Origin of the sequence: Psychromonas arctica (genome assembly GCF_038155225.1) — a bacterium.
Lineage (GTDB): Bacteria > Pseudomonadota > Gammaproteobacteria > Enterobacterales > Psychromonadaceae > Psychromonas > Psychromonas arctica_B.
On the sequence record NZ_JBAKBA010000025.1, the window covers coordinates 1 to 57,671 of the forward strand.

The following is a 57,671-nucleotide window of genomic DNA, read 5'->3' on the forward strand; positions in this document are numbered from 1 at the left end:
GATATTGAGATATCCATTTATTAACACTAGTACGACTCACTTTAAGAAACTTAGCTATATCGGTACGAGAGCTGCCTTCTTGAAAGTGTGCTGATGCAGAATAACGTAGTCTCATACGAACACTTTTATGTGTTTTAGCCAATTCTGAAAAGTCATGTTTTTTCATAGGTCACCAAAAGAATATAATCAGTTAATAATAATGAATATATTAGATCATATAATTAGGCGGAATGGTATTAGTGATTCTCCGATAGATCTCACCTTGTGCTTTAAACTAAGCCATTTTTCTAGGTAAAATTTAGAACACTTATTTAATTAAACTGGTATTAATGCAAAAATTAAAAGCAAAGCTAACGGATTAATATTTATCTTTATTAAAGGGAATGTTACTTAAGCAATTAATTGTAGTGCTATCGGTGTTCTTGAGGGAGATAGAGGACAAGTTTGTATTATGATTAACTTTTTCTAATACATTACGTTCTTGGCTCAGAATGGAGCTTATATCTTCTGTTGATATAGAATATTTATTCGTAATTCAGTGAAATTACTATAAGATCTTTTAAATTATTGAGTTGAATAAGAGAGTTTAAATATGGTTGATGAAACAAAGATTATCACTAACTTGGAAGCCTTAGAAAGTTTTTTAATCTTAGTGGAAAGTGGTAGTTTAGGATTATCAAATGTGTCTGGTTTAGCACTTGCTACCAATAATCAAGATGGGCGTAGGTTTGTGGCTGTATTGGATGATAAGCATCAATTACTATTGACACGTTGAGGTAACAGAAGAGGTCTTTCAAACAGGTCAGGATTTGGTGCGTAATGGGCCTCGTAAGCACTAGCCTACTCTTTATTATTGCTTTTGTTTTATAAAATAAAAAACCGCAACGAAGCGGTTTTTTATTACTATATTTAGATATGCTTAACGTGTACCGAATACAACGATTGTTTTACCATGAGCAGAGATAAGACCTTGCTCTTCTAGCATTTTCAAAATACGGCCCACAGTCTCGCGTGAACAACCTACGATTTGACCAATCTCTTGACGAGTAATTTTGATTTGCATACCGTCTGGATGAGTCATCGCATCTGGTTGTTTAGCTAAATCTAATAACGTGTTTGCAATACGTCCTGTTACGTCTAAGAATGCTAAGTTACCTACTTTTTGGCTAGTAACTTGTAGTCTATTTGCCATTTGGCGAGAAAGACGCATTAAAATTTCTGGATTTACAGTAATTAGCTGAGTAAATTTCTTGTAAGAAATTTCTGCAACTTCACATGCAGATTTAGCTTTTACTGATGCGCTACGAATTGGGTTTTCTTCTTTATCGAATAAGCCTAATTCACCGATGAAATCACCTTGGTTCAGGTAAGATAGAATCATTTCTTTTCCATCTTCATCTTTAATCACAACAGCAACAGAACCTTTAACAATGAAGTATAAAGTATCAGCTTTTTCACCTGCGTGAATTAGCATGCTTTTTGCTGGGTATTTATGTGTATGACAGTGTGATAAAAACCATTCTAACGTTGGATCGGTTTGAGGTTTGGTAATGATCATAAACTTCCCTTTGTCTGTAGTGAATAGCTAATCGCTATTTCTTTTAATTTTTTGCACTAAAAATTAGTTATGCATGAATTGTATCGTTTTTTTTTCAAACTCTGTAATATTTATGAGTATTAGTTGTGCAATAAATTAGATCTTTGTCATAAATAAGGGTTATTTATATCCTTGCTTTTAAATTATGTACTAGAGCACACTGATTTTAACAAAAAACTAAATAAACTCATTTTACTTGTGTCTGTTGAAACTCTTGTTTACTCACTAAAGTAACACTCTCATTTAATTCTGAATACATAATATAAATTTCTTCATTTTTTATCTGCTGTGTAATTTGCAGGGTTTTTTCTTGTAATGAGAATTCAACTTCTCCGTAATCGGTACCTTCGCGTAAAATATATTGTTCAATTAAATTATTTAATGTCGTTTCATCAAGTTGTTGATAAGGTATTCTCATAAAGGGCTCATTTAGTCTTTTATTTAACAATACATTAATTTCCAGGTGAAGTATGAGTTTGTTGGAAGATTTACTAAAAAACAATAAGCAATGGGCTGCTGATATATTAGAAGAAGATCCTTTGTTTTTTTCACATTTGGCAGAGCAACAATCACCTGAATATTTATGGATAGGTTGTTCAGATAGTCGGGTACCTGCGAATCAGTTATTAGGTTTGATGCCTGGTGATGTTTTTGTACACCGTAATATTGCTAATTCAGTCATTCATACAGATTTGAACTGTATGCCGTTGATGTATTAAAGGTTAAGCATATTATTGTTACCGGACATTACGATTGTGGTTGAATTCGTGCTGCGATGGAAAAAAAATCATTCGAGTTAATTGATTGTTGATTAAGAAATATTAAAGATGTTTATGTTAATCATCGCGAGCAGTTTACTGTCGCAATGAGTGAAAAAGAAAAACTAGATCATTGACTGAACTTAATGTCATACAGCAAGTTAAAAATGTATGTCATACCACATGTGTTCAAAATACTTGGGCAAGAAAACAAGATTTAACGGTACATGGTTTAATATATTCGGTGAAAAATGGCCGTCTAAAAGGTTTAAAAGTTAATTTTGACAATATTGATAGTATTAATGATTTATATCATATCAACTAATTTATAAACGATTAAATTAGAAAGATATAAAGTGATTGTTTTTAAAAGGGATTAAAATGAACAAAAAATTACTTGGATTATTATTTGTAGGACTTCCTTTATTTACTCATGCCGCTGATATTGATGCGGGCAAAACTAAGTCTGCAGTGTGTGCTGCATGTCATGGTGCTGAAGGTGTATCGGCTATACCGATTTACCCTAATCTGAAGGGACAAAAAGAGGCTTACCTTGTTTCTGCATTGAAAGCGTATAAAGCGAATCAACGTCAAGGTGGTATGTCTGCTGTTATGACAGGACAAGCTACTTTATTAAGTGATGACGATATCGCTAATCTTGCTGCCTATTATTCATCATTAAAGTAATTTACTTAATGTTATTTTTTATAAATGCTGTTTAATTTATTTTATTAAGCGGTGCGTTAATTCAAATCATAAAGAATAGTTTGCACAATCAAAAATGGCCTCAAAGAGGCCATTTTATTAATAATCAAATACAGAATTGATTATAGGTCGTCAGAGTGACCAGATAGGTATTTTGCTACGCCTTCAGGAGAAGCTTCCATACCTGCTTTGTCTTTTGCCCATTGTGCAGGACAAACTTCACCGTGCTCTTCATGGAATTGTAATGCGTCAACCATACGTAACATTTCATCGATGTTACGACCTAAAGGTAGATCATTAACTACTTGATGGCGAACAACACCATTTTTGTCGATTAAGAAAGAGCCACGTAATGCAACACCTGCTTCTTCTAATTCAACATCGTATGCTTTACAGATTTCGTGCTTAACATCCGCAACTAGTGGGTATTGAACTGCACCGATACCGCCATCATTGATAGCAGTGTTACGCCATGCATTATGAGAAAATTGTGAATCGATTGATACACCAATAACTTCAACACCACGAGCCTGAAAATCACCAAAGCGCTTGTCAAAAGCAATTAGTTCAGAAGGGCATACGAAAGTGAAATCTAATGGATAAAAGAAGATTACTGTTTCTTTACCGTTTGAGAATTCTTTTAAGTTGAAACTGTCTACAATTTCGCCGTTACCTAATACTGCTGCTGCTGTAAAGTCCGGAGCTTTCTTGCCTACTAATACCATGGGATTTTCCTATATATTAATTAAAAATGTTGTAATGGCAGTGTTGATTAGCCATAACCGTCTATGATGCGTTAAATTAATGGTTTATGGAATTGTTTTATCAATTAACTTGATAGAGATTAGCTATTAATATGTTTTAAATTCGATGTGTTTAAAAACATAATAAAGGCTATCCGTACAATTAGTGTACGGATTTATCTTAGATGGGTAGTGTTAAATATTTATTAAAGAAAATCAATTATGGATTTCTTGAATATTTACTAAAGTCTGGCTTACGCTTTTCATTAAAGGCATTTCGTCCTTCTTGACCTTCTTCACTCATATAGAAAAGCATTGTTGCATTGCCTGCTAATTCTTGTAAGCCTGCTTGACCATCACAGTCTGCATTGAGTGCCGCTTTGAGACAGCGTAAAGCCATTGGGCTATTTTGTAATATCTCACGACACCATTTTACGGTTTCTCGCTCAAGCTCATTTAACGGGACAACGGTATTTACTAACCCCATATCGACCGCTTCTTGTACACCATACATACGACAAAGAAACCAGATTTCTCGTGCTTTCTTTTGGCCTACAATACGAGCCATATAACTGGCTCCCCAGCCGCCGTCAAAAGAACCAACTTTAGGACCAGTTTGACCGAATTGGGCGTTGTCAGCAGCAATGGTTAAATCACACATCATATGTAAAACATGTCCTCCACCTACTGCATAACCTGCAACCATTGCAATCACTGGTTTAGGGCAAGTACGGATCTGACGCTGAAAATCGAGTACATTTAGATGATGACCACCTTGCTCGTCTTTATAACCTGAGTCACCACGTACACTTTGATCGCCGCCAGAGCAAAAGGCTAAATCACCTTCACCGGTTAGAATGATCACGCCGATTTCTGGGTCGTAACGAGCATCATTCATTGCTTGCATCATTTCATTGATTGTATGTGGGCGAAAAGCATTACGAACTTGTGGACGGTTGATGGTTATTTTAGCGATACCATCTGCTTTATGATAATAAATATCTTCAAATACTAAAGGGCTAGCTTGCCATTGTATCTTTGCATATAAGTCTGATTCGTTCATCGCGGCTCCCATCATTAAATTAGGTAAAATTATTAATCATCTAAAAGAATATGTTTAATGTTGTTCGCGTAGTTTATTGGGTCTTGTTGATGCGTGTTATGACCTAGACCATTAAAACATTGGGTTTTTATATTTTTTGTTTGTGGAATGAGTGCTGCTATACCTGTAAATTTGGTATCTTTTTGTCCATAAAAATAAGAAATCGGTAGTGTTGTTTTATTTAAAAAGGGCAGTGAACATTGTTGATTGGCAAGGCTAGTTGAAAGCAACATATTAGCTAAAAAGACACCATAATTATGATTTCTTTTTTCAATTGTGGCATCTTTTTGCTGATCGCTTAAATCATCAAAAATAGGCTGTTCATACCATTGATATAAACTTTCTTCGATTGATTGCGTTGAAAATCGTTCTGCCCAATGAAGATCAAATTGATAACGCTTTTTTTTATCTTGGTCGTTATCTAGTCCTACATGACAAGACTCTAACATTAAGTGCTTCAATCGAGGGTCGTTCTGAGTACGTGCATAATCTAATGCAATGCGGCCACCTAGTGAGTAACCAATTAATGTAAAAGACTTAATATTTAATGTATCTAAAGCAAATTTAATCAGTCGATGACAACTACCAAAGCCATTTTCTAATGCGACTGCACTACTAACCGAGCGACCGTGACCGGGTAAATCGATAGTGACGCAATGAAAATCATTTTTAAGTTCTTCAATCGTACTTTGCCAGTCCTCCCTGTTACCTAAAAATCCGTGTAAAAAAACTAAAGTAGGGTTTTGATTTGAACCTTGTTGTTCACTATATAATGGCATGTTGTAACTGCTCCTTGATAGCTTGTAACTGAGTTGCGGTTAATTGATTGCTGGCACACACTTCAATTAACGTTGTTTTATTGTCTTCTGTAATAAGTGCATCTTGGTAATGGGTTTTAAATTCAGAGAAGGTGGTCGGTTGTTGATAACGAATTGAAAATTGATCACAGGTATTTTTGAAGGTTAAAGCATGTGGTAATTGATAAAACACCTGTTTCTCAGACTCAGGGACGGGTAATAAATTAAAAATACCGCCACCGTCATTGTTCAATAGCACAATCACAAAAGGTTGTTGTAATTGTTGTAGTAAAGTTAACGAGTTCAAATCATATAAAAAAGAGGTATCGCCAATTAACAAGCTCGTAGGGGATCCATTATTTTTAGCAATACCGACTGCCGTTGCAATTAATCCATCAATGCCACTTGCACCTCGATTACTATAAATATGAGCCTCTGTTTGTGCGAACATATCGGCTAAGCGAATAGCCATACTATTAGCCAATACTATATTGTCAGTACTTTGATTAAGCATATAAGCTGTACAGTTAATTTCACTGATTTTATCGTCTGTTACATATTCATTAGTGATGGTCGTTAACGTGGTTTTATAACGGTTTACTTTATTAAACCAAGTGTTATCTATACTTTTACTATTAGACACTTGTTGAATAAAACAACTTGGATAGGTAACAAAACGTTGCCCTACACAATGGCTAGGATCAAGGCGTTGTTTATGCTCTGATATTTCCCAAATAGTGGCGGTAGATGAACTGATTAATTGGCTTAAACGTTTACTTATTAAGTGATCAGAAAATTGTAAGATAAGATCGGTTTGTTGCACTAGTTGCTTAAAGTTTTCATTCTCTAATAATAAGTCATACCCATTTATATTATGAGGTGAGCCCTGTAGTTGCGATTGAACATCTGAAAACAATACTAAATTCGACTGGATACAAAACCGTTCAATCGCCAATGCTTGCTTTTTATCTTTAATACGGCCTACAACAACTAATATCTTTTGTGCATTTAAGTCGATTTTTTGGCTTTCTGGAAATACGTTGCTTAAAAGGGAGATATGTTGCGCAGGGCTATTAGCATGATGATACACAGTAAAAGGAGATTGGTGAGTATCCCATCCTTTTAAGCTACTTAAATAAGTGTTGAAATCTATTGTTTTATTTTGAGGATAAAAGGGTTCGGTAAACGCCATATTAAAATGAATTGGACCTAACGTCATACCTTGTTGAAATAAACCTTGGTCAATGGTTGTTAATAAAAAGTTGCTTTTAATAGACGTTGTTGGACTTGGTATTTGGCAAAAAAACACAGGGTAATCGGCAAAAATTTTGTGTTGTTCAATTGCTTGATTCGCAGTGCAGTCGATGAGTTCTGGTGGTCTATCTGCAGAAATAATAATAAGTGGGATATGGCTTTGCTTAGCTTCTATGACTGCTGGATATAAATTGGCAACGGCGGTTCCTGATGTGACGATAATTACTACAGGTTTAGCTGATGCTTGGCTTAACCCTAAAGCAAGAAACCCTAAACCTCGCTCGTCAAAGTGTACATGTGTTTTAGCATTAGGATGTTTAGCTGCCGCTAAGGTTAACGGCGTTGAACGTGAACCTGGCGCAATACAAAAATCACTAATACCATGGCGTACTAATTCTTCAATAAATAAACTGGCCCATAACAAATTAATATTATGATACTTATGAGTGAAGGTATGGTGTTTCTCTACCTGCGCCATCGAGAGTCCTCTACTGTGTACCTAATACCAATCACACTAATTAACTGATCTATTTTACTGGTTAAAATAACTTATTTCTTCGTTGTAAATTTCGTAAAGGGAACAACCATTTAGCTCAATTTACGCCTTAAACTAAATCATTTTTCCTGCGCAAAATTTAGATCACTTATTTAATATAATCGGTATAATATTGTTAAAATAGTTTGTATTTTATTATCGAGTTCTTGCCATTCTTGCTCTGCAATAGAACCTGTGACAATACCTGCACCTGCGAATAATTTAATGCAGTTTTCACTCACTAAAGCACTTCGTATTGCGACACTGAAATCACTTTCATGTTCACTTATACAACCAACCGCACCCGCATACCAACCTCTATTGTAAGGTTCGTTATCATTAATAAATTGTAATGCAGGCAATTTAGGGATTCCACCGACAGCTGGTGTCGGATGTAACTTATGTAATAGATGACTATCTTGCGTGTCTTTTGTTAATTGTGCTTTGATCGGAACACATAAATGCTGCACATTTTGTAATTGCATTACATGGGCGGGTGAGCAAGTAACTTGCGCTTTGAGTTGTTTTAAATTAGCAACAATAAATTCTTGAACGATGTGGTTTTCTCGATCTATTTTTTTGTGATTTAACAAACTTTGTAATAACAGTTCGTCCTCGCGTTGATCGCGCCCTCTATTAATCGTACCGGCCAAGGCCTCTGTTGTAATTTGTTGTTGCTGACGTAAAAATAAACGTTCAGGTGAGCAGCTCATAAAACTGCGTTGACTAGAAAATTGTAACAAGTAGTGAAAGCTATTTGGGTTAGCCTGTTGCCATAGAGCCATCATATCCCACGTGTCGATAGGCGCATCGAAGCATACTTCGGTTTGTCGTGATAACACCACTTTAGGTAACAAGGCTTTATATTCTATTGCTAGTTCGACTAAATCAGCCCATTGATCTTTGTTTGGTGTATCTTGACGTGTTAATAATTGTGGAGTGAATGGGGCTAAAGGGTGTGGAATATTTAATGATTTAAGCGTGTTAATTGAGGCTTGAACTGAATTACGACCATTAAAGTGAAATATTACTTTATATTCTTGTTGTGATGTTTGCTGTAGTACTTGAAATACAATTAAGGGGCGAATAAATAGAGTGGCGGGAAAATCTTGCCATTGTTCTCCTTGTTGTTGAAACGCTAATCCGCCTAAATAAAATTCATCGTTAGTTGCTTTAGGTATATGATCTAGTTTCTCAATGGCCCCGAAGCTGGCGAGTGTTTTATTTTGCTCTTTATTTTGCCAGTAAATACGAGGCAATAAGTTAGGATCTTGTTCAATGGCTATGTTTTGTCCTTTTAATAAAGGAAGCAAAGGAATAGCATTAATTACAACATTTAAATTTTTGTCAGGATATTGACCATGAGCAATACTAAATGATTGTAATTGCTGTATTAATTCATCTTGGATTAGTTGAAATTGGTACGTGTCTTGGTTCATAAGTCAGCGGTATATTTATCCATTTATGTTTGTTAATGTAGCGCGATATTAACCTCATTCATAGCATTGTTAATAAAAGAGTACTGATAATAAAAAAGCACCGATAACAAATAGTACTAATAATAAAGAGTGCTGTTAATAAATCGTATTATTAACCAAAATTATAACCCTCATTTTATAGGATTTTTTAGTGAAGCGACTTCAAGTCTGGATCCAAGCATGTCGATTACGTACTTTACCTTTAGCTGCTGCGTCTATTATTGTGGCTGGTGGGTTAGCACAACAACATCAAGTATTTAACCCTGGGATATTTTTGATGTCCTTGTTAACCGCTTTGTTATTACAAATATTATCTAATTTAGCAAATGATTATGGTGATGCACTAACCGGAGCGGATGAGCAACGAGTGGGGCCAGCAAGAGCGATGCAAACCGGGCTTATTACTGCAAGTGCGATGAAAAAAGCAATTATTATTGTGACAGCAGCATGTTTAATATCAGGCCTATCATTGCTTAAACTCTCTTTTGCTAACGACCTGTATCATTGGTTAATTTTTCTTGGGTTAGGTGTTGCTGCTATTACTGCTGCGATCACCTACACCATGGGTAAGTTGCCTTATGGATATAGAGCAATGGGGGATATTGCTGTCTTTATGTTCTTTGGTTTATTAGGCGTTTTAGGGAGCTTTTATTTACAAGCTATTTCATTGCCGGCTTCTATTCTTTTGCCTGCGTTTAGTGTGGGCTTGTTAAGTGCGGCGGTTTTAAATGTTAATAATATGCGTGATTTTTACAGTGATAAAGTCGCTAATAAAATTACTCTCGTCGTTTTATTAGGGCGTAAAAAAGCCTTTATTTATCATTTATTACTTATCTTCACCGCTATGTTATGCAGTGCGATATATATTTATAACTTGCCTGATAGTCAATTTTGGCAATACTTGTTTTTATTAATTGCAAGTCCATTAATTAAAAGCTGTATTGAGCTTACCGAAGCGATTAATAAAGACGAGCACGGTGGGGATGTTTTTAATGAGCAACTTAAAAACACCGCGATCAGTACCTTTGTCTTTTCAGTCTTATTTGCAATTGCTTTGATCACTTAATATTGTTTGATTATCCGACAAACAACTGGCTTTATAACCAGTTATTCTGTTTTTTTTTGCTATTTTCATAAAACATGACAAAATAAAGTCGAAAAAAACAACATATTTCCGCTTTTTTCTAAATACTGTGTTCTGTTTAACTACAAAGATTGTATAATGCCGCGGGAATATAGCCTCCAATTTTTTACATACAGAGTATAAAAAATGACAGATTTAAGTAAATACAGAAACATTGGTATTTTTGCGCACGTTGATGCGGGTAAAACTACTACTACAGAGCGTATCTTGAAACTTACTGGACAGATCCACAAAACTGGTGAAGTACATGATGGCGAATCTACAACTGACTTCATGGAACAGGAAGCTGAGCGCGGTATTACTATCCAGTCTGCTGCTGTAACTTGTTTCTGGGATAATCATCGTTTTAACGTTATCGATACTCCTGGACACGTTGACTTCACAGTTGAAGTTTACCGTTCACTTAAAGTATTGGATGGCGGCATCGGTGTATTCTGTGGTTCTGGTGGTGTTGAACCACAATCAGAAACTAACTGGCGTTACGCGAATGACTCAAAAGTTGCACGTATTATCTTCGTAAACAAATTAGACCGTATGGGTGCTGATTTTTACCGCGTAGTTAAACAAACGCAAGACGTATTAGGTGCTAACCCGCTAGTTATGGTTCTACCAATCGGTATAGAAGATGACTTCTCTGGTGTTGTAGATCTATTAACTCGTAAAGCATATGTTTGGGATGACACAGGTCTTCCTGAAAACTACGAAGTAACTGATGTTCCTGCGGACATGGTTGATAAAGTAGAAGAATACCGTGAGATGTTGCTTGAAGAAGCGCTAGGTCAAGATGATGATCTACTTGAAGCTTACCTTGAAGGTGAAGAGCCATCTTTGGAAGACATTAAACGTTGTATCCGTAAAGGCACACGTACAATGGACTTCTTCCCAACTTACTGTGGTTCTGCGTTTAAAAACAAAGGTGTTCAAAACATTCTTGACGCTGTTGTTGATTACCTACCTTCACCTACTGAAGTTGATCCACAGCCTCTTACAGATGAAGAAGGCGAACCAAACGGTAAATACGCACTTGTTTCTGCTGAAGAAAGCTTTAAAGCATTAGCATTTAAAATCACAGATGACCGTTTTGGTTCATTAACTTTCGTACGTATCTACTCTGGTACGCTTAAGAAAGGTGATACCATCATGAACGCTGCGACAGGTAAAACTGAACGTGTTGGTCGTATGTGTGAAATGCAAGCTGATGATCGTAACGAACTTACTTCAGCACAAGCGGGCGATATCATCGCTATCGTTGGTATGAAAGGTAACGTTCAAACTGGTCACACATTATGTGATCCAAAAGATCCAATCATTCTAGAAGCAATGGTTTTCCCTGAACCAGTAATCTCTATCTCTGTTACACCTAAAGATAAAGGTTCTACTGAGAAAATGGGTATTGCTATCGGTAAAATGGTTGCAGAAGATCCAACATTCCGTGTTGAAACTGACCAAGATTCAGGCGAAACAATCCTATCTGGTATGGGTGAGCTTCACTTAGATATCAAAGTAGATATTCTTAAGCGTACATACGGTGTTGATTTAGTAGTAGGTGAGCCTCAAGTTGCATACCGTGAAACAATCACGCAAGCAATTGAAGATTCTTACACACATAAGAAACAATCTGGTGGTTCTGGTCAATTCGGTAAAATCGATTACCGTATCAAGCCTGGCGAACCTGGTTCAGGCTTTACGTTCAATTCAATTGTTGTTGGTGGTAACGTACCTAAAGAATTCTTCCCAGCTATCGAGAAAGGTTTTAATAGTATGATGGATACTGGTGTACTTGCTGGTTTCCCTGTACTTGACGTTGAAGTTGAGCTTTACGACGGTGGTTTCCACGCCGTGGATTCATCAGCAGTTGCATTTGAATTAGCAGCACGTGGTGCATTCCGCCAATCTATCCCTAAAGCAGGTGCTCAACTTCTTGAACCTGTTATGGCTGTAGACGTGTTCACTCCAGACGACCATGTTGGTGATGTTATCGGTGACCTTAGTCGTCGTCGTGGTATGATCGCTGGTCAAGAGCCTGGTGCTTCTGGTGTTCGTATTAAAGCTGATGTACCTCTTTCAGAAATGTTTGGTTACATCGGTTCACTACGTACAATGACTTCAGGCCGTGGTCAGTTCTCTATGGAGTTCAAAAACTACATGCCTTGTCCTGGTTCAGTATCTGATGCTGTGATCGAGAAAGTTAAAGCTGAAAAAGCTGCAGCTAAGAAGTAATTCTTAACTAGTTACACTTTTTCTTAAGCCCCGATAATGAAAATTATCGGGGCTTTTTTGTAACTAGATATTCATAAATTTTTGGATATTTACTTCAGTTCATTATGCTCAATGCTGCAGGGCGAATTAGGCGACTCCCGTTCGTGGCCAGTTATCTATGGCGTTTAAAACACCATGCCTTGTACTGGTTCAGTATCTGATGCTCTAATACCCAAAATAAGTCGAGAAAGTTAAAGCTGAAAAAGCTGCAGCTAAAAAATAATTTCTTTCCTAAATTAGGATAAAAAGAAAGCATTTTAAAGTTGATAAACCCTAACAACGTAAGTTGTTAGGGTTTTTTTATGTCTGCTAATTTGTCTAAATATGTTTGGATATTTATTTAAGTTCACTACGTATCCTGTTTCAGGGCTAATTAGACTGCAGTCTTGCGTTATGGTCGGAGAAGATCTGCGACTCGCATTCGTGGTCAGTTCTCTATCGAGTTCAAAAACTACAGCTAAGAAGTAATTGTTAACTAGCCAAATTTTTAAGTCTCGATAGTGAAAGCTATCGAGGCTTTTTATTCCTTTAGTTATTATTTGTGTTGTGGAATTGATCTAGATTCTATTTAAGTAGTTTGTTTTTCATATAGTTTGATAATCAAACTAGTTAGTGAGATTATTGTTTGAGTCTTTTTTGAGTAGGAAATAATAATGGCCCAATATCATTCACTTAAACCTTGGCAGCATCAGCATGATTTTTCTAATCAAAATGAACAAGGTGAACGTAATACCTTATATGTTTTACTATTAACTATTAGCACCATGTTTGCGGAGATAGTTGCAGGTACTATTTATGGTTCAATGGCCTTGCTTGGCGATGGTTGGCATATGGGGACACATGCTGCAGCATTTGTGATCACTTTATTCGTCTATCGTTATGCCCGTAAACATAAAAATAATCCTAAGTATGCTTTTGGTACAGGGAAGGTTAGTGTATTAGGAGGTTTCACTAGTGCAATTGCATTAGGTTTAGTTGCCCTGATTATGGCAATTGAGTCTGCTGTGCGTTTATTCAGCCCAGAGCAAATTCATTTTAAAGAAGCAATTTTGGTTGCTTTCGTTGGTTTACTTGTGAATATTGTAAGTGTATTTTTATTAAAAGATCATCATAGCCATGATCACAAACATCATCACCATGAGAACGATCACGACCATTCTCATACAGAGCAACATGATCACAATTTACGTGCGGCTTACTTCCATGTAATGGCAGATGCTTTAACTTCTATATTAGCGATCACTGCATTATTATTGGGAAGCTATTTGGGATTAAATTGGTTAGATCCAATAATGGGAATAGTCGGAGCTTTGATTATTAGCAAATGGGCATGGGGATTATTAAGTCAGACAGCTCCAATTTTGCTAGATAAAAGTATAGAAAGTAGCTACCAACAAAAAGTAGTAAGTTGCATTGAACAACTGACTGATCATCAAGTTGCTGATATTCATATATGGTCAATTAGTGCGGACCATTATGCTGCAGAAATTACTATCGTTTCACATAATCCATTCTCTACAGATTATTCTCATAATATATTAAAACCATTCGAGCGTTTGGCGCATCTAACTATTGAAGTTAACAAATGTACTCAGATAGAATGTCTTAAAAGCGAATAATGAGAGTTGTAATGAAATCTGATAGTGAAAATCTAAATCATGCCTTTATAGAGTTCTATGAGAAGTTATCATCATGGGAATTAAAAATAGTAAAAGATAAGGGCATTTCGCTAACGTTAATACATGCTGTTGAAGTTTTAGGTGCTTTTGGCGCGATGCCAATGAAAGAGCTAGCAATCAAAGTTGGTATCACAACAGGTACTTTAACTGTTTTGGTCGATAATTTAACAAAAGCAAAGCTAGTTGAGCGAGTTCCACATGGTACTGACCGACGTTCGATTTTAGTTAAATTAACGGAACAAGGCACAAAGTTGTTCCAAGAGCATGATGCATTACATCTAAAGCTCACTAAGCAACTGACTGCAGGATTTAATGAGGAAGAAGTTCAATTGCTTAATAAGTTAATGGGGCGCGTTAATAATGCATTTTAAATCCTATTTTATTTCTTACCAAAACCTTTCGTCATAAAGCGTGCATTACTTTTTACCATCAAAACACCATCGACATATAATTCAGCTTCTACTTTATGAAGAGGGTGCCGAGAGGAGATAACTTTGCCCATCATTAATATATCACTATCAACTTTTATTTCATTTAAGAAGCGAGTATTCATATCGCCTGTAACGCCCTCGATATCTTGGTTAAAAAGTGCCTGGCACATACTGCTGTCCAATAAAGCAGATAAAAACCCTCCATGTAAAATCCCTTCGTAGCCTTGCTGATGAATTGAACTTTTAAAGTGTGCGAATACTCGTTGAGTTTGATCGCTATAAAAATTTAGCTTTAAGCCTAATACAGGATGGCTTCCACATAACATGCAATGTTGATGGCTCGGATGTTTACTGACTAATGTTAAAGAAGGCGTTGATTGATCTGGGGAAAGTAATTGTAGTTGTTTTATTAATTGCTCTTTTTCTGCTTGATGGGTAGACGACATGATTGACCTCTAAGATATATTTCAAATAAAGTAATTGGCATATGCCATTTACTTGGTTAAGATAACATATCTGAGCGTTACTGAGAACTTAAAATGAGACCAAAAATAAAGCGCCACATCTGTACTGAGAAGTTTGCTAAATGCAGCTTATTTAAACCCAATGGTATCCCTGCAAAGGAACTGATCAAGGTTAGTATTGAAAGCGATGAATTAGAAGCGATTCGCTTGGTTGATATTGAAGGGTTTTCTCAACAAGACGCAGCTAAAAAAATGCAAGTTTCTCGTCAAACCTTTGCCAATATATTAAAAAAGTCTCGCTTTAAAATAAGTACGGCTTTAATTAATGGTCATGCTTTAGTGATGCCTGAAGAACTTGTCGTTTCTGAACCTAAAGGACAAACATTATGATTTATGCGATTGCGATGACAGATAATAAACTTTCACACCAGTTTTCAAAATCTGAAACTTTTACTTTCTATAATGAAGAAAATCAAGTGCTGGGTACCTATAAAAATCCTGCCTTAAGTGGTTCTGGCTGTTCAGCTAAGCATGCCATTGTTGATCTATTACAAAAAATGCAATGTGACTTAGTGATTGTAAGAAAAATAGGAGAGAAAACCTTAGCGAAATTACTTAGGGCTGGACTTAAAGTTGAGTTAGGCAATACACGTAATAACATTGAACAATTATTAGAAAGTGCAAAAGCCTTCAACCATCCTTTAACTAAACCTGAACAAGGCATTCAAAAAAATTGCGAACAAAAAGGACATGCTCATCAATGTTGTAGTAAACATTGATAGAATTATTGATCTCTTTTTTTGTGTTTTTATTAGTGATTATTTTAATGGCTTTGAGCGTTATTTTTTGCCGTAAACGTATCCAAGGAAGTTGTGGCGGTCTTTCAAATATTGGAATTGAGAAAAACTGTGATTGTGAAGAAGTATGCGACGATCATAGAACGCTATATCAAATTCAAGAACCTAGTGAATCGTTTTAAAATAAGTAAATGATTCTTCTGTTTAACTCGTCTACTTTTTCTTCTATACTGCCCGCATCTTGTCGGAGTGCTAATGGGAATTTCCCAAAGGCTGAGACCACATAAGTAACTGTGTTTAAAAAGCAGTTACGTGGGATCCGTGGAACCTGAATAGGCTAATACCTACGTAGGGAACAAGTAGAAAATATCTATCTATTTTCCATTCTTGGATATTTTTTAACTTCCACACCTATTCGACAAGCAATCTTTTATAAGCCGTTTATATTAAACTAGGTAAAGAATGCTATGTCTAAAGAAATTAATTCAACGTTAAAAACCACCGATCGTAAAGGTCTATCTCGTCGTGAGTCGCGCCAAGCTGCACAAGACTATATTCAAAATTTGAATAATGAGTCTTATCCGAATTCTGAAAAAATATTTATTGATGGTGATATTCATCCGATCAAAGTAGCGATGCGTCAGATTCACCAAACCGACACGTTTGTGGGTGGCAGTGAAGAAAATCCAGTCTATGAAAAAAATGAGCCCATTCCTGTTTACGACACATCAGGTCCTTATACTGATCCGAATACAACAATCGATGTTCATGCGGGATTACCCAAATTACGTAAAAGTTGGATAGAAGCGCGTGATGATATTGAAGCGCTTGACGGAGTTACCTCAGAGTTTGCACAAACACGTTTAGCTGATGATTCATTAGATGACTTACGTTTCGCCAACTTACCTAAACCATTACGTGCTAAAAAAGGCCAATGTGTTACGCAAATGCACTATGCACGTCAGGGTATTATTACGCCTGAAATGGAATACATTGCCATTCGTGAAAACCAAGGCCGCGAGCGTATTAAATGTGAGGCATTACACTCACAACATGCAGGGCAAAGCTACGGTGCGAATTTACAGGAATCTATTACGCCAGAGTTTGTACGTTCAGAAGTGGCTAGAGGTCGTGCAATTATCCCATCAAATGTTAACCATCCAGAATTAGAGCCGATGATCATTGGTCGTAATTTCTTAGTCAAAGTAAACTCTAATATCGGTAACTCTTCTGTGTCTTCATCAATCGAAGAAGAAGTTGAAAAATTAGTTTGGTCAACGCTTTGGGGTGGCGACACGGTAATGGATTTATCAACGGGTCGTAATATTCATGAAACACGTGAATGGATCCTACGTAACTCGCCTGTGCCAATTGGCACTGTACCAATCTACCAAGCGTTAGAAAAAGTAAATGGTGTGGTTGAAGACTTAACATGGGAAGTGTTTCGCGATACGTTAATTGAACAAGCTGAACAAGGTGTGGATTATTTCACCATTCATGCCGGCGTATTGTTACGTTTTGTACCTATGACGGCGAAGCGTGTTACGGGTATTGTTTCACGTGGTGGTTCAATCATGGCGAAGTGGTGTTTGACTTACCATAAAGAAAACTTTGCATACGAATACTTCCGTGAAATCTGTGAAATTTGTCAGCAGTATGATGTGTCGTTATCTCTGGGTGATGGTTTACGTCCGGGCTCTGTTGCTGATGCCAATGATCAAGCGCAATTCTCTGAATTAGAAGTATTAGGTGAATTAACCAAAGTGGCGTGGGAATACGATGTGCAAGTGATCATCGAAGGTCCAGGTCATGTACCAATGCAAATGATCAAAGAAAACATGGATAAACAGTTAACAGAATGTTTTGAAGCGCCTTTTTATACATTAGGTCCACTAACCACTGATATCGCACCGGGTTATGACCACATTACGTCTGGTATTGGCGCCGCCCAAATCGGTTGGTACGGTTGTGCAATGCTGTGTTATGTGACACCAAAAGAGCATTTAGGGTTACCGAATAAAGATGATGTAAAAGTGGGGTTGATCACTTATAAAATTGCAGCGCATGCGGCGGATTTAGCAAAAGGTCATCCTGGTGCACAAATTCGTGACAATGCTTTATCTAAGTCTCGTTTTGAATTCCGTTGGGAAGATCAATTCAATCTAGGGTTAGACCCAGTAACATCGCGTGAATATCACGATGAAACGTTACCGCAGGAGTCGGGTAAAGTTGCGCATTTCTGCTCAATGTGTGGCCCAAAATTCTGCTCAATGAAAATTACGCAAGATGTACGTGATTTTACGGCGAAGTTAGACTCGGGTGAAATATCGATTAAAATTCTTGATGAAACCATTGTTATGACCACAGGCATGACAGCAGAACAGGGCATGGCGATTAAAGCGAAAGAGTTTACTGATAGTGGTGCTGAGATATATCAACCGCCAGTGCTCGATAAAGCTTAATTGCTGAGAGGTTTAACCTAACTTATCAAGAAAGTACTGATTGATGCTGATCAGTTATGTGCTTTCTTGCTGAATTAAACTAAACCTCTTGATGCTAATTTCCGTACAATATTCAATAAATATAGATGATTAGTTTTCAGCTAATCACTGGCGACTAATCACCAATAACTAAGACAAGCTTAAGGTTAAATATGAACAATATAGTGTGGACAATTGCAGGATCAGATTCTAGTGCAGGCGCAGGTATTCAAGCGGATCTTTGCACATTTCATGATTTAGGGGCAGATGGTTGCTCTGTGATCACCGCGGTCACGGCGCAAAATTCACAAGCTGTGCAGCTTGTTGAAAGTGTTTCTGAAAAAATGTTCATACAACAATTAACCAGTTTAGCGGAAGATATGCCTGCTAAAGTCATTAAAATTGGTCTGCTAGCGAGTGTTGAGCATGTCAAAATTCTTGCACAGCAATTGGCACTCTACAAACAAACTTGGTCACGTAAGCCATTTGTTATTTATGACCCTGTTTCTGTTGCATCGACAGGCGATGAAATGGCTGAAGAGAGTATTAATGAGGTTATTAAAACGCAATTACTGCCTCAAATAGATCTACTAACACCTAATGCTAATGAAGTATTAACCTTATCTGGCCATGCCTTAATTTCTGGCGAATCATTTAAACCTGCCGTGGATAAATTGATCAGTATGGGCTGCGGTAGTGTCTTAATTAAAGGTGGCCACTTTGAGCTGGTGGATGACATTGCACTTGATTATTGGAGCAATGGTAAGAGAGAAATAGCACTAACAAGCCCTCGTTTAGACAATGTTCATACGCACGGAACAGGTTGTACCTTAGCCAGTGCGATTGCAACAACGATGGCCTTAGATTACTTTATAGAAGATGCGTTAGTGATTGCAAAAGCTTATTTAAACCAAGGTTTAAAAGCCTCTAAAGCACTCGGTGCTGGTGAAGGTTCTGTCGCGCATTGTGGTTGGCCAACGGAGCGTGCTGATTTTCCTGAAGTCGTTTTACCTGAATCAAGTATTGGTTATGAGTTAGACCTACCGGGTAGTTTAGAAGCAGGCCCTGGCTTTGAACCTTGTGACACCATTAAATTAGGTTTATATCCCGTTGTCGATTCTGTTGAATGGGTAGAGCGCGTATTGAAACTGGGCGTAAAAACACTGCAGTTACGTATTAAAGACAAACAACCAGAACAAATCGAGCAACAAATTATTGATGCCATAGCGTTAGGTAAACAGTATGACGCACGTTTATTTATTAATGATTATTGGCAGTTAGCCATCAAACATAATGCTTACGGAGTGCATCTGGGGCAAGAAGATATGGATGTAGCTGATTTACCGTTAATTGCGGATGCAGGTTTGCGTTTAGGGTTAAGCACTCACGGTTATTATGAAATGTTACGTGCAAGACAGCTTAAGCCAAGTTATATCGCGTTAGGGCATATTTTCCCAACGCAAACGAAAGATATGCCTTCCGACCCACAAGGGTTAACGCGTTTATCTAAGTATGCGAATTTAATGTCAGATATGGCAACCGTTGCTATTGGAGGCATTAATTTAGAGCGCGCTCCAGCAGTATGGCAAACGGGGATTGGTAGTATTGCGGTAGTGACAGCAATCACATTAGCAGATGACCCTAAACAGGTGATTAATCAGTTTAATGACATTATGTGTTAGTCGCGAATAGAGGATAAAAGCATGTTGAATGACGATGAATTATTACGTTATAGCCGCCATCTATTATTAGAAGATGTTGGAGAAACGGGTCAACAGGCCCTCAAAAATGCCAAGGTACTTATTATTGGGATGGGAGGGTTGGGTTCACCGGCTTCATTATATCTGGCTGCTGCTGGCGTCGGTCATATTGTGTTGAATGATTTTGACCATATTGAAGTGAGTAACCTACAACGCCAAATTTCTTATCAAAGTGATGATATTGGTGAAGCAAAAGTAGAAGTCGCTAAACGTAAATTACAGCAAATTAATCCAGAAATTAAAGTGCGTAGTATCAATAAAACCATGCCAGAGATGCAGTTGACCATGGAGTTGACCATGGCTGATTTAGTGTTGGATTGCACTGACAATATGGCGAGTCGACAGTTGATCAATAAAGCCTGTGTTGATGCAAAAGTACCGTTAATTGTCGGGGCTGCAATACGTTTTGAAGGGCAATTGATGTTCTTTGACCATAGCGAAACTGATTCCCCTTGTTACCACTGCCTATTTCCAAGTTCAGAAGAGCAAACACTCAATTGCAGTAATTCAGGCATTATCGGCCCGGTGGTTGGCACTATCGGTACATTACAAGCATTGGAAGCGATTAAATATTTTTTTGGTTTACCGTCAGGCATTAAAAATAAATTAAAGTTGTTCGATGGAAAATCCCTAGATTGGCAAACTTTTACGGTTAATAAAGATCCAAAATGCACAGTATGTGGACAGCATTAATTAAGTGGCGTCAATTACACTGCATTGATAGGGGCAAAGTCAGATGAAAATACACGTTAATGAACAAACGTTAGAGCTAGCAGAAAATAGTAATATCGAACAACTATTAATATATTTAGATAAGCCGTTAATGGGAAGCGCTATTGCGGTCAATCAAGAAATTATCAGTCGCTCTCATTGGGCAGATACTATTCTTAACGAGGGTGACAACATCTCTCTATTTCAAGCCATTGCGGGTGGATAAATCATGTTATTTGATGAAATGAATAAAAACGATCAGTTGGTTATTGGTGATAAATCTTTCTCTTCTCGTTTGTTTACAGGAACTGGAAAGTTTAATGATCAACAAACCATGGTCGCGGCCTTAAAAGCATCACAGTCAGAGTTAGTCACAATGGCCTTAAAGCGTGTCGATATGCAACATCGTGATGATGATATCCTTGCGCCGCTCATTAAAAATGGCATGAAGTTATTACCTAATACATCAGGTGCCCGTAATGCGAAAGAGGCCGTTTTTGCAGCGGAACTAGCGCGTGAAGCATTACAAACTAATTGGGTTAAATTAGAAATACATCCCGACCCGAAGTATTTGCTACCTGACCCCATTGAAACCTTAAAGGCGGCGGAAATGTTAGCTAATAAAGGGTTCATTGTTTTGCCTTATGTTCATGCCGACCCTGTATTGTGTAAACATTTAGAGGCGGCCGGTTGTGCTGCGGTAATGCCGTTAGGCGCTCCGATTGGCTCGAACAAAGGCATTAAAACGGCTGACTTTTTAGAAATTATTATTGAACAAGCGAATATTCCAGTGATTGTGGATGCAGGATTAGGTAGCCCTTCCCATGCAGCGCTTGCAATGGAGATGGGGGCAGATGCAGTGTTAGTTAATACAGCCATTGCTGTCGCGGGTAACCCTATTGCAATGAGTGAAGCCTTTGCAAAAGCGGTACAAGCAGGTCGCCAAGCTTATTTAGCGGGTTTAGGTGGGCAAAGCACGCAAGCGATTGCCTCAAGTCCATTAACTGCATTCCTCGAGGCCAGCCTGTGACTTTTAGTGAAAAAATAAAAGAGTATCAATGGGATGATATTCGCATGTCTATTTATGCTAAAACCGCATCGGATGTAGAGCGTGCGTTATCAAAGCCTCGTTTAGACTTGGAAGATTTTAAAGCGTTAATAAGTCCAGCTGCTGAACCTTATTTAGAGCAAATGGCACAAAAATCACAACAGTTAACTTTGCAACGTTTTGGTAAAACGCAACAGTTCTACATTCCACTCTACCTCTCGAATATGTGCAGTAATATTTGCACTTATTGTGGTTTTTCAATGCACAACGCATTACGTCGTAAAACCTTAGATATGCAAGAAATTGAAAATGAGTGTTTAGCGATTAAAAAAATGGGTTTTGACCATATTCTAATAGTGACTGGGGAGTCTGAACGTAAAGTCGGTATGGATTATTTCAAACAAGCTTTACCTGTTATCAAAAAGCACTTTGCTAACATTACCATCGAAGTACAACCACTTGATCAAGACGAATACAGTGAATTGATTGAATATGGGGTTAATGCAGTATTAGTCTATCAAGAAACGTATAATCCAGTGACCTATGCAGAACATCATTTAAAAGGTAAAAAGTCTGATTTTATCTACAGATTAGATACGCATGACCGACTAGGTGAAGCGGGTATTCATAAAATGGGCTTAGGTAGCTTAATTGGTTTAGAAGAATGGCGTACAGATTGCTTTTATGTAGCAGCACATCTAACGTATCTTGAGAAAAAATACTGGCAAAGCCGTTATACTATTTCATTTCCTCGTTTGCGCCCCTGTGAAGGTGGCATGGAAATAAAATCGGTGATGGACGATAAAGAGCTAGTACAATTGATTTGTGCTTATCGTTTATTTAATCCTGAAGTTGAACTATCACTATCGACACGTGAGTCTGAACATTTTAGGAATCATGTGTTACCTTTAGGCATTACGTCACTTAGCGCGGGTTCAAGTACACAGCCTGGCGGATATGCAGAACAAGCAGACAAAGCCCTTGAGCAATTTGAAATAAGTGATGAACGCTCACCGGCAGCAATGGCTGAACTAGTTAAAGCCCAAGGTTATGAAGTCGTTTGGAAAGACTGGGATCACAGCTTAACGGGTAAGTAACTACCAATAAATTATAAATGAGAATAAAACATGTCCGATCAAGAAGAGGTCTTTGCAACATTAGTTGAAATACGTGAAGAGCCTACTGCGCTGTATAAAATATTAAAAATAGCTAATCTAGTCTCTGGTGGTGGTGAAGCCAAACAAGCGATCTCAGAAGGATATGTGTCACTTAATGGTGAAGTAGAAACGCAAAAGCGCAAGAAAATTTATGCAGGCGATTTGATTTACTTTAATGAGCAATATTTACATATTGCCATTGCAGGTGAAACGGAAGGTAATGAAGTTGTAGAGGAAACACAATTTGCAACAGAATATGAAGCATCGGCTCAGCCTAACGTAAACAATAAAGCGCCTGCATCTAAAGCGAAAAAAACACGTAAGCCGATTAGTTTTTAATTTTTTGCATTCAATAAGTTAAATTTTGCTATTAACTAAAATGTAGAACTTAAGTGATAGTCTTAAGCATCGCTTTTCACATCTAAGCTGTAATACATTGTTTACTTTTCTTATTTGTGACAATTAAAAATTATTTCTATTTAACTATAACGTTTAATTTATGGTGTTGTAATGCTGTCTACCTTTAAATTACTATGGTCTCTTTTTGATGAAAATCAAAGACTAAAAATAAAAAAATTGCAAATTTTAATTTTATTTTTAAGTTTATTTGAAATCATAACTATCTCTTCAGTCGCCGCATTTATGCACCTTATTAGTAATATTGAATCTGTCATTAGTTTCTCAGTAATTAATAAAGTGTATTTATATTTAGGAGAATCAAGTAATAGTCTTATATTTATTTCTGCTGTTTTTCTCATGATTATCTTATCTATGAGTACGATATTTTCAGTACTGGGGGTAAAGCGAATAAATAAAGTTTCATTGGATATAGGCCGAGAATTAGCTGTAAACCTTTTTCGTTATTATCAGAATAAAAATTGGTTATATCATACCCAAGTTAATTCAAATTGGATTATTAATCGTATTTTCGTAGAAACTCAAAGATTAACCCTCAATGTTTTATCTCCATTTCTTTTAATGGTCTCTCGGCTTATTTTAGTCTTTCTCATCGGTATTACTCTCATTATATATGATCCTCTTGTTACTATTGCAGGAGCAGTTTTATTCGTAGGTGGTTATTTAATTGTTTTTAGAATAACTAAGCCTAAATTATCACAGAACAGTATGCGAATATCTAAAGGAAACCAACAAAGATTACGTCATTTAAATGAGGGGTTTGGAGATATTAAGAATGTTATTTTATTGAATAAAGAAGAGTATTTTATACAAAAATTTGAAGAAAGTTCTGTAAAAGTAATGACTGCACAATCAAGTAATATTACATTATCTGTAGCACCTAGATATATAATGGAGTGGATGGCTTATGTTGGGATGGCCTGCTTGGTACTGTACCTAATAGCGATACAACAAAAAGAGATGAATCAAATTATCGCTATTATTACGTTATATGGTATTTCTGCATTTAAACTTTTACCATCTTTGCAACAAATTTACTCTTACATTGCTAATATTCGAGGGAATTATTCTGTCGTGATAGAATTAGCTGAGGATATTGTCGAATCAACTAAAATAAAAAAGTGTAACTCGATTATTTCAAAAATTAAATTTATGGAATCTATTCGAATGGAGAATATTAATTTCTCGTATCCGGGTAAACAAAAAAGTACTATAAAAAATTTAACAATAGAAATTAAAAAGAATCAATTTTTAGGCATTGTTGGTCCATCAGGATCAGGGAAATCTACATTAGTTGATATTTTAAGTGGATTAATTAATATCGACTCAGGTCGATTTATCGTTGATAACGAAGAAATAAAAGAGAATTTACTTGAATGGAGAAAGAGTATTAGCTATGTTCCTCAAAATGTTATATTAACCGCTGGCAGTATTGCTGAAAATATTGCTTTTGGAGTTGATAAAAATAATATTGATATAAAACAAGTAAATAAAGCGATAAAGCAAGCCCATTTATGTGAATTTTTGAAACAACTTGAAAATGGTATTGATACTCAAATTGGTGAACGTGGAGTGCAACTTTCAGGAGGGCAACAACAAAGAATAGGTATTGCACGAGCATTATATAATGATAATGATATTCTTATTTTTGATGAGGCAACTAGCGCATTAGATGGGATTACTGAAAAGTTGATTATGGATGCTATTAGTAAACTTAATGGTCATAAAACAGTTATTTTAATTGCACATCGTTTGAAAACCGTTAAAAATTGTGATCAAATATTATTTATTAATAATGGGGAGTTAGAGGCACAAGGAAGTTACGAGTTCTTACTAAAAAATAATAAATTTTTTAGTAAGATGGTAATGCATTCATAATGGAATAAAGTTGCGTTAAAAAGCATAAATTAGTTTTGTTTTTTAATTTTTTTAATTTAAATAAAATTATTCTATAGTATATTTATTGGAGTTTAAGTGATTGATTTTAAATTAAAAAAAGATTTTTTGTTTATTGAATCTCCTCTTCAATTACTTAATGCTTACGAAGCTGTAAATTATTTTAAACTTAGTTCTTATCGTATTATTATTCGTTTATCTGGAAAAAAAAATAACGATAATCAATTACTTCACCTTATAGCTTTTTTACAAATAAAAGAATTTGAAATAATAAATATTAATGCCAAAGAAAAAAACTTTATAGACTTTTGTAAAATATTTTTTTTTATATGTAAATATACTTGTAATTCTTTAATTTCTGATAGAATATTTTTAGGCAATTTTGGGGCTGGTTTTTTCTCTATATTATTAAAAATATATAATAAAAATAAAGTAATACTTTTAGACGATGGCTCTAAAACTTTATCAATACAACGTAGCTTCAGTAATATTAATTATTACACTTTATTTTCTTTATATTCCTTAAGGCCAATAAAAAATCAAAGAATATATAAAAATAGATATTCTATGACCTTGAATATGTTAAATGATCTAGATAGAAAAACTGACGGAAAGTCTGTTTTATTTCTTGGTGCAAAAATAGCAGAAATAGGAATGGTAAAAGAAGAGTACTATTTGTCTTTAATGAAAGAAATTTCCATTTATTATAGCGCATTTAATATAATTTATATCCCACATAGAGAAGAAAACCCGTTTAAATTAGAGTTAATATCTCAGTATCTAAACATAAAAGTTAAGAAAATAGATTATCCTGTAGAGTTATATGGTATTTATGAAAATATTATTCCTGTAAAAGTAGCATCCTTTTTTTCTACGGCTTTAATAACCATGATGAATATTTATAAATTAGACGTAGAGTCTTTCTGTTTTGATTATTCTTCTGTAAAAAATAAAAAATCTTTAGACGAATTATATGATTATCAAGAAAAATATATGAGTGTTATAAAATTAGTTATTTAAAGTAGCTGCCTACTCTATACTGTAATTATTGATTGTACCTAGGACATTATGAACTATAATTATCTGACTTCTATTATTATTCCTTCATTTAATTCAGAAAAATTTATTTCAGCTACTATTCATTCTATTATTTCGCAGTCTGATATTGATTTTGAAGTTTTAATAACCGATGATTGCTCGACAGATAACACAGTCAAGATCATTAAAGAATATCAAAAATTAGATTCTCGAATTAAACTTTTTACTTTAGACAAAAATTCAGGTGCGGGAGCAGCTAGGAACAATTCAATTAAATATGCGAACGGCCGTTTTATTGCTTTCCTTGATGCTGATGATATATGGCTTCCTACTAAGTTAGAAAAACAAATTAAATTTATGCTTGATAATAAGTATGCCCTTACTTATAGCGCTTATCAAAAGTTTGATCTTGATGGTGATTTAGGAGTCATTAATCCTCCTTTGGAAGTATCTTATAATCAGCTTTTATATAGTAATGTTATTGGTTGTTTGACTGCTATTTACGACACTGAACATATTGGTAAACAATATATGCCGTTAATTAGAAAGCGGCAAGATATGGGATTATGGTTAAGTATTTTAAAAATCATTCCGAAGGCTTATTGTTTAAACGAGGTATTAGCTAAGTATCGAGTGGATAGTGGTATGACTCGAAATAAGTGGGCTGTTTTAAAGTATCAATGGCAATTCTATCGGGAAGTTGTTGGCTTAAATAGGTTTAAAGCTTTAAATGTATTTATTATATATGCAATCAAAGGTTATTTAAAAAGCCTTAAATAACTCACTTCGCCCCAAACCCTGTAATCATCGTTTTAAGCGTTTTAAAGAATATGTTTACATCAAGCCAGAATGAAAGGTGTTTGATGTAGTAGAGGTCATGTGCGAGCTTCTCACGGGTTGAGTCGGTATCTGCTGTATAACCTTGGACTGTTTGTGCCCAACCTGTAATGCCAGGTTTCACCATGTGGCGGTAACCGTAAAAAGGGATCTGTTTTTCAAAGGCTTTTACAAATATCTCTTGCTCTGGTCTTGGCCCAATTAATGCCATTTCGCCTTTTAATACGTTAAAAAATTGTGGTATTTCATCGATGCGCGTTTGACGAATAAATCTGCCAATCCTCGTGACTCTTGCACTTTCTTCGGTAGCAAATTTAGAGTCGGCTTTTGGGCAAGTTACTACCATACTTCTTAGTTTATATATTTTAAATACTTTTCCGGCTTGCCCCACTCTATTTTGAGTATAAAAAATAGGGCCTTTGCTTTCTAATTTAATTGCAATGCTGACTATCATCAATAATGGTAATAATAGAGGCAAGCTCGCTATTATAAGGGTGGATTCTATTATCCGTTTTATTAAGCGGTAACTGGGATTGGTATTTAAAGCATTTAATGCACTTTCAGATAGGTGTGTATTGGGGACTTTACCTTCAATCATTTCTCTAATGGTTTCAGAGTGGTAAACAACGATATTATTGATACTACAGTCGGCAATAAACTTTTCTTGTTCAGGTGTTAATTGATTATGTAAATTGACGACCAAGCCTTGTTCAATTTGATTGAGGTGATAAGGCGCTGTAATCGTTTTTATTTCAATATGTTGATTTGTGCTCAGAGAAGAAAGTGAGAAATTATCAATGGCCTGTAATTTTAAAATAGCGGATTTACGGTTTAATAATGTGCTAAAGAATAACCAACATAAAACAACACTAAAGCCATAAAGTAAAGTAGGGCGTGAATACTCAATGCGCAATAAAACAATGGCAATAATAGCAATGCTATAGGTCGATAATAGGACGGGTAAAATATATAAACTTTTATCAACTAACAGGTATTTAGTAATTCTTGGTAAGACAATAACCGTGCTTGAATACACTGTAATAGTGATCAGCAAACTATTGTAAACAGTCGTGAATGAAAGTGGCATTAGGATATCGATAAAAGCATAAATCAATGCAACGCCAATACCATAAGAAATGTATTTGTTAGAGAGTAATTGTTTTATTTTATACATTTTTTGGTGCTACTCATGCAATGATGTTAAGAAACTAATTAATATTATTCTAGAATAACATTAATTAGTTGAGCTTGTGTTATTTGCCAATACTAAGGTTTTTTGAATTTTAGATTTATAAATTGTGTTGATAATACTGGTAAAAAGTCAGTACTTTAGACACATATTTTTGTGTTTCAGGATACGGAGGAATTTGCCTTTTGTATTTTCTTACTGCGCCTTCCCCTGCATTATAAGCCGCTGCCGCTAGTTCTCTGGTCTTAAATTCTTTTAATAATATTTTTAGATATAAAGCACCTGCATAGATATTTTGTATCGGATCAAATGAATCGGTAACTGAAAAACGTTTAGCGGTTTCAGGCATCAGTTGCATTAATCCTTGCGCTCCAGCGGAAGATACTGCTTTGCTTTGATAAGCCGATTCTGCGGTAATGATGGCATGTAAAAAAGCCGGATCCAGTTGGTTCTTTTCTGCCGCTTTTATAATAATAGGGTGGTATTTTCTTTGCAGTGTTTTATTTCGGGGAATTGAAATATTAGTATAGCTTTTGGCTTTCCAATTTCTAAAACTATGCGGTTTTTTGTTGGTATCACTGCGCAATAATAACGTGTAATTTTTATCTTCCTTTCGTTCAGAAAAGTGTTTATTTCCTTTCTTATCGATATACATATAAATATCGGCTGTGGCTATTAAAGGAATGCCACTTAAACATAACAATGTAAAAGAAAAAATCGAGCGTAGCATAGATGGAAATATATTATAGAACCCCATCATTGATCCTTGTTATTGCTATCTGCAGCGCTGTTATTTATTGTTTTTTCCGCTGTTGAGGTAGCTTCAGAAGTTATTTCTTTCGGCTTATCCGCATTTCTTAAGCCTTTGTCACCAGGGAATAAGTAACGTGCATAATTGAGTACTTCAACCGCTTGCTCTGGTTGATTATTATGTTTATAAGCTAGGTATAATAGATGATAAAAGAAAGGTTTAGGCGTGTTATAAACAGTCTTTTCCAATGCGAGTGTCACTTGTTTAAGTTCTTCTGTATTACCCGTATTCATGGCACTTGTTAGTCTGAAATTATATAAATGAAACGAAATGTTATTGTCGAATACCAACGGATTAACAATACTAAGAAGTTCTCGAATATCAGGTGTTCTACTTCGTTCGAAATGGGTCATTGTGTGGATAGTAAATAAATTAGTGACCATAAAAATGGCTGTGAATAGCGGAATCAAAGTACCTGCAATACGTAAAAAGAACGTTGGAGTAAAGCGTTTCTCACTGACTTTTTGTGACTCCGAGTCAACATAAAAGACCAGCACCATTAACACTAACCAATGCAGTGCTGAGTGATACAAAGGGTATTCTGTTTGAGTATGTAGCCCTATAGGAATGACCAAGGCTAATAACGCCAATGCTTTTGGCCATTTGAAGGAACTTAATCGATGGAAAAAGGTGAGCACTAATAGCAACATACCTAATATTGGTGCTATTCCACCTTCAATTGCCCAAAAGATGAGGTCGTTATGAGGGTGTGTTAATACTTGCGAAAACTTTTTCAACTCGCCTTTTTCAACGCGTTCTGCATGCGTTGTTAAATACGCTTTTTCAAAACCGCCGTAACCATAACCGAACAATGGTTTTGCTTTTATCATGTGCCAACCATGTTGGTACATTTCAATACGGGCACCGCCTTCTTTCATTACTTCGACGTTACGAGCACCTAACGCATCACCTTTCATTGAAGCGAAACCGATACCTAATAAAACCGCTAATCCGAATAACATAAAGCGCTTTTTATTACTTTGCCAAGCCCAAGGTGTTAATAGTAATAAACCAATTAAGGCCCCGAGGTAACCAGTTCGAGACATGGCAACACTAATGACCCAGATGTTGAGCATAGCGGTGAGCAACAACCAGCCTTGAAGCTTTTTATTGTTTACTTGCTGTAATAAGTAACCACTTAATAGCAAGGTGGTTGCCATAAAACTAGCTAATACATTAGGTTGTTGGAATATACCGTAGGGACGACCATAACCGACGTTATAGCCAAAATAGTTGCTTGCTGGTAACAAGTAGTCTTGCATTAAGCTGTAACAGGCTTGAATAAATCCCGCCAATACAATCAATAACAGAAGCTTTTCAATCTGCTGACGAGTAAAGCTAAATTGTTGCAAGCTCAAAAAGAGCAGAATACCGGCAAAAAGACCTAATAAACGCGTGTAGCTTTGATCTGCAAACTCATTATTAGGGTAAAAAAGAGGGACAAAAAATAATCCTAAAGCGATGAATATAATCGCTGTATATTTTGAATAAATAATTTTTTGCTGTGCTGTTATTCTCCATAAACCTAAACCAATCAATAGAGAGAAAAATACCCAAACAACGTTGTTAACCGCTATTTGTAAGCCACTACCACCTTGATTATGTTGGAAGTAGTGCGCGCCTAAGCCCATTAACAGTGCAAAACTAATGAAGAAGGCACGTGTTAGCTTTTGTTGTAAGTCCATTTATCTCTCATACTCTATGTTTAATCAGTTATTGATTATCGCCTTTACTAACGATAACTGGTTACGATTTCTTTTTATTGTCTAAAATCGGCTTTAAGAATTGACCAGTATAACTACCTTTTACTTTTATTACCTCTTCTGGAGTGCCAGTCGCGATGATCTCTCCACCACCATTACCACCTTCGGGACCTAGATCAATGATCCAGTCAGCTGTTTTAATCACATCTAAGTTATGCTCAATAATGACTAACGTATTGCCTTTATCACGCAATGTATGAATGACTTTTAATAACTGAGCAATATCATGGAAATGAAGCCCTGTCGTCGGTTCATCTAAGATATACAATGTTTTACCCGTATCTCTTTTAGATAACTCTTTCGCTAGTTTTACACGTTGAGCTTCACCGCCTGATAGTGTCGTTGCCGCTTGACCTAAACGAATATAAGAAAGACCAACATCCATTAACGTTTGTAATTTTCTGGCTATAACAGGTACTGGCTCGAAGAATTTAAAGGCGTCTTCTACTGTCATATCTAATGTTTCGTGAATATTTTTACCTTTGTATTTGACCGATAAGGTTTCACGGTTATAGCGTTGACCTTTACACACGTCACATGGGACATAAACATCAGGTAAAAAATGCATTTCAACTTTGATCATGCCATCACCTTGGCAAGCTTCACAGCGTCCACCTTTAACATTAAAGCTGAAACGACCTGGTTTATAACCACGAGATCGTGACTCAGGTGTCGCTGCAAATAATTCACGTATTGGTGTGAAAATCCCCGTATAGGTTGCTGGGTTTGAACGTGGCGTTCTTCCTATCGGACTTTGGTTAATATCAACGACTTTGTCTAACTGTGATAAACCAGAGATACTCTTATGCGCTAATGCCTCTGCTGTACTGGCTTTGTTGAGTTTAGTTTGCGCCAATGGAAATAAAGTATCGTTAATTAACGTTGATTTACCTGAGCCTGACACTCCAGTAACACAGGTTAATACACCCAATGGCAAGTCTAAATTGACTGATTTTAAGTTATTTGCACTGGCTGCTTTTAACTTGACCCAGTTACCTGTTAATGGCGTACGTTGAGCTGGAATGCTTATTTCTTTACGGCCACTCAAGTAGTCTGCTGTGAGCGAGTTTTTAGATTTTAGTATTTTTTGGTAGTTACCTTCGGCAATGATCTCGCCACCATGAATACCTGCGCCGGGGCCAATATCAATAATATGATCTGCTTGGCGAATGGCGTCTTCGTCGTGCTCTACAACAATAACTGTATTACCTAAGTCACGTAAATGCGTTAACGTTTTCAATAAGCGTTCGTTATCACGTTGATGCAAACCGATTGAAGGTTCATCTAAAACATACATAACGCCCATTAAACCCGCACCGATCTGACTCGCTAAACGAATACGTTGTGCTTCACCGCCAGATAATGTTTCTGCACTACGTTCTAAGCTTAGGTAATTCAAACCCACATTAACTAAAAAACTAAGTCGCTCTAAAATTTCTTTTAGTATTTTTTCGGCTATTTTGGCTTTTTGTCCAACTAATTTAATCTCTTTGAAAAATTGTTCTGCATCTGAAATAGATAATTCAGAAACATAAGCAAGATTAACGTCATTAATGAACACATTGCGAGACGATTCTTTTAAACGTGAACCACCACAGCTAGAACAAGATTGACGATTCATGTATTTACTTAGGTATTCACGCATCGCAGGTGATTCTGTTTCTTTATAACGGCGTGCGCGATTAGGGATAACACCTTCAAATGCATGTAAACGAGAAACTTGGTCACCTTTATCATTACTGTAAGTAAAAGATATTTTTTCTGAGCCTGTCCCATTTAAAACGTACTGTTGGTGTTTTTTAGCTAAGGACTTAAATGGTTTAGTTAGTGAAAAATCGTAATGTGCGGCTACGGCTCTTAATATTTGATAGTAATAATTTGATTTACTACTCCAACCTTCGATCGCCCCGTCGGCTAAACTTAGCGAGTTATCAGTTACAACACGTGCTTCATCAAAATATTGTTCTACGCCTAAACCATCACAGGTTTCACATGCTCCGGCTGGGCTATTAAAAGAAAATATGCGCGGCTCTAGTTCTGAAATACTGTAGCCACAGTGTGGGCAAGAGAAGTTCGCTGAAAATAATTGCTCTGGTTGGCTATCATCCATATACGCTAAAATAGCAGAACCATTACTGAGATCTAATGTTGTTTCTACCGACTCGGCAAGGCGTTGCTTTAAGTCATCACGCACTTTAAATCGGTCAACCACGACTTCGATATTGTGTTTTTTATGAAGTTCTAACTTTGGTGGATCGCTTAAGTCACAAATATCCCCATCAATACGAGCTCGCAAAAATCCTTGTGCTGCTAAGCTTTCAAATGTTTTAACATGCTCGCCTTTACGTCCTTTTACAATTGGCGCAAGTAACATCATTTTGCTACCTTCCGGACTCTCTAAGATAGAGTCGACCATTTGACTGACGGTTTGAGCATGTAATGTGACGCCGTGCGTAGGGCAGCGAGGATCGCCGATACGGGCAAATAATAATCGTAAATAATCAGATATTTCGGTAATTGTGCCAACAGTTGATCGTGGATTATGAGATGTTGATTTTTGTTCAATAGAAATAGCGGGAGAGAGACCCTCTATATGTTCAACATCAGGTTTCTCCATTAATGATAAAAATTGACGAGCATAAGCTGATAATGATTCAACATAACGACGTTGGCCTTCTGCATATAAAGTATCAAATGCTAATGAAGACTTTCCTGAACCAGACAGGCCTGTGATCACGACTAATTTATCACGTGGGATCGTTAAGCTAATATTTTTTAAGTTATGTGTTTTTGCACCGCGTATTTCAATATTGTTCATTATTTCTCACTCATTAATACATTCGAATATAAGTATTCTAGTGGTCTGAAAGCATTCTTTATAATAATCATGCAGTTGTAAAACATAGTACACTGTAAATTATTACAGTGGTAGTGTCTGTTAAATCCTATGAACTCTATTTCTACATAAATAATTTCACCGCTAAAAATCTGTCTTAGCGGAGTATTTTATTTTACATACTTTGGAGTAGCTAACGAAGAGGCTATATTAGTGTTAGTTATAGGTTTTGAGCGACACTCTATCAATAATACGTTCACTTATTGAGTATCGATCATATTAGTAAAGTCGATATAAGTATCTTTTATGTCAGGCAAATATTTCAATGATGATTTGAGCGCTCAATAAGTAGTAAACAATAAGACTTAAAGACAGTATCCATTTTTAAGAAAATGCTTTTAAAAATAGGAATATCGTAAGGTTCGGCGGTTAATAATAAAGTGAAAGAATACCTATGGTGAACCATATATTTTTGATCATCATTTTAAAGATGTTTTAATGTATAAACTGATCTTTAAAATACAGTGTTAAAGCTCGACTTTATTATTCTGAGAGTAACAGCACTGCATTTTTTCCACCATCATTCATTCCATTATCAACATAGCTATCTACATCATCAGGCAATAGCGTTGATTGAATACCTGTTTCAGAAGTCACTTGATAAATAAATTGAAAGCCTTGGCGATCTTCAGATGAGATATTTTCTGCTACTTTAAATTTACCATTTTTAAATTTTTTAAATTCAATAGGCTTCCATTGGTTATGCTCAGATAATAAATTTATGCTTGTTGCATCATTTGCTATTTCTTTACTAACTTCAAAGGTGACTTTAACCATTGGTTTATTTTTTAAAAATTGCTTTTTAATACTCATGTTAGATCCTCAAAAAATATTATTTCGTATTTAATCTACTGCAAACGCTGTACAAATTCTAGTCAGATAATCATTGAAACTTAAATTAAATTAAATTGTTGGTTAATAATTTCCTGAGTGAATACTTTTTTCAGGTAAAAACCACGAGGGCGTACTTTAATGAGTTCACCATTTTCACCGTAGGCATCGGTAACCACTTGACCGTTTGCTGCCTTAGGGCGGAGTTGAAGAACTTGTCCATCACGTGCACTGATTTGTTCTATTTTCCCTAGCGCAATTTTCTCCATCAATTCATCCCAGTCTTGCTGCATTAATTGTTCTTGCAGAGAAGAAGCCGTCCATAAGAAGCCATTACCAACAAGTCGTTCTGAAAGTGGGATTGTTCGCTCGCCTTGTACAGGTAACCACAACACTTTACTTAATTTATTACGTATATTGCTGTTTTGCCAAGTTAAGTGTGTTGTATGTAATATAGGCGTACTACATACAAAAGTGGTTTCTAGTACCTTACCTTGGCTATCAATAGGAATTGTTTTTAATTCAATCCCTAAATGCTTAAAGTCTTGTTCAGGTTTGCTGCCTGCTGTGGCCCCTAAGTGCCATTCTATAAGTTGCCCAACCCATCCTTTATTCTTTCGCAAGTTTTCCGGCGTTTCGATATTTGCCATATCAGCAAGTTCCGATAAAGAATAACCTGCAATCGCTTCACAATATTCTAATAACTGAGCTTCAGATTGTGGTGTGGCCTGCATGGTTACTCCCTTTAATTGATAATAATAAATAGATGCTTTTATTGTACGCACTTTTCTTATTTGAGGTTATTCATAGTTGTGAAATGAACTTACACAGAGTTATGCACAATTTTAGTGGATAAGTGAATAGATCGTAAGATCCTAATTTTAATTTTTTAAAATGTGTGTAAATTCCTTAAAAATGGGTTTTTATGTTTATTTTTTAAACAAAAAGTGTCGTTGAAATTGGCAATGACTATTTTTTAAACGCAGAAGATATTCACATTCGATTGTGAATTAAAAACACTGGATCTAATCACAGGGTCAAAAGAAATTTTATTATATTTTAAGTTCAACTTATTGTTTTTTAATGTGATAATCATAGTATAAATAAGCGAATAAAGATCTTGTAGTTTGTGTTGTTTCTTTATTTTTTTATTTATGCTTAATTGTGCACATAGTTATACACAGATTTGGTGGATATATTTTATCTGCAATTTTCTGTAAACGTGATGTAGGTACTATCGTTTAACCTTTTTATAGTTTATCGGTTTGATGGTAAAGGGGTTCTGTGAAAGAATGCATTAATAATTATAATTCCATCTATTCTATTTTTTCGACGATTTACTTGTGTATAAATAGGAATAGATCTTAACCTGACTAAGGTTTTTAATGATTGATGCTGACGGCTATCGTTCCAATGTAGGTATCATTATTTGTAATAAAAATGGTCAAGTTTTATGGGCTAAACGCTTCGGTCAACATTCATGGCAATTTCCACAGGGTGGAATTAAAGAAGGTGAAACGCCTGAAAAAGCGATGTATCGTGAATTGTATGAAGAAGTAGGTCTAAAACCTGAACATGTAAAAGTAGTTGCGAGTAGCCGTCAATGGTTACGATATAAATTGCCCAAACGTCTAGTGCGTTGGGAGTCACCCGCACCTATTTGTATTGGCCAAAAACAACGTTGGTTTTTATTACAATTGATCGCAGAGGAAGAGCAAATTGGGTTTGAGACTTGTGGACATCCTGAGTTTGATGATTGGCGCTGGGTAACTTATTGGTATCCAGTACGGCAAGTGGTGTCATTTAAACGTGATGTATATAGAAGAGCATTGGCTGAATTTTGTCATGCTGCTTTTTCATTAATGCATAAATCAGATAAAAAAAGAAATAAACGGCCTCGTCGAGGTTCTTTCAAACAATAAGTACTGTCTTCCCTCATTAACAGGAGTGTTTTATGTTCAGCCAACTTCGTCAGATTGTAGAACAATTCGGTGAGGCCAGTACTCTTTCTGATGCTATGAATTTATTGGTAGAACAAACTAAAAGCACAATGATCTTAGATTGTTGTTCTATTTTTGTGACCAATAAAGAAACTAAAAAATTATCACTGATGGCTAGTGAGGGTTTAGATAACCAAGTGGTTGGTGCAACACACTTTAATCTTGATGAAGGTATTGTTGGTTTAGTTTATCAAAAAGGTGAACCAATTAATTTAGCCAACGTGTCTGAACACCCTCGATTCAAATACCTTCCTTCTAGTAACGAAGAACAATTTAAATCATTTTTAGGTGTACCGATCATTCACAAACGTGAAGTGCTTGGCGTATTAGTGGCACAACAACGGTTACCTCGTTTATTCAATGAGCTTGAAGAATCATTCCTCGTTACATTAGCAGTGCACCTAGGCAGTGTATTAGGTGGAACGCTTTTAGATCTACCAGACGAGAAAGCACCCAAAAGACATTCACTTCATTTACAAGGTAGTCCTGCGAGTTCTGGGATCTCTATTAATAAGGCCCATGTTTTACAAGCTCACCTTTTGTTAAGTGATGTTGGCATTGAGTTAAGTGATAAGCCTAATAGTGAAATGGAGTCTTTTACTAATGCTGTTCAAGCATGTGCAGATGAGTTTTCTAAAGTATCAATAACGCTTAAGGAACAAGTCTCTAAAGATGCCTTTATGTTATTCGATGTGTATGGGCATTTATTAAAAGATAAAGCGCTACTGTCAGCGATTGAACTACAAATTAGAGAAGACAAGTTAACAGCCAAAAGTGCTGTAAAACGTGTTGCTGAAAGGTACATCGAACAGTTCGAAAGTATGAGTGACCCATATTTAAGAGAACGTGCTGTTGAAATTCGCGATGTGGGCCAACGTCTTTTATACCATCTCTCAAATCGTGATGATGAAAAACACGACTTTCCTGATGAGATTATCTTAGTAGCAGAAGAAGTGACTATTTCGATGCTGGCGATGATTCCGCCAGATAAATTAAAAGGGATAGTATCGGTACGTGGTGGATTAAGTTCTCACGTGGCGATTTTATCTCGTGCACTTGGTATTCCTGCGGTATTAGGAGTGCCTTTAAGATTAAAAAATGTAGCGCATAAAAATATCATCATCAATGGCTATGCAGGCACAATTATTATTGAGCCTGAAGCTTCTCTGATTGCGGAATATCAAATTCTGCTTGATGAAGAAAATGAGATGAAGGCGTTAGTTGAGTTAGAAGCAAATCAAGCTGCCATCACTAAAGATGGTTGTGAAATTGAAGTGTTACTCAATACCGGCTTAAATACGACACCTGATGTTTTTAAAGAACAGAACTTCTCAGGAATTGGTTTATACCGTAGTGAATTACCTTTTATGCTTAATAGCGCTTTTCCGACTGAGCAAGAGCAAGTAAGTGCTTATCAACATTTATTGGAAGAATATAAAGATTTACCTGTCACTATGCGTACACTCGATATTGGTGGCGATAAACAGTTAAGTTACTTCCCTATTACAGAAGAAAATCCATTTTTAGGGTGGCGTGGTATTCGCTTAACATTGGACCATCCTGAGATCTTTCTGGTACAAATACGTGCGATGTTACGTGCCAATATTAACACGCAGAATTTACGTATTATGCTGCCTATGGTCGGTTCTGTTGGTGAAGTGGAAGAGTCAAAACGATTAATCGTTCAAGCATGGCAAGAGATTTGTTGGGAGCAACATGTCACAGAAGATCAATTTCCACTGCCCGATATTGGTGTCATGATTGAGGTACCTTCTGCTATTTTTATTATTGATCAGTTAGCGCCGCTGGTGGACTTTCTGTCAATTGGTACCAATGACTTAACTCAATACTTATTAGCCGTAGATCGTAATAACAGTCGTGTAGCAGACCTATTTGATAGCTACCATCCTGCCGTCTTACAGGCGATGCGTTTAATACTCGAGCAAAGTAAAAAGAACAATATTGAAGTGAGTATTTGTGGTGAATTAGCAGGTGATCCGATTGGACTATTGATGTTGCTAGGGTTGGGTTATCGCAAGCTAAGTATGAATGCTTTTAATATTAATAAAGTTAAATATTTGCTGAATAAAGTGACTATCCCTGAGTTAGAGGCCTGTACTCAAATTGCGTTAAAAGGGCATGATGGTAACTTCATCAAACAAACTTTTATTAATTACTTAGATGAAAAAGGCTTAGGTGGGTTTGTACGAGCAGGTAAGAAATAAGTTTTAGTTAATTCTTTAATGGCCTTAACTTACACCTTAAACTAAGCCATTTTTCCTGCGCAAAATTTAGAAGAATTATTTAATATGATCGGTATAACTTTATTGCCAACTCTTTCATCTATAAAAAAACCGATCATTTGATCGGTTTTTTATATTTTAAAGTTAACGATTAATTCGTTTAGCTTTTAGCTGCTAACTCTTTTGCTTCTTCAGCACGACAAGCCGCAGTGGTAAAGATAACATCAGTTGAGCTATTTAATGCTGTTTCAGCTGAATCTTGCACAACACCGATAATGAAGCCAATCGCAACAACTTGCATTGCTATTTCATTCGGCACACCAAATAAGCTACATGCTAGTGGAATCAATAGCAGCGAACCACCTGCTACACCAGATGCTCCACAAGCTGATACCGCTGCAACAACACTTAATAAAATAGCCGTTAAAATATCAAACTCAATTCCTAAGGTATGAACAGCTGCTAATGTTAATACTGTAATCGTAATTGCCGCACCCGCCATATTGATGGTTGCACCCAGTGGGATAGAAACTGAGTAAGTATCTTCATGCAAATCTAATTTTTCACATAATGCCATGTTCACTGGAATGTTAGCTGCAGAGCTACGAGTGAAGAAAGCGGTAACACCTGACTCTCGTAGACATTGGAATATTAACGGGTAAGGATTTGAACCTAGCTTAATATAAACAATGATTGGATTAACAACTAATGCAATAAATAACATTGAACCAACTAACACAGCTAATAAGTGAGAGTAGCCAATTAATGAATCAAAGCCCGTTTCTGCAAACGTCGTTGCGACTAAACCGAAAATACCGATCGGTGCTAATCTAATGACCAATTGTACTATCTTAGAGACGCCATGTGATAGGTCATGTAACATATTCTTAGTCGATTCATTTGCATGTCGAAGAGCTAAGCCTAAACCGACAGCCCACGCTAAAATACCAATGAAGTTACCTGTCACTAATGCATTGACTGGGTTATCTACAATTTTAAATAACAGTGTATTTAATACTTCTAAAATACCTTCAGGTGGAGATGCAACGATATCAGTCGTTATTAATACAAGCTCTGTTGGGAAAACGTAACTAAATAGAACGGCAGTAATAGAAGCTAATAAAGTACCGATTAAATATAAATGAATAACAGGTTTAAGATTGGTATGCGCACCTTTACTTTGGTTTGCTATTGATGATGCTACTAATATAAAAACAAGAATGGGTGCAACTGCTTTTAAAGCGCTAACAAAAAATCCACCAAGAAATGAAACTGATGTAGCTGTGCTTGGAGAGATAGTTGCAAGACAAACGCCTGCAATAATACCAATAACAATTTGTAAAACTAAGCTACCGTTCATCATTCGTTGAATAAGGGTGGGGTTTGAACTCATAAATATGTCCTATCTTTTTTATTATTAACAGTGCTGATAAATGGTTTTATTGACACTGTGATTAATGGTTTAACGCTTAGTAGAAGCAAACGCTATTTTGGTATGGTGACTACAAGGTGATTGTAATAACTAATCTCATATCAGAATTAATACAGATCATAATTTGGCGCAGAAAATAGCATAATTAATCATAAATTAATTCAGTAATTGTTATTTTTTAATATTAAACAAAAAAGCGTTAGAAAAGAGCATTTAATTTGATTGTTTATTTGGAATTTAAAATATAAAAATTTTAATCCTTAAGCCGTATTTAAATATATGTATAAATTACGTTATGATACCGCCATTAACATCATCAATTAGAGTAAAAATATGTCCTCATCTCCTTATGTATTACCCCAGATTGACCCGATCGCGATTAGCCTCGGCCCTATAGATATTCGCTGGTATGGATTAATGTACCTTGTTGGTTTTGCTTGTGCATTTTGGATGGCAAATCGCGCCTGTGATAAATCTAATGGCGCATGGACTCGCGAACAAGCAAGTGACCTTTTGTTTGCAGGGTTTATGGGGGTTATTTTAGGTGGACGTATTGGCTACGTATTCTTTTATCAATTTCCAACTTTCATCGATAACCCAATGTACTTATTTAGAATATGGGAAGGCGGCATGTCATTCCATGGCGGCGTGTTAGGGGTACTGACTGCTATTATTATTTATGCAAAACGTCACCAACGCTCTATCTTATCGGTCGGTGATTTTATTGTGCCGTTATTACCGGTTGGTTTAGGAGCTGGACGTATTGGTAACTTTATTAACTCTGAATTATGGGGAAGGGTGACTGATTCTCCATTCGGCGTAATTTTCTACAATGCAGGCCCGCTTCCTCGCCATCCTTCACAGTTATATGAGTTTGCATTAGAAGGTGTGGTGTTATTTATTATTTTAATCTTGTTTATTCGTAAACCTAAACCGGCTGGTTCAGTGGCTGGGTTATTCTTATTAGGTTACGGTACATTCCGATTCATTATTGAATTTGCTCGTGAACCAGATGCACAGTTAGGCTTACTGACATTTAATATGAGTATGGGACAAATTCTATCGTTACCAATGATCATCATTGGATCTGCTTTAATGTTTTATGCTTATAAAAATAACCCAGTTCAAGCAGTACCAAGCAAAGTAAAAAATAATAAAGGTAAGAAATAATGAAACAGTATTTACAGTTATGCCAACGCATTATTGATGAAGGTACTTGGATTGAAAATGAGCGTACTGGTAAACGCTGCCTGACGGTTATCAATGCCGATTTAGAATACGATGTAGGCAATAATCAATTTCCGATGATCACAACACGTAAAAGCTTTTATAAATCGGCGATTGCTGAATTTTTAGGTTATATTCGAGGTTATGATAATGCTGCAGACTTCCGTGCGTTAGGGACAAAAACATGGGATGCCAATGCTAACTTAAATGAAGTTTGGTTGAACAGTGCACATCGTAAGGGCGAAGATGATATGGGACGTGTTTATGGCGTTCAAGGTCGTTCTTGGATGAAGCCTGATGGCAGCACCTTAGATCAATTAAAAAAAATTGTTGATAACTTAAAAAATGGCATCGATGATCGCGCAGAAATACTGACATTTTATAATCCAGGGGAATTTGAGTTAGGTTGTTTGCGTCCTTGTATGCATACACATACGTTTTCTCTATTAGGTGACACGTTGCACCTGACTAGTTATCAACGTTCGTGCGATGTCCCGCTAGGGCTGAATTTTAACCAAGTTCAAGTGTTTGCTTTCTTGGCATTAATAGCACAGATAACCGGTAAAAAAGCAGGCAAGGCTTACCATAAAATTGTTAATGCTCATATTTATGAAGATCAATTAGAATTGATGCAAGATGTACAGTTGAAACGAGAGCCTTTCGAATCACCGCAATTAAAAATTAACCCTAAAATAACGTCATTAGAAGATTTAGAAACATGGGTGACAATGGATGATTTTGAAGTAGTCGGTTACCAATGTCACGATCCAATTAAGTACCCATTTTCAGTCTAAATTATTGATATAATAGCTTGTTATCAACGTGACCTGTTATCAACGCTGATTATTAAGATGTTATTAATACAAAAAGGCCATTAGCTTAATCCGCTGATGGCCTTTTTATTTTGACGCAATTATAAACTGAACCCAACAGACACAATTAACAAGATTGCCATTGAGTAATTGAAATACATCAATCGTTGTGGATTCGATAATATATCCCGACTTTTTTTACCCGCTAATGTCCAAGCACAAGCAGAGGGCACATTGACGATGGCAAACACTGCAATAATCATCAGGACTGCTGTTATATAATCAATATCCGCGCTATAAACTGTAATCGCAGAGAAAGCCATAGACCAAGCTTTAGGGTTGATCCATTGAAAGCTTGCAGCAGAAAGAAGAGACATCGGTTTAAATTGAGATTGCGCCTGATGGCTCATTTTACTCGTTGCTATTTTGTAAGCTAAATAGACTAAATAAACCAAACATACTATTTGTAACGTATTTTGTAGTACAGGATATTGTAACAAGAATTGCATCAAGCCAAATCCTATCAACAATAACATTACGCTATAACCTGTAATGATTCCGAGCATATGTGGAATAGTGCGATAGAACCCCACATTAGCACCTGACGTCATTAACATAATATTGTTTGGCCCTGGTGAAAAGCTACTTACAATTGCAAAACTAAATAAGGCCAATAATTGTGTATATTCCATGTGTAGCACTCTTTTATGAATTTATGCTTGTATATTAAAGGGAATATCAGTAAATTTTGTGTCTATATTTGTTTGAAAATTATTAATTTCACAAGATAAGTTGGCTATGGATAGATTTGACGAAAGAATATTGCAAGAGTTAAAATTAAATGGACGTTTATCGAATGTTGAATTAGCAACTCGTATTGGGTTATCACCTTCTGCAACCTTAAGGCGAGTACAAGAGTTAGAGCACAATAAAACTATTGTCGGTTATAGAGCACTATTAAACCCAGTAAAGCAGGGCATTGAGTTTATTGCGTATGTTGAAATTGGTTTATCTGATCATAGTAATGCCGCGCAAAAACACTTTGAGTTATCCATTGAAGGAGCGAAAGAAGTCGTTGAATGTCATAATATCACTGGTTCTAAAGAATACTTGTTGAGAGTAGAGACCACTAGCTTATCTGCCTATAAACAGTTTCATTCAGAGGTGTTAGGTTCTATTAAACAAGTACAGTCTATATCTACATCGGTTGTGATGGATAGCCCAAAGGATTTAAGAGCCTGATTTCTATTTATTCAACATTGAGAGTTTAAAAATAGTTTATGTATTCAGTAAGCTAACTATCTCTGCTTTAATTAGTCTTCTGCTAAAGCATTAAATGCTTGTTCTTTAGCGTCATACCAAGCTTTAGTTGCTTCTGGGTCTTTCATTAATGCTTGAATATTTTGCATTACTTCAAGGTGCCCTTCATCTTGCTGCATAAACATTTCCATTGCATGTAATTTACTTTGTTCTACCAATTCCTCAAACGTTTTAGCTTGGAAAGATTGCTCACATGCACCACCAAGTTGTTTACATGACATCGTTTTCATTATAATCCCTTATTTGGTAATAATACCAAAAGAGTTAATAAGGTGATCATTCTTGCTGGTTAAAATCATCCCTAACTGCGTTGTGAGTTTTGAAGTGAGAACAACTATCTTCTACAACTCACGCCTTATTAGTGTTAATTTTTTCTGCGCAATCTCTGATCATTTATTTAATTCCATTGGTAATAACAGGTAAGCTTTAGTGGTACCTATCTTATTATTTCATTCAGTATGTGAACAAATATTGTACTACAACCTGTAACCCAACAAAAATAATCATTGTTCTAATGACTTTTTGACTCTTAAGGTGATTGGGTATTAGTTCACATATAATACAAAAGAACACAATTATTTATCTATATAAATCACAGAAGGTAAAGTGACCTGATTGATCGTATATCAAACCCACTTTATTTGTATTACTATTAAATTATTATAATAAAAGTAAGGGTCCTTATGCAGAACGCATTTGTAGAAATCGCTGGAGTAAAACGTAGTTTACATGTGCAAGTTGCGCGTGAGATTGCTCGTAAAATACTTTCAGGGGAAGTCGCTCAGAATGAAATAATTCCTGGTGAAATGACGCTATGTGAGCAGTTTAAGGTTAGCAGAACTTCATTAAGAGAAGCAATTAAGCTACTGACATCAAAAGGCTTATTAGAATCCAAGCCAAAAGTTGGAACACGTGTTACTGATCGCGAGAATTGGAACTTTTTAGATTCTCAGTTATTAGATTGGTTAATTGATATTGGTGATAATAATGCTGTTTACCGAGATTTTCTCTCTTTACGTAATGCATTAGAGCCTGAAGCTGCAGCATTGGCTGCCGAAAATGCTAGTGCACAACAACGTATTTTATTATCCGCGACTTTTCAGAAAATGGACGATATCTCTAAGAACTTTGATCTTGAAAGTTGGACTGAAGCCGATATGGAGTTTCATCGTTTAATTTTCTTATCTACAGGTAACAGCTTCTATTTGCCTTTTGCTAATGTCTTGTGCACGATGTTTAAAAGCTTCATAACCCATTCATCGGTTAGAGGCAGTACTTGTATCAATGAACATAGAGCTATTTACTCAGCAATTATGGCTGGAGACTCAGTTAAAGCGAGACAAGCCAATGTTGATTTGTTGAATAAGAGTAAGCGTCGTTTACCAAGCAGTGATTAATAGTCACGCTTAACTTTTCGATGGTATCAGACAAATAAAACTGAATTGTATTAATGATGGTGGAAGGTGTTTAAGAAAATAGACTTAAACCTTATATTTAATTCAAACTAACAATGACGTTGTAATGTTTTTCTAGTCTTTAACGGCTGTATTTATAACAAATACTATTGCATTTTATTGTATTACAAATAATTGAGATCATTGTATTGTTGTGTTTGCTCTGAAAGGTAAATTCAATGTTGAAGTCTTCATTATTGAATCACTTACATCCGGTTTGTTGATGTCTAGACTAAGGTTAATATGGTAGCCATCCTCTAGTAATGGAGAATGGCTTTTTTACATTAAATGGCTCTATTTTAAAGGATTATTTATGCCTCAAACATTAATTCCCAATATTCATGATTTCATATCGAAAATCGATCCTTTTGATAAGTTACCGCAAGATCTACAACGCAAAATAGCCTGCTGCATTAAAATTTCTTACTTAGCTAAAGGTGAGCAAGTTCATTTTGGTGGAGAACATGAATTACGTTATTTATATGTGATTCGAACTGGCTCAATGGAACAACGAAAACATAATGGCATGCTGCGAGCGAAGTTAGGTGCAGAAGATTTATTTGGTTTTACTTTCCTCGATGAACACAAAGAATCGCAAGAAGACTACAGCGCAATCGCCATAGAAAACACTTTATTATACTTAGTTCCCCATTCAGATTTGTTGAATCTCTTAGATGAATATCCAGACTTTGCAGAGCATTTTGCTAGTAATGTACAAGTACGTTTGCACTCGGCATTAGATGTTGTGTGGTCAGACAGTGAAAAAGGGGTATTTGTTAAAAAAGTATCTGAAGTATCGAGTGACAAAATTGTAGTCGTTGACTCAAGTACTCCCATTAGAAAAGTGGCTGAAGAGATCATGGCAGTTTGTTCTCCGACTGCTGTTATTACTGAAAATGGAAAAATTGTTGGTTTGGTAACTGACCGCGATATGACCAAGCGAGTGATCGTGGCGGGCTTAGATTATAACCGACCAGTAAAAGAGATCATGACACCTAATCCATTGACGGTAGGACCTAATGATTTAGTGCTAAAAGCATCATCTATTATGATGCAAAATAACGTGCGAAGTTTACCAGTTGTTGAAGGTAATAATGTTTTAGGGGTATTAACAACGACCCACTTAGTACGTAACAATAGAATTCAAGCTGTCTTTTTAATTGAAAAAATTAAATATGCAAATACCGTTGCCGATCTCACGAAGTTAACCCCAGAGCGCCAAGCGATATTTGAGGCATTAGTAGAAGGTAAAGTAAGTGGTGACATCATTGGCCATGTAATGACCATGATAATGGATGCCTATAATCGTAGACTATTGCAAATGGCTGAAGGACATTTTGGAAAGCCGCCTTGTGAGTTTGCTTGGATTGTTGCTGGATCTCATGCTCGAAATGAAGTGCATATGTTATCAGACCAAGATAATGCGATTATCTTAGCTGATACTGCAACTGCAGCAGATCGCATTTACTTCCAGGGTTTAGCTATGTGGGTATGTAATTCGCTAGATGCTTGTGCTTATCCATTATGTAGCGGTAAGTTTATGGCCGTTAATCCAAAATGGTGTATGCCTCTAAAAGTATGGAAAGCCTCTTATAGTAAATGGGTAGCAAATCCTGAATATGAAAGTTTATTAAATGTTACGGTATTTTTAGAGACGCGTTGGTTATACGGCAATGAAAGCTTTAATAAAGAACTTCAAGCTCATTTATTTTCCAGTATAAAAGACTCACATGTATTTTTATCTTCTATGGTACGAGATTCTGTATCGGTTAACCCTCCATTAGGCATTTTTAACTCTCTCGTATTGGAAAAAAGTGGTGAGAACTCTAAAACACTAAATATTAAAAAATTTGCTATCAATTTATTGGTCGATTTAGCGCGTATTTATGGTTTGTCATCGGGGTCTGAGAAAGCAGAAACCATGGCGCGCTTCAATCATGCTTATGAAAATAATTTATTAAGTGAAGATATGTTGAAAAATGTACAAGGATCATTTCAATTCTTGACACAAGTGCGTTTATCTCATCAGTTAAGTGCATTAAAAGAAGGAAAAGTGCCTGATAATAATATTATCCCAGATACTTTTGGTAGCTTTGAAAGAAAGCATTTAAAAGACGCATTTAGAATTATTGCTGATCTACAGGAATATACAAAGTTGAAGTTTGATCGTCAGTAATTAATTATTTGAGTAGAAGAGAGAATATATGCGTGCAATTTTCAACCATTTTCACCCATTAAATAAATTAAAGCGCGAACGTGAACGGTATTTAGTTAACCATGACGTACCTGATAATATAAAAACGTTATTATCGACTCCTTTACCAAGTTTAGACGATGATATATTTTCCTTGGATTATTTGTCGGTAGATTTTGAAACCTCTGGTTTTGACCCTAAAAATGACTCGTTATTGAGTGTTGGTTATCTACCTTTAATAAATCAGCAGTTGTTACTTAGTGAAGCAGTAGAAACATTGATTCAATCAGCTGAAAATATAAAAGCTGAAACGGCTGTTATCAACCATATCGTTCCTGAAATGCTTGAGCAAGGTAAGCCATGGGCTGAAGTAATGGATACTTTATTGGCTGAAGCGGTAGGTAAAGTACTTATTGTGCATGGTAGTGTAGTTGAAAAACGTTTCTTGAATCATTACATTGCTAAGCAGTATAAATTACCTCCTTTGCCTTTATTGTGGGTTGATACCTTGCAGATGGAAAAGTCATTACATATGTATAAAGATGATTCTGCAACAGATGACTTTCGTTTAGGCTCTATTAGAGCGCGTCATAACCTGCCTGAATACTCTGCTCATGGTGCTTTGGTTGATTCTTTAGCGACAGGTGAACTTTATTTAGCATTACTTAAAATACACTTTGAAGGAACAGATTCGAGTGTACGCTACATGAAGTTTGATTATACAAGAGCGCTATAAGCACTTATCAGTGTTTCCGTAATTTCTATTTAAGAAGCCTCTCAATAATGAAACTATTGAGAGGCTTTTGACGTCTTTGTGTGCAATTCTTTACCTACATTCAGCAATTGCAATAACCTTCTCTTATAAAGTAATACAAATGAATTTTTTAGTATGAAATTCAATCATATTTTTAATATTGATAAAGTATGTTTTTTAATTATTTATAATTGATAGGTATAATTGATAGGTTGTTAAATTTATTTGGTTAATTATATTTAATTGATATTAAAGGTAAAGGTAAGAGGCAGAGTGCTATGTATTATTGCCTGCATTATCAATAAGCCAAGTCTTCTTATGTATGTGGTTTTGTTGAACACATTTTAGGGGAAATTATAGGTGAAAAAAAACCACTTAGTTTTCTAAGCGGCTTTTATGATTAGACTCAATTAATCATTTTAAGGTTTAGAATTTGTATTTAATACCAGCACGGTAACGTGCTTGTCTTGAGCTTGTTCTTGAGCTTTCATCAACAGTCCAGATTTCTGCAAATGGACGCCAGTCACCAAATTGGTAGCCGACAACGATACCTGCGTCATATTCCCAATCTTTGTTATTAAATTGTCTTACTTTATCCCATGATTTTATGTAGTTTGCTTCATAACTTAGTTTAAGGTTAGGAAGGGAATCAATTTTATAAGCACCCGTTAATGTTACTTTAGATTTAGTTGGTCGATTTATTGTTTTACCTGTTTCAACATTAGTATCGCCATCAGTTGGATCTGAGTAGTTTGCAAATTCATGACGGTAACGTAACGCAGTTATTAAACCAAAGTCTGATTTATAAACAACACGAAGTTGAGGTTTGTAGGTGATTTTACGGTCTGTAAGGGCTATCGGCATACCTGGTTTGATTTGCCATTTACCTATTTTGTAGGTTAAACCTAAATCTAACTCTGTCTCTGTAAGTGTTATTTCACTAAGTGTTTTTGTTCTATCTGTACTTTCAAACTTCACTTCCATGCCAAGATTGGCTTTCAAATTATCAACGCTTTCTATGTTGAAGCCTGTACTTAATTTAACTCGGCTTTTTTCTCTATGATCATTCGCTCTCCACTCATGACGGAAGTCAATTTGTGCAGCAGAAGCAGCACTTGCTAATACGGTTGTTGCAACAGCAAAAATTAATTTATTTTGTAATTTCATTTTTATCATCCAATTTGACTTTAATTTTACGTTTTGGTTTTGTTGCTGCATATATTAGGGTGTTGTGTTTACTTTTAAACAATCAATCTTCCCTATGAAAAGCATTAAAACCGAAAGACTTTTTATGCCACACCTGATTTGTATTGGCATTTCATAATACAAATAGAATACATAATTATTGCGGTTTTGTTCTGTGAGTTCGCTCTAACTTTTTTGTGCCAAAATTTAACAAGTCAAAGTTAAAAATAATTTGTTGTTTTTTATCATAGTCTTAGGGTGTTTTTGTTGTTTTTTCAAACTAACTTATTAGTTCGTATAGAGAGCTAGGTAACATATTTGTTCTTTTTGTGACTTTATTTTTCAGTACTTTATTGTTTTTCTATTTACTCTGTGGCAAGACATTAAAACGCATATTTTATAAACTTAATAAGGCATTACTTTATACAGGCTTTTAATCAGATATGTTATTAATGAAGATCTTGATGATTTGATATCAATACAATTATTAAAAGTGCCTTATCTATTGTTTTTATTGGTTATAATAAAGTTTATTTAGTTTTAATTTTATCGGGTTTTTTCTCCTATTTTATCAATCCTGTGATACTTGCCACTTATTATTGATGACACTGTATTGATCAGTTAAATCTGATCTAGATTAAGTTCTTTATCATCACTGTTCATTAAATATGATTTCAATCACATACTTTTATTATTGTAATACAATTAATCCTCTCTCTGAGATATGGTCGTGCCAATCTTAATAACACAAAGGGTCTTGATATGGATTTTAATATATTAGTGGTAGGGGTTTATTTCTTATTCCTTATTGCCATCGGTTGGATGTTCAGAACATTCACCACAAATACAAGTGATTACTTTCGTGGGGGCGGTAACATGCTCTGGTGGATGGTAGGTTCTACTGCCTTCATGACCCAATTTAGTGCTTGGACCTTTACTGGTGCTGCTGGTAAAGCATACAACGATGGTTTCACTGTTGCGATTATCTTTATTGCTAACGCATTCGGTTACTTGATGAACTTCTTGTACTTCGCTCCTAAATTCCGTCAACTACGTGTTGTAACGGTAATTCAAGCGGTACGCCAACGTTTTGGTAGTAAAAACGAACAAGTATTTACTTGGACGGGTATGCCAAACAGTGTTATTAACGCGGGTATCTGGCTGAATGGTCTTGCTATCATTGCTTCTGGTATCTTCGGTGTAGATATTGAAACAACTATTTGGGCAACAGGTATTGTTGTATTAGTTATGTCGGTAACTGGCGGGTCATGGGCGGTAATCGCATCTGACTTTATGCAGATGGTTATCATCATGTCTGTAACGATTACTTGTGCAATTGTGGCGCTGAACCAAGGTGGTGGTATTTCAAACATCATTGAAGGTTTTGAGCAAACAAGAGAAGTTACTTTCCTTGTTGGTACAGAAGTCAATTACTTCAGTATCTTTGCTTTATGGTCTTTCTTCATCTTTGTTAAGCAATTCAGTATTACTAATAACATGCTTAACTCTTATCGCTACCTTGCGGCAAAAGATTCAAAAAATGCACGTAAAGCGGCATTACTAGCTTGTGTCTTAATGACGATTGGTCCAATCATTTGGTTCCTACCAAGTTGGTTCTTAGCATCTACTGGTGTTGATTTAACAGCGATGTACCCTGAAGCTGGTAAAAAAGCAGCAGATTATGCTTACCTTTACTTCGTAGATGAATACATGCCTGTTGGTATGGTTGGTTTACTTATCTCTGCTATGTTTGCGGCGACTATGTCTTCAATGGACTCAGGCCTAAACCGTAACTCAGGTATCTTTGTTAAAAACTTCTACCAAGTTGTTTTACGTCCAAAGGCAACTGAGAAAGAGCTAGTAACTTGTTCTAAAATAACTTCTACAGTATTCGGTATCATTATCATTTTAGTCGCGTTATTTATTAACTCGCTAAAAGGCCTGAGCTTATTCGATACAATGATGTATGTAGGCGCGTTAATCAGCTTCCCTATGACTGTTCCTGCTTTCTGTGGATTCTTTATCCGTAGAACACCGGATTGGGCTGCTTGGGCAACATTGATTGTTGGTGCTTGTGTATCTTACTACGTAGGTCTAGTTATCTCTGCAAGTGACATTCAAAACTGGTTCAATTTAGATACTGCTTTAACTGGTCGTGAGTGGAAAGATCTTAAAGTAGGTCTTGGTCTACTAGGTCATATCGTTATTACTGGTGGTTTCTTCTGTAGTACTATGCTGTTCTACAAAAAACTATCTCCTGAACGTGAGAAAGATGTTGATACTTTCTTCAACAACTTAGCGACTCCTCTACACAACGAGTCTAACGCTCAGCAACGTCTTGATAACAAACAACGTAAAATGCTTGGCCTATTAATTAGCTTCGCTGGTGTTGGTATTATGACAATGTTCTTCCTACCAAACCCATTCATGCAAAGCTTAATCTTTGTATTATGTGGCGGTATTGTACTAGCTATCGGTTTACTGTTAGTTAATGCGGTTGATGGTAATGTAAGTGATGACGACGATGATGAAGATAAAGATAGATTACCTGAAACAAATTAATCTCTCTTTACTCTGATTAACATCAGTTCATAAAAACGGTTAGTTTATCTAACCGTTTTTTTTTGCTTTTTATTTATCATCAAGCCTATAACTATCCCTATAAATAGGCGTTCTCTATCTTGGTGTATCAACCACAGGCTTTATTTGATGGTTATAGCAAAAGAATTAATAAGGTGATCATTCTTGCTGGTTAAAATTACCCCTAACTGCGTTCTGAGTTTTGAAGTGAGAACAACTATCTTCTATAACTCACGCCTTATTAGTGTTAATTTTTCCTGCGCAATTTCTGATCACTTATTTAATTCCATTGGTATTATTAATGAATGAGGCATTATTAAATTTAAGGTGAGCAATAGAAAGGTAAGTGCTGCTAATACAATCGCTGGAAGCTTTTTTGTATATAGTTAACCTGATACATTACACCTTGTTTATAATCACATAACCGTTCTCTGTCATTGGTTTTATACCTCATTGGCACTAGATAGGGTTATTGTGTGAGCGGCTATCTAGGCCCTTTCATTGAGGCTATATTATTTTATCCTCGTTCGCTTAAACTACCGTCATTATTAGTTTTCTAATAAAACGCTTCCCTTTGAAAGAATATAAACTCGTTGCATTAATTCTAACTATAGCCGTAAGCTGTAATTCTTAATCGTCTTATAAGTTTGAGTAGAATTCATTACTCCATAATTAGCCTTAATGTATTATCTATGGTTTTTAAAATCGAATAGAATTTGAGGGTTATTTGAAGTATTTATAGTGTTTTTCATCCTATATACCCATCTCCATTCAAAGTGCAAAAATTAGTAAATTTTGACGTAAACAGATTCTAGGCATAAAGGTAAAGATCTAATAGGTTAAATCGATACTTTATAGCAACGAAGTTAGTGCCTTACGGCTTCTCCTGTGGATCGCCAACTCGGCAAAGTACTACTTGTGTAACATTCGATAAGGACTCGCCATTGTCGTCATGTTACGTCTTGTATTGGTGTCCGAGTTAACGATTGAATAATACATCTGGATTGGTAACGGGTATAGGCTGTTTGAATACAGAAAAGGGTAGTAACAATAAGGAGGTTTTAGTGTGATGAAGTCTCAACTGTTAGGTCAGTGGTTATGACTTAGAGTGTTTTTTATGGGGAACTTATTGTATAAAAAAGCCAATTATTAATTGCTTAATAATTGGCTAAATAAGTAAATTTAACAAGATGTTTAAAAAAGTTAATGCTTAGATCTTTTGTTAATGTGTTTTACTTAAAGAATAGAAGGTTACCTGTACATAATCAGAAGTATCGCCTGAGTTATTTTGATTATAAGCTCCTGCTTTGAAGTACATGTAATCTTCGAGTGTTTCTCCATCTTTTACATAGTATCCATCATAACCACTGTTTTCCATATTGACAGTTTGAGTAATGGTATCTTTGCCATCTCGCATAATGCTAACGTTCAGAGTATTGCCAACAACATCAATTTCAAAACTGAATTTTTCGTCCAGTTCAATACCATCTTCAGGCTCACTTGCACTATTACTTCTTGAACCAATCATGTTGTACCATTGTTCACTGTTACCATTACTTGGTTCATGAGCAATGTAAATGGACCCTTTAGTGTGACCATCTAATAAACGGTAATATACACGAACTGGCTCATCACTTGCTGCATGAATTTGACCAATAATGACACGACCCTGATGAGAACTATTACCTGTACTTGTTACATGATTAACGGCTAATGTTGCGATCATATTACCATCTACGCCACCTGCATCATCTTGTTGATCTTCCGGTGCATTACTGAATACCCAGTTGTTTTCATTAACGCCTTGAGTATTAATGCGAGTATTTTCACCTCGCAACATCTCACGGAATTCTGTTCGAGAGTATGAAGTGCCTGAAGATGTGCGGGCTCCTCCGATATAATCTCTAAAAACCATACCTCCATCAATTTTATTAGTCCAGAAGTAGTCCTCTAACTCATAGCCGTCATTTAATTCTTCTACTGTGATTGTCGTTGCTTTTGCATAACCGTCACCTTCACCATTATCAATGGGCACGCTTAAGTTCCATGTCGAAAGATCGAAGTTATCTGACGGTGGAAGGTCTGGGTCTAGTGCATTCATGTCTAGAGATGTTGTTTCATCATTATAATCGCTTTCACTATAAGTGATTGCCTTAAACTGTACGACACTATTACCATTTGTATATTGGTTATAAACGCCTGCTTTAAAGTAACTGTATAACTCTGACCAATAACTGATATCAATATTTACTTTATTACTATTATCCACATTGATAATTAATGTTTCATTACCCACTATAACTTCAAAATTAGTTGGGCTATTTGCATCGTAATCACTCAAGTAATAGAAGTCATACGAGTCTGGGCAATTATTATTGTAGTTAGGGTTACTTTCATTCTTACATTCGTAAGCATTTGTTTTAATGATTGCCCAATAAGCATTGTTATATGAATTACCAGTAGCATCGTCAGTACGGTTTTCACCATCCCAGACAACACGTAATAAAGGATGTGATAAAACACTATTGTCAGTTACGCCTGCCGTACCCTTGTTATGTACCTGTAATAAAGTGATCTCTTCACCATCGGTACTATTGGCAACCGATGTAGATGGTGAAATAGGTAATATATCAGCAGTTAACGTATATTTTGTATCTGCCGAGTTAGTTAAAAAGTTTTCTGTGAAGCGAAGTTCAGCGCGATTACTATCACCTTCCATTTCAAAGGTTAACCAACCTGAATCCGTATCAATATAAAAGTATTCGCTGTCATAACCTTCATATTCTCCTGCATCAACAACATCAGATTTTGAGCAAGTATTATTAATGTCATCATCAGTACAATCAGATAGGTCTGTTTGTTGTAAATTTGCATTATCAAGTGCATCTACATACTGAGAGTAATCATAAGGTACGCCAGTATATTCAACGCTAGATTCCGAATCTGTAGAACCAATGTTAGTTGAGTTTGTATCTGTTGAACTTGAGTCAGAAGAGCTACCACCTCCTCCGCCACAAGCGCTGAGTAATAATGTTAATAAAAGAGTGCTTGTTAATTTATATTTCACAGTAAAAATTCCATTTAATAAAGGTTAATGAGCGCTGTTTCAGGTTAGCGTTATCTCTCTATTTTGAGCGATTAATCGTATTCAGATTCAATTATAATACAAATAAAAAATGGGCAAATTATAATGTTTTAAAAGTGATAAGTTGGCAGTTAATATTGATGTAAAGATGATTAATGCTAGAGATATGTTTTTGTTGATTAAGTGGAAATATATTATATAGATTTAATACTTTGAGTTGGTATAAAAGGTAGTTTTAGAAACTGATTATACTAATTACATTAAATAAGTGATCTAAATTTTGCGCAGGAAAAATGACTTAGTTTAAGGCATAAATTGAGTTAAATGATGTTCTCTTTACGAAGTTTACAATGAAGAAATAAGTTATTTTAACAAATAAAATAGATAGGTTAATTGTTGTGATTGATGCTGGATGACGACAATTTTTTTAAAATGTGATGTTCTTAATGATATTCATTGAATATAAACAAAAAAATATCGTTCATTTTCATGAACGATATTTTTAATATTTATCAAGTTTGACCTTAAATAATTATGACTTCATTTTCAACCGTCTAACTACTAAAAATTTAATAGCTCAGAGGTTGCTTCAGAAGAACTAGTATTGTAAGGAGGTACTAATGAGTCGCCTTCAACATCATCATTAAAATCATCACTGTAGACTTCTGCTGTTTGGTCTAAAATAACAATATCATCTACGTTTAGCTCAAATGTAGATACATCGTCATTACCGCCCAATCTAAATGCAACCGTTTGCACTGTTGTTGGATCTCGACTTTCAAAAGATTCTGAGAAAGTAGCTCCGCCATCTATCGATAGTGAATAAGTCGTTTCATCCCATGCAACTACAACATCAATCGCATCACCAGGTGTGTAAGTTAAGCCTTCAATAGTTTGTTGAGAGCCTGAGCTATCACGGTATCTAATTCTACCATCACTGATGATGATAATTTCTCCGTGTGTGCCTGTTGATGAATTTGCTGAAGAATAAAGTGTTATGAATGCTGAGTTGGTTAAGTTATCACCAGCTGCATTTTCAACTTGAATCGTATCGGCATCTTCTTGTAATTGAATTGTTGCACTTACTTGGCCTTCTAGAATACTACTTACGGATGCTTGATCTTCAAGTACAATTCTTAATTCGCCAGTATCACCAACAGTGGTATCTAGTATATGTGCGCCTAGATTTACGCCCGTTTCATCAACGACTTCTTCTTCTACTACGTCATCTTCAGTAGCTTCGCCACCAAAGTTCAATAGTTCAGAAGTTGCTTCAGAAGAGCTAGTATTGTAAGGAGGTATTAATGAGTCACCTTCAACATCATCATTAAAATCATCACTGTATACTTCTGCTGTTTGATTTAAAATAACAATATCATCTACGTTTAGCTCAAATGTAGATACATCGTCATTACCGCCCAATCTAAATGCAACCGTTTGCACTGTTGTTGGATCTCTACTTTCAAAAGATTCTGAGAAAGTAGCTCCGCCATCTATCGATAGTGAATAAGTCGTTTCATCCCATGCAACTACAACATCAATCGCATCACCTGGAGTGTAAGTTAAGCCTTCAATAGTTTGTTGAGAGCCTGAGCTATCACGGTATCTAATTCTACCATCACTGATGATAATAATTTCGCCGTGTGTACCTGTTGATGAATTTGCTGAAGAATAAAGTGTTATGAACGCTGAGTTGGTTAAGTTATCACCAGCTGCATTCTCAACTTGAGTCGTATCAGCATCTGCTTGTAATTGAATCGTTGCACTTACTTGGCCTTCTAGAATACTACTTACGGATGCTTGATCTTCAAGTACAATTCTTAATTCACCGGTATCACCAACAGTGGTATCTAGTATGCGAGCCCCTAGATTTACGCCCGTTTCATCTACGACGACTTCTTCTGCGTCATCTTCAGTAACTTCGCCACCAAAGTTTAATAGCTCAGAAGTTGCTTCAGAAGAACTAGTATTGTAAGGAGGTACTAATGAGTCACCTTCAACATCATCATTAAAGTCATCACTGTATACTTCTGCTGTTTGGTCTAAAATAACAATATCATCTACGTTTAGCTCAAATGTAGATACATCGTCATTACCACCCAATCTAAATGCAACTGTTTGCACTGTTGTTGGATCTCTACTTTCAAAAGATTCTGAGAAAGTAGCTCCGCCATCTATCGATAGTGAATAAGTCGTTTCATCCCATGCAACTACAACATCAATCGCATCACCTGGAGTGTAAGTTAAGCCTTCAATAGTTTGTTGAGAGCCAGAGCTATCACGGTATCTAATTCTACCGTCACTGATGATAATAATTTCGCCGTGTGTACCCGTTGATGAATTTGCTGAAGAATAAAGTGTTATGAACGCTGAGTTGGTTAAGTTATCACCAGCTGCATTCTCAACTTGAGTCGTATCGGCATCTGCTTGTAATTGAATCGTTGCACTTACTTGGCCTTCTAGAATACTACTTACGGATGCTTGATCTTCAAGTACAATTCTTAATTCACCAGTATCACCAACAGTAGTATCTAGTATACGCGCACCTAAATTTGAAGTTGTTTCTGTTTCTGTTCCTGTACCAGGATCAGTTTCTACAACTGGGTCTGGAGTTGGCTCCTGGAACTCTAAATCACTACCACAACCAAATACTAAACTTGTGCTTAGTATTGCAGCTGCTATTTTAGTTAATTTCATTTTTTGTCCCTTCTTAGTCTTGCGCATGTATTTCTCCTTAATGAATTATTTTCGTATTTACTAGATGATTGTTAAGGAATAGCTAAAAAGGGTCAAACCCGACGACGCCAT

At 35.9% G+C, this 57,671-nt stretch carries 48 protein-coding genes, 2 pseudogenes and 1 riboswitch; of the genes and pseudogenes, 29 read left to right on the forward strand and 21 right to left on the reverse strand.

The window, feature by feature from the left end:
- Nucleotides 1–166: helix-turn-helix domain-containing protein (locus V6255_RS11295; RefSeq protein WP_341628306.1), on the reverse strand; the 166-nt coding region annotated here is incomplete at its 3' end.
- A 426-nt stretch (nucleotides 167–592) separates the two neighbouring features.
- On the opposite strand from V6255_RS11295, the pseudogene V6255_RS11300 reads away from it, so the two are divergent.
- Nucleotides 593–839, forward strand: a pseudogene (locus V6255_RS11300) (hypothetical protein).
- Between the two features lie 80 nt (nucleotides 840–919).
- On the opposite strand, the gene crp reads toward V6255_RS11300, so the two are convergent.
- Nucleotides 920–1,558: a cAMP-activated global transcriptional regulator CRP gene (gene crp, locus V6255_RS11305; protein ID WP_025565472.1), complete on the reverse strand. Its 639-nt coding sequence runs from the start codon at nucleotides 1,556–1,558 to the stop codon at nucleotides 920–922.
- 226 nt (nucleotides 1,559–1,784) lie between these two features.
- Complete coding sequence (locus V6255_RS11310) at nucleotides 1,785–2,015, reverse strand: YheU family protein (protein ID WP_341628260.1); 231 nt, start codon at nucleotides 2,013–2,015, stop codon at nucleotides 1,785–1,787.
- Nucleotides 2,016–2,067: 52 nt separating this feature from the next.
- Here V6255_RS11310 and V6255_RS11315 point away from each other — a divergent pair.
- Together V6255_RS11315 and V6255_RS11320 are read left to right on the forward strand one after the other, a co-directional pair.
- A pseudogene (locus V6255_RS11315) lies at nucleotides 2,068–2,680 on the forward strand (carbonic anhydrase).
- A gap of 56 nt (nucleotides 2,681–2,736) precedes the next feature.
- Nucleotides 2,737–3,042 carry a cytochrome c gene (locus V6255_RS11320; protein WP_341628261.1) on the forward strand — a complete coding sequence of 102 codons (306 nt, stop codon included), beginning with the start codon at nucleotides 2,737–2,739 and terminating at the stop codon, nucleotides 3,040–3,042.
- A 140-nt stretch (nucleotides 3,043–3,182) separates the two neighbouring features.
- Here the strand turns inward: V6255_RS11320 and V6255_RS11325 are convergent, their stop codons facing one another.
- The 5 genes from V6255_RS11325 to V6255_RS11345 form a co-directional block, all read right to left on the reverse strand.
- On the reverse strand, nucleotides 3,183–3,785 hold the full coding sequence (locus V6255_RS11325) for a peroxiredoxin C (protein ID WP_137297998.1): 603 nt from the start codon (nucleotides 3,783–3,785) through the stop codon (nucleotides 3,183–3,185).
- Between the two features lie 238 nt (nucleotides 3,786–4,023).
- The gene (gene menB, locus V6255_RS11330; protein ID WP_341628262.1) at nucleotides 4,024–4,866 is read right to left on the reverse strand and encodes a 1,4-dihydroxy-2-naphthoyl-CoA synthase; all 843 of its coding nucleotides are present in this window, start codon (nucleotides 4,864–4,866) and stop codon (nucleotides 4,024–4,026) included.
- Between the two features lie 32 nt (nucleotides 4,867–4,898).
- Nucleotides 4,899–5,684, reverse strand: coding sequence for a 2-succinyl-6-hydroxy-2,4-cyclohexadiene-1-carboxylate synthase (menH, locus tag V6255_RS11335; RefSeq protein ID WP_341628263.1), 786 nt, complete (start codon nucleotides 5,682–5,684; stop codon nucleotides 4,899–4,901).
- On the reverse strand, nucleotides 5,671–7,434 hold the full coding sequence (gene menD, locus V6255_RS11340) for a 2-succinyl-5-enolpyruvyl-6-hydroxy-3-cyclohexene-1-carboxylic-acid synthase (protein WP_341628264.1): 1,764 nt from the start codon (nucleotides 7,432–7,434) through the stop codon (nucleotides 5,671–5,673). Before menD ends, menH begins: the two co-directional genes overlap by 14 nt.
- Nucleotides 7,435–7,604: 170 nt before the next feature.
- Nucleotides 7,605–8,930 (reverse strand): isochorismate synthase, encoded by a 1,326-nt coding sequence (locus V6255_RS11345; protein WP_341628265.1) that lies wholly within the window; start codon nucleotides 8,928–8,930, stop codon nucleotides 7,605–7,607.
- A gap of 190 nt (nucleotides 8,931–9,120) precedes the next feature.
- Here V6255_RS11345 and menA point away from each other — a divergent pair, with 190 nt between their 5' ends.
- The 4 genes from menA to V6255_RS11365 all read left to right on the forward strand — a co-directional run bounded on the left by menA (nucleotide 9,121) and on the right by V6255_RS11365 (nucleotide 14,422).
- Nucleotides 9,121–10,035, forward strand: a complete 915-nt coding sequence (menA, locus tag V6255_RS11350) for a 1,4-dihydroxy-2-naphthoate octaprenyltransferase (protein ID WP_341628266.1) — start codon at nucleotides 9,121–9,123, stop codon at nucleotides 10,033–10,035.
- Between the two features lie 204 nt (nucleotides 10,036–10,239).
- Nucleotides 10,240–12,333 (forward strand): elongation factor G, encoded by a 2,094-nt coding sequence (gene fusA, locus V6255_RS11355; protein WP_341628267.1) that lies wholly within the window; start codon nucleotides 10,240–10,242, stop codon nucleotides 12,331–12,333.
- 692 nt (nucleotides 12,334–13,025) lie between these two features.
- A complete protein-coding gene (dmeF, locus tag V6255_RS11360; protein WP_341628268.1) occupies nucleotides 13,026–13,991 on the forward strand; it encodes a CDF family Co(II)/Ni(II) efflux transporter DmeF in 966 nt (321 codons plus the stop codon).
- A gap of 11 nt (nucleotides 13,992–14,002) precedes the next feature.
- Entirely contained in the window at nucleotides 14,003–14,422 is a 420-nt protein-coding gene (locus V6255_RS11365) for a MarR family transcriptional regulator (protein ID WP_341628269.1), read from the forward strand.
- 8 nt (nucleotides 14,423–14,430) lie between these two features.
- Here V6255_RS11365 and V6255_RS11370 read toward each other — a convergent pair whose 3' ends face one another.
- On the reverse strand, nucleotides 14,431–14,928 hold the full coding sequence (locus V6255_RS11370; RefSeq protein WP_341628270.1) for a PaaI family thioesterase: 498 nt from the start codon (nucleotides 14,926–14,928) through the stop codon (nucleotides 14,431–14,433).
- Nucleotides 14,929–15,021: 93 nt separating this feature from the next.
- Here V6255_RS11370 and V6255_RS11375 point away from each other — a divergent pair, with 93 nt between their 5' ends.
- The 13 genes from V6255_RS11375 to V6255_RS11435 all read left to right on the forward strand — a co-directional run bounded on the left by V6255_RS11375 (nucleotide 15,022) and on the right by V6255_RS11435 (nucleotide 27,030).
- The gene (locus V6255_RS11375) at nucleotides 15,022–15,336 is read left to right on the forward strand and encodes a DUF134 domain-containing protein (protein ID WP_341628271.1); all 315 of its coding nucleotides are present in this window, start codon (nucleotides 15,022–15,024) and stop codon (nucleotides 15,334–15,336) included.
- Nucleotides 15,333–15,725, forward strand: a complete 393-nt coding sequence (locus tag V6255_RS11380; RefSeq protein WP_341628272.1) for a NifB/NifX family molybdenum-iron cluster-binding protein — start codon at nucleotides 15,333–15,335, stop codon at nucleotides 15,723–15,725. The genes V6255_RS11375 and V6255_RS11380 overlap by 4 nt, the downstream gene beginning before the upstream one ends.
- A 47-nt stretch (nucleotides 15,726–15,772) precedes the next feature.
- Nucleotides 15,773–15,925 (forward strand): (Na+)-NQR maturation NqrM, encoded by a 153-nt coding sequence (nqrM, locus tag V6255_RS11385; RefSeq protein WP_341628307.1) that lies wholly within the window; start codon nucleotides 15,773–15,775, stop codon nucleotides 15,923–15,925.
- Between the two features lie 53 nt (nucleotides 15,926–15,978).
- Nucleotides 15,979–16,115, forward strand: a riboswitch (TPP riboswitch).
- Between the two features lie 95 nt (nucleotides 16,116–16,210).
- Nucleotides 16,211–18,205, forward strand: a complete 1,995-nt coding sequence (thiC, locus tag V6255_RS11390) for a phosphomethylpyrimidine synthase ThiC (protein WP_341628273.1) — start codon at nucleotides 16,211–16,213, stop codon at nucleotides 18,203–18,205.
- A gap of 191 nt (nucleotides 18,206–18,396) precedes the next feature.
- Complete coding sequence (gene thiE, locus V6255_RS11395; protein ID WP_341628274.1) at nucleotides 18,397–19,905, forward strand: thiamine phosphate synthase; 1,509 nt, start codon at nucleotides 18,397–18,399, stop codon at nucleotides 19,903–19,905.
- Between the two features lie 21 nt (nucleotides 19,906–19,926).
- Complete coding sequence (locus V6255_RS11400; protein ID WP_341628275.1) at nucleotides 19,927–20,676, forward strand: HesA/MoeB/ThiF family protein; 750 nt, start codon at nucleotides 19,927–19,929, stop codon at nucleotides 20,674–20,676.
- Between the two features lie 43 nt (nucleotides 20,677–20,719).
- Nucleotides 20,720–20,920, forward strand: coding sequence for a sulfur carrier protein ThiS (gene thiS, locus V6255_RS11405; RefSeq protein WP_341628276.1), 201 nt, complete (start codon nucleotides 20,720–20,722; stop codon nucleotides 20,918–20,920).
- A gap of 3 nt (nucleotides 20,921–20,923) precedes the next feature.
- Nucleotides 20,924–21,724, forward strand: coding sequence for a thiazole synthase (locus tag V6255_RS11410; RefSeq protein ID WP_341628277.1), 801 nt, complete (start codon nucleotides 20,924–20,926; stop codon nucleotides 21,722–21,724).
- The gene (thiH, locus tag V6255_RS11415) at nucleotides 21,721–22,839 is read left to right on the forward strand and encodes a 2-iminoacetate synthase ThiH (RefSeq protein WP_341628278.1); all 1,119 of its coding nucleotides are present in this window, start codon (nucleotides 21,721–21,723) and stop codon (nucleotides 22,837–22,839) included. The genes V6255_RS11410 and thiH overlap by 4 nt, the downstream gene beginning before the upstream one ends.
- A 30-nt stretch (nucleotides 22,840–22,869) precedes the next feature.
- Nucleotides 22,870–23,238, forward strand: a complete 369-nt coding sequence (locus tag V6255_RS11420) for an RNA-binding S4 domain-containing protein (RefSeq protein WP_341628279.1) — start codon at nucleotides 22,870–22,872, stop codon at nucleotides 23,236–23,238.
- A gap of 171 nt (nucleotides 23,239–23,409) precedes the next feature.
- Entirely contained in the window at nucleotides 23,410–25,194 is a 1,785-nt protein-coding gene (locus tag V6255_RS11425) for an ABC transporter ATP-binding protein (protein ID WP_341628280.1), read from the forward strand.
- 96 nt (nucleotides 25,195–25,290) lie between these two features.
- Nucleotides 25,291–26,232, forward strand: a complete 942-nt coding sequence (locus tag V6255_RS11430; RefSeq protein WP_341628281.1) for a hypothetical protein — start codon at nucleotides 25,291–25,293, stop codon at nucleotides 26,230–26,232.
- Between the two features lie 48 nt (nucleotides 26,233–26,280).
- On the forward strand, nucleotides 26,281–27,030 hold the full coding sequence (locus tag V6255_RS11435; protein ID WP_341628282.1) for a glycosyltransferase family 2 protein: 750 nt from the start codon (nucleotides 26,281–26,283) through the stop codon (nucleotides 27,028–27,030).
- A gap of 1 nt (nucleotide 27,031) precedes the next feature.
- On the opposite strand, the gene V6255_RS11440 is transcribed toward V6255_RS11435, so the two are convergent.
- The 6 genes from V6255_RS11440 to mutH form a co-directional block, all read right to left on the reverse strand.
- The gene (locus V6255_RS11440) at nucleotides 27,032–28,261 is read right to left on the reverse strand and encodes a sugar transferase (RefSeq protein WP_341628283.1); all 1,230 of its coding nucleotides are present in this window, start codon (nucleotides 28,259–28,261) and stop codon (nucleotides 27,032–27,034) included.
- A gap of 115 nt (nucleotides 28,262–28,376) precedes the next feature.
- Nucleotides 28,377–29,033, reverse strand: a complete 657-nt coding sequence (locus tag V6255_RS11445) for a transglycosylase SLT domain-containing protein (RefSeq protein ID WP_236546615.1) — start codon at nucleotides 29,031–29,033, stop codon at nucleotides 28,377–28,379.
- Nucleotides 29,033–30,772, reverse strand: a complete 1,740-nt coding sequence (locus V6255_RS11450) for a PglL family O-oligosaccharyltransferase (RefSeq protein ID WP_341628284.1) — start codon at nucleotides 30,770–30,772, stop codon at nucleotides 29,033–29,035. The genes V6255_RS11445 and V6255_RS11450 overlap by 1 nt, the downstream gene beginning before the upstream one ends.
- A gap of 61 nt (nucleotides 30,773–30,833) precedes the next feature.
- Complete coding sequence (gene uvrA, locus V6255_RS11455; protein ID WP_341628285.1) at nucleotides 30,834–33,668, reverse strand: excinuclease ABC subunit UvrA; 2,835 nt, start codon at nucleotides 33,666–33,668, stop codon at nucleotides 30,834–30,836.
- Between the two features lie 561 nt (nucleotides 33,669–34,229).
- The gene (locus tag V6255_RS11460; RefSeq protein ID WP_341628286.1) at nucleotides 34,230–34,559 is read right to left on the reverse strand and encodes a hypothetical protein; all 330 of its coding nucleotides are present in this window, start codon (nucleotides 34,557–34,559) and stop codon (nucleotides 34,230–34,232) included.
- An 80-nt stretch (nucleotides 34,560–34,639) separates the two neighbouring features.
- Entirely contained in the window at nucleotides 34,640–35,311 is a 672-nt protein-coding gene (gene mutH / locus V6255_RS11465) for a DNA mismatch repair endonuclease MutH (protein WP_341628287.1), read from the reverse strand.
- Between the two features lie 651 nt (nucleotides 35,312–35,962).
- Here mutH and rppH point away from each other — a divergent pair.
- Both rppH and ptsP read left to right on the forward strand, forming a co-directional pair.
- Entirely contained in the window at nucleotides 35,963–36,499 is a 537-nt protein-coding gene (rppH, locus tag V6255_RS11470; protein ID WP_341628288.1) for an RNA pyrophosphohydrolase, read from the forward strand.
- A gap of 32 nt (nucleotides 36,500–36,531) precedes the next feature.
- A complete protein-coding gene (gene ptsP, locus V6255_RS11475) occupies nucleotides 36,532–38,802 on the forward strand; it encodes a phosphoenolpyruvate--protein phosphotransferase (RefSeq protein WP_341628289.1) in 2,271 nt (756 codons plus the stop codon).
- A 178-nt stretch (nucleotides 38,803–38,980) separates the two neighbouring features.
- Here ptsP and sstT read toward each other — a convergent pair whose 3' ends face one another.
- Nucleotides 38,981–40,213: a serine/threonine transporter SstT gene (gene sstT / locus V6255_RS11480; protein ID WP_160060267.1), complete on the reverse strand. Its 1,233-nt coding sequence runs from the start codon at nucleotides 40,211–40,213 to the stop codon at nucleotides 38,981–38,983.
- A gap of 372 nt (nucleotides 40,214–40,585) precedes the next feature.
- On the opposite strand from sstT, the gene lgt reads away from it, so the two are divergent.
- Both lgt and V6255_RS11490 read left to right on the forward strand, forming a co-directional pair.
- On the forward strand, nucleotides 40,586–41,422 hold the full coding sequence (gene lgt, locus V6255_RS11485) for a prolipoprotein diacylglyceryl transferase (protein WP_341628290.1): 837 nt from the start codon (nucleotides 40,586–40,588) through the stop codon (nucleotides 41,420–41,422).
- On the forward strand, nucleotides 41,422–42,273 hold the full coding sequence (locus V6255_RS11490; protein WP_341628291.1) for a thymidylate synthase: 852 nt from the start codon (nucleotides 41,422–41,424) through the stop codon (nucleotides 42,271–42,273). Before lgt ends, V6255_RS11490 begins: the two co-directional genes overlap by 1 nt.
- 119 nt (nucleotides 42,274–42,392) lie before the next feature.
- On the opposite strand, the gene V6255_RS11495 is transcribed toward V6255_RS11490, so the two are convergent.
- Entirely contained in the window at nucleotides 42,393–42,983 is a 591-nt protein-coding gene (locus tag V6255_RS11495; RefSeq protein ID WP_341628292.1) for a LysE family translocator, read from the reverse strand.
- Nucleotides 42,984–43,089: 106 nt separating this feature from the next.
- On the opposite strand from V6255_RS11495, the gene V6255_RS11500 reads away from it, so the two are divergent.
- Nucleotides 43,090–43,533: an Lrp/AsnC family transcriptional regulator gene (locus tag V6255_RS11500; protein ID WP_341628293.1), complete on the forward strand. Its 444-nt coding sequence runs from the start codon at nucleotides 43,090–43,092 to the stop codon at nucleotides 43,531–43,533.
- Between the two features lie 71 nt (nucleotides 43,534–43,604).
- On the opposite strand, the gene V6255_RS11505 is transcribed toward V6255_RS11500, so the two are convergent.
- Nucleotides 43,605–43,841, reverse strand: coding sequence for a DUF1059 domain-containing protein (locus V6255_RS11505; RefSeq protein WP_341628294.1), 237 nt, complete (start codon nucleotides 43,839–43,841; stop codon nucleotides 43,605–43,607).
- A gap of 453 nt (nucleotides 43,842–44,294) precedes the next feature.
- On the opposite strand from V6255_RS11505, the gene V6255_RS11510 reads away from it, so the two are divergent.
- From V6255_RS11510 to V6255_RS11520, 3 genes are all read left to right on the forward strand, one after another.
- The gene (locus V6255_RS11510) at nucleotides 44,295–45,008 is read left to right on the forward strand and encodes a FadR/GntR family transcriptional regulator (protein WP_341628295.1); all 714 of its coding nucleotides are present in this window, start codon (nucleotides 44,295–44,297) and stop codon (nucleotides 45,006–45,008) included.
- Nucleotides 45,009–45,378: 370 nt separating this feature from the next.
- Nucleotides 45,379–47,241 (forward strand): putative nucleotidyltransferase substrate binding domain-containing protein, encoded by a 1,863-nt coding sequence (locus V6255_RS11515; protein ID WP_341628296.1) that lies wholly within the window; start codon nucleotides 45,379–45,381, stop codon nucleotides 47,239–47,241.
- A 28-nt stretch (nucleotides 47,242–47,269) separates the two neighbouring features.
- Nucleotides 47,270–47,995: a 3'-5' exonuclease gene (locus V6255_RS11520; protein WP_341628297.1), complete on the forward strand. Its 726-nt coding sequence runs from the start codon at nucleotides 47,270–47,272 to the stop codon at nucleotides 47,993–47,995.
- A 444-nt stretch (nucleotides 47,996–48,439) separates the two neighbouring features.
- On the opposite strand, the gene V6255_RS11525 is transcribed toward V6255_RS11520, so the two are convergent.
- Complete coding sequence (locus tag V6255_RS11525) at nucleotides 48,440–49,180, reverse strand: oligogalacturonate-specific porin KdgM family protein (protein ID WP_341628298.1); 741 nt, start codon at nucleotides 49,178–49,180, stop codon at nucleotides 48,440–48,442.
- A gap of 780 nt (nucleotides 49,181–49,960) precedes the next feature.
- On the opposite strand from V6255_RS11525, the gene V6255_RS11530 reads away from it, so the two are divergent.
- Nucleotides 49,961–51,760, forward strand: a complete 1,800-nt coding sequence (locus V6255_RS11530; RefSeq protein ID WP_341628299.1) for a sodium:solute symporter family transporter — start codon at nucleotides 49,961–49,963, stop codon at nucleotides 51,758–51,760.
- Nucleotides 51,761–53,000: 1,240 nt separating this feature from the next.
- Here the strand turns inward: V6255_RS11530 and V6255_RS11535 are convergent.
- Nucleotides 53,001–54,845 carry a polysaccharide lyase family 7 protein gene (locus tag V6255_RS11535; RefSeq protein ID WP_341628300.1) on the reverse strand — a complete coding sequence of 615 codons (1,845 nt, stop codon included), beginning with the start codon at nucleotides 54,843–54,845 and terminating at the stop codon, nucleotides 53,001–53,003.
- 579 nt (nucleotides 54,846–55,424) lie between these two features.
- The gene (locus V6255_RS11540) at nucleotides 55,425–57,587 is read right to left on the reverse strand and encodes a hypothetical protein (protein ID WP_341628301.1); all 2,163 of its coding nucleotides are present in this window, start codon (nucleotides 57,585–57,587) and stop codon (nucleotides 55,425–55,427) included.
- Between the last annotated feature and the right edge of the window lie 84 nt (nucleotides 57,588–57,671).

Bases quoted from the DNA above. Each gene is read 5' to 3' on its own strand.
- crp (WP_025565472.1), bottom strand. From the start codon at position 1,558: ATGATCATTACCAAACCTCAAACCGATCCAACGTTAGAATGGTTTTTA.
- V6255_RS11310 (WP_341628260.1), bottom strand. From the start codon at position 2,015: ATGAGAATACCTTATCAACAACTTGATGAAACGACATTAAATAATTTA.
- V6255_RS11320 (WP_341628261.1), top strand. From the start codon at position 2,737: ATGAACAAAAAATTACTTGGATTATTATTTGTAGGACTTCCTTTATTT.
- V6255_RS11325 (WP_137297998.1), bottom strand. From the start codon at position 3,785: ATGGTATTAGTAGGCAAGAAAGCTCCGGACTTTACAGCAGCAGCAGTA.
- menB (WP_341628262.1), bottom strand. From the start codon at position 4,866: ATGAACGAATCAGACTTATATGCAAAGATACAATGGCAAGCTAGCCCT.
- menH (WP_341628263.1), bottom strand. From the start codon at position 5,684: ATGCCATTATATAGTGAACAACAAGGTTCAAATCAAAACCCTACTTTA.
- menD (WP_341628264.1), bottom strand. From the start codon at position 7,434: ATGGCGCAGGTAGAGAAACACCATACCTTCACTCATAAGTATCATAAT.
- V6255_RS11345 (WP_341628265.1), bottom strand. From the start codon at position 8,930: ATGAACCAAGACACGTACCAATTTCAACTAATCCAAGATGAATTAATA.
- fusA (WP_341628267.1), top strand. From the start codon at position 10,240: ATGACAGATTTAAGTAAATACAGAAACATTGGTATTTTTGCGCACGTT.
- dmeF (WP_341628268.1), top strand. From the start codon at position 13,026: ATGGCCCAATATCATTCACTTAAACCTTGGCAGCATCAGCATGATTTT.
- V6255_RS11365 (WP_341628269.1), top strand. From the start codon at position 14,003: ATGAAATCTGATAGTGAAAATCTAAATCATGCCTTTATAGAGTTCTAT.
- V6255_RS11370 (WP_341628270.1), bottom strand. From the start codon at position 14,928: ATGTCGTCTACCCATCAAGCAGAAAAAGAGCAATTAATAAAACAACTA.
- V6255_RS11375 (WP_341628271.1), top strand. From the start codon at position 15,022: ATGAGACCAAAAATAAAGCGCCACATCTGTACTGAGAAGTTTGCTAAA.
- V6255_RS11380 (WP_341628272.1), top strand. From the start codon at position 15,333: ATGATTTATGCGATTGCGATGACAGATAATAAACTTTCACACCAGTTT.
- nqrM (WP_341628307.1), top strand. From the start codon at position 15,773: ATGGCTTTGAGCGTTATTTTTTGCCGTAAACGTATCCAAGGAAGTTGT.
- thiC (WP_341628273.1), top strand. From the start codon at position 16,211: ATGTCTAAAGAAATTAATTCAACGTTAAAAACCACCGATCGTAAAGGT.
- thiE (WP_341628274.1), top strand. From the start codon at position 18,397: ATGAACAATATAGTGTGGACAATTGCAGGATCAGATTCTAGTGCAGGC.
- V6255_RS11400 (WP_341628275.1), top strand. From the start codon at position 19,927: ATGTTGAATGACGATGAATTATTACGTTATAGCCGCCATCTATTATTA.
- thiS (WP_341628276.1), top strand. From the start codon at position 20,720: ATGAAAATACACGTTAATGAACAAACGTTAGAGCTAGCAGAAAATAGT.
- V6255_RS11410 (WP_341628277.1), top strand. From the start codon at position 20,924: ATGTTATTTGATGAAATGAATAAAAACGATCAGTTGGTTATTGGTGAT.
- V6255_RS11420 (WP_341628279.1), top strand. From the start codon at position 22,870: ATGTCCGATCAAGAAGAGGTCTTTGCAACATTAGTTGAAATACGTGAA.
- V6255_RS11425 (WP_341628280.1), top strand. From the start codon at position 23,410: ATGCTGTCTACCTTTAAATTACTATGGTCTCTTTTTGATGAAAATCAA.
- V6255_RS11435 (WP_341628282.1), top strand. From the start codon at position 26,281: ATGAACTATAATTATCTGACTTCTATTATTATTCCTTCATTTAATTCA.
- V6255_RS11440 (WP_341628283.1), bottom strand. From the start codon at position 28,261: ATGTATAAAATAAAACAATTACTCTCTAACAAATACATTTCTTATGGT.
- V6255_RS11445 (WP_236546615.1), bottom strand. From the start codon at position 29,033: ATGGGGTTCTATAATATATTTCCATCTATGCTACGCTCGATTTTTTCT.
- V6255_RS11450 (WP_341628284.1), bottom strand. From the start codon at position 30,772: ATGGACTTACAACAAAAGCTAACACGTGCCTTCTTCATTAGTTTTGCA.
- uvrA (WP_341628285.1), bottom strand. From the start codon at position 33,668: ATGAACAATATTGAAATACGCGGTGCAAAAACACATAACTTAAAAAAT.
- V6255_RS11460 (WP_341628286.1), bottom strand. From the start codon at position 34,559: ATGAGTATTAAAAAGCAATTTTTAAAAAATAAACCAATGGTTAAAGTC.
- mutH (WP_341628287.1), bottom strand. From the start codon at position 35,311: ATGCAGGCCACACCACAATCTGAAGCTCAGTTATTAGAATATTGTGAA.
- rppH (WP_341628288.1), top strand. From the start codon at position 35,963: ATGATTGATGCTGACGGCTATCGTTCCAATGTAGGTATCATTATTTGT.
- ptsP (WP_341628289.1), top strand. From the start codon at position 36,532: ATGTTCAGCCAACTTCGTCAGATTGTAGAACAATTCGGTGAGGCCAGT.
- sstT (WP_160060267.1), bottom strand. From the start codon at position 40,213: ATGAGTTCAAACCCCACCCTTATTCAACGAATGATGAACGGTAGCTTA.
- lgt (WP_341628290.1), top strand. From the start codon at position 40,586: ATGTCCTCATCTCCTTATGTATTACCCCAGATTGACCCGATCGCGATT.
- V6255_RS11490 (WP_341628291.1), top strand. From the start codon at position 41,422: ATGAAACAGTATTTACAGTTATGCCAACGCATTATTGATGAAGGTACT.
- V6255_RS11495 (WP_341628292.1), bottom strand. From the start codon at position 42,983: ATGGAATATACACAATTATTGGCCTTATTTAGTTTTGCAATTGTAAGT.
- V6255_RS11500 (WP_341628293.1), top strand. From the start codon at position 43,090: ATGGATAGATTTGACGAAAGAATATTGCAAGAGTTAAAATTAAATGGA.
- V6255_RS11505 (WP_341628294.1), bottom strand. From the start codon at position 43,841: ATGAAAACGATGTCATGTAAACAACTTGGTGGTGCATGTGAGCAATCT.
- V6255_RS11510 (WP_341628295.1), top strand. From the start codon at position 44,295: ATGCAGAACGCATTTGTAGAAATCGCTGGAGTAAAACGTAGTTTACAT.
- V6255_RS11515 (WP_341628296.1), top strand. From the start codon at position 45,379: ATGCCTCAAACATTAATTCCCAATATTCATGATTTCATATCGAAAATC.
- V6255_RS11520 (WP_341628297.1), top strand. From the start codon at position 47,270: ATGCGTGCAATTTTCAACCATTTTCACCCATTAAATAAATTAAAGCGC.
- V6255_RS11525 (WP_341628298.1), bottom strand. From the start codon at position 49,180: ATGAAATTACAAAATAAATTAATTTTTGCTGTTGCAACAACCGTATTA.
- V6255_RS11530 (WP_341628299.1), top strand. From the start codon at position 49,961: ATGGATTTTAATATATTAGTGGTAGGGGTTTATTTCTTATTCCTTATT.
- V6255_RS11540 (WP_341628301.1), bottom strand. From the start codon at position 57,587: ATGCGCAAGACTAAGAAGGGACAAAAAATGAAATTAACTAAAATAGCA.